Below are 57671 nucleotides of genomic sequence, written 5' to 3' on the forward strand. Positions count from 1 at the left end.
AACTGGAAAGTTCCTACATTGGCCGTATCGAAATCTACCCGGAATTCACCACGGTAGATCTGCCCGAGGGCATGCCGAAGGAAATCTTCCAGCACCTGAAAGGTGTGCGTGTTTCCGGCCGCAACCTGAATATTTCCCGCTATGAAGAAGGCAAGGACGGGCCGCCCCCGAGAGGCGGAAAGCGCAAGCCGCCCCGTTCGGGTTCCGGCAAGGGCGGACCGGGCAAGCCTGGTGCGGGTAAGCCAAGGCACCGCAAAGTGAAGCGCGGCGAGTAAACAAAAAAGCGGGTGATTTCTCACCCGCTTTTTTTATGGCCGTTTAATGGCCTCTGACAATCCTCTGCGAGACAGTCTGCTGGTTAGTCATCCTTTCGGGATGGCAGCATCCGTCGCAGGGTCGCGTCTTTATCCACAAAGTGGTGCCAGAGCGACGCTCCCACGTGCAGGCAGATCAGCACCAGAAGAATATTCCATACCAGCTCTTTGTGCAGGAATGCCAGTTGCTTGGCGGTGTCTATGTTTTTCTCCACAAAGCTCGGGATATCGAACAGCCAGAAGATCTTGGTTTCAGAGCCGGCAAATTGCTTCATGCTCAGGCCGAGAATCGGCATCGCCAGCAGTAGAAAGTAAAAAGTCGCATGGGTGATGCGGCCAAGAATACGCTCCCAGGGTCTGCCCAGCATTTCCGGTCGTGGATGGGTACTGCGCCAGTACAGTCGCAGAGCGACCAGCAGCAGGATCGAGAAACCGATGGAGAAGTGCAGCGTCTTCCACCATTCACGCATGGGGTCACCCTTCTGGTAGAACTCGTGCAGCTCCACCGAGCCCCAGACGCAGAGTACCAAGATGGCAATCAGCCAGTGCAGGCCTTTACTGACCGGGTTCCATTGCGAGCTTGTTGGCGTAATCATAAATTCTCTCGCTTGAGCAATCTGTCACCAGAGAATATCTGATATCTGTGAAGAACTGAACCCGATTGGCATAGCTCAACTACCCATCGGTGCATTTGATTTTTACTGTTTTATAGCTTTTGTCCCCTTGAAGTATGTGTGCTGAGTGGTTGCTAAAAACTTCTCTATGGTAAGTGCATATCCAGGGGAGGGATACTGCAGGCGGGTAGAGCTCGATATCATATTTGCCAGAAGATTGTCTCTTTATTGAAAAGCTTCCATAAACAGTGATGGTCCCTGGTAGTACATGGATACTTGCGAAGTTTCCGTCTGCATTTTTTGTTGGTATCCAAAGGGTTTTGCAGGATCTCCTGATCAGTGGCTTGCAGGATTTGTCTCCGAAGTCTATGTGGCTGACTGTGTAGTTTCCGGGCTTTATTTTTGTTAGAACTTGATCCGCTGGCAGGTGAATCAAGTTTCTTTGGTTATCTCTTTTTATCGCAATCCACTTCGGCTGCCCTTTGCTTGAAGGTATTGCCGAGGCGGTGATGGATAAATAAGATTCCTTTTCGGTGGCGTTGACAGGAGGTAAATAAATAAAGATGCAAAAAGCAAAAATGTAAAGGCTAAGGATTACGTTTTTTTTCTCTACACTACTATGTAATTGATCCTCCTCATTTGCATCGGTATGCCCTCTCCAGAGGGGGTTTTTCGAAGTCCTCATAGTGGCGTAGCCTTTTCCCTGGGTGGAAAAGTGGCCACTCTGTTTAGTTGGCCACTTTTAAAACATTAAATCCGCTAAAAGAATCACCCGCCTGATTTAATTTGTTGCGACATCCACCGCGCCATTCAGCCGGAAAGGCACGGATTCGATAAACGGCTTGATGCCTACAGCCTGGTAGAGCTCATCGGGGCGATACAGGTTTTGTCCCTCGATCACCAGTACCGAGCGGCGCAGGGCGCTGATGTCTTCCAGTGGGTTGCCGTCGAGTAACACCAGGTGGGCTTTCTTGCCCACGTTCACGGTGCCGCTTTCACCGAGCGCGCCTACTACTTTGGCCGGCTCGATGGTCGCGGTGCGCAGGACATCGGCATTGGGGATGCCGGCCTCGGCATAGAGCTCCAGTTCCCGCAGCAGGGTGAAGCCGGGCAGGCCGTCGGTGCCGGCGACCATGGGTACGTTGTGCTCATGAAGTTTGCGCAGCATGTTGAGCAATGCGACGGAGCTGTTGTTGTAGTGCTCGCGGTGCTCTGGCTCGATGTTCAGCCAACTGCCGACCAGATTGCGGCGGGCATCGACCGGCAGGTGGTCGGCCACGGCCTGGTATTCCTTGTCCAGCTGGCCGGCCTCGCCCTGTAGCAGAGAGCGGAATACAGTCACCGTGGCATCCACCACCGTGCCCTTTTCCGCCAGCTTATCCAGGAACGCGGCGACTTCCGCACTGTCCAGGTCTATCTCATGAGCGTGCTCTCCCACCTCGGTAAAGCGCAACTTCTTGCGGGTATCGATGGACCCCATGAAGTTGAGGAACAGCATATTGATATGCTGGATTTCGTCGAAGCCGGCATCCACCGCCTCCTCGGCAGTCATGAACGCCGGGATATGGCCGCTCAGGCGCATACTACGCTTGTGGACATGCTCGGCAAGGGGCGCGATCCACTCGGGTTCCATGGAACTGTAGGTTTTGATCTGCATATAGCCGCGCTCGGCATACCAGTCTGCAGCGGCTTTGGCTTCCTCCAGACTATTTACCGTTTTACCCAGCCGCATCGCATTTTCACTATCGCGATCGATAAACCCGGCCCGATAGATCGGGCCGCCGATCACCTTACCTGAATCGAACAGTTCTTCCGTACGCATGATTTTTTCATGCGCATTGCCAATGTCACGCACGCTGATGACGCCGGCGGCCATGTTGAGCAGACCGTGCTCAGGGCTCATATGGCCGTGCATGTCCCACAATCCCGGCATCAGGGTCATGCCGCGGGCATTGATACGGGTAACACCGGGAAAGCGAATCGGCTGCAAGCTGATGCGGGTGATCGTTCCGTCTTCGATCAACAGGTGGCGATCACGAAGCAGCTCACCTTGTTCAACGTCGACGATGTTGACGTTGTTGATCAGTATCGGGGTTTCAGACTGGTGGGTATGTTTGCCAGCCAGTGATTGCAGGTAGTCGGTGCTGGCCTGCATCTCCCGTTCTTTCAATGGTTGCAGGTGGGACTTGTCCCAGCCCTTGCGCAAAATCGCGAACCAGGCGATATGATGTGAGGCGAACAGGTCTCCCTCTTCATCGTACCAGGCGAGAAAGGGGGTGAAGTCGAGCCCGCTGACGCCATACAGGTAGATGGTTTTTTCCATGTCTCCCTGTGTAACGGTGCGCTTGTCCAGCTGCTCCAGCTGTGCCTGACCCTGGGGTAGCAGCTTGAGCGTATGCCCGGGACTCGCCAGCAGCGCCTTGGCCAGCTGGGCTTTCATTGCGATGGTGGGGTTCTTGGGGACAAAAAACTGGGATGCGGAGGACTTGGCGCTACCCCGTTCATCGCTGCCTTTCCATTCAGCCAGCCCATCGGTAAGGGTGAAGGTCTCCTCCACTGGTGCCCCGCCGGGACTTACCCCTTTTATATGGATAAATGTGGGAATACCCTTGGGGCCAAGTTCAAATTCCTCGGTCATCTTGATGCGCCGGTTGTTCCAGCCCAACTCTAATATTCCGGAAACGCGATTGTCCTCGCGAGTGATCACCTCGTGCCCGGCGACGCCTTCTGGATCGTAGAAAACGTACTCGATGGTTTCAGCAGATAGTTTGGATGCCCAAAGAAGCAGGACGGAAGTGAGTACCACAGCGAAATTCAGGAACTTCATGGTGGTTACCTTTTATGTATCGGTTTTTAGCCGAGCAATCCTGAGGACTTTTTGAGGGAGCGACAATGGCATCTGGTGACACCTGGACAGTTTGGCACCATTTGCAACGCAAACAATGGTTTGGCCGCCAGTGATTCTTGATTCGGGACCCTGAGCAGGGGTTCGGTGATTGAGGTTCGAGTTATGGAGAATGCCGGGGAGGCAAATGCGTAACCGACTTCTCGCCTGCGGGGCGAGAAGTCGGTGCAATTGTGAGGGTTACTGCGCGTAGCAGTCGCGGGTCATGTTTTCGATGCGGTCCTTGTGTACGATCACATTGTCCTCGATCCGCACACCACCGAAGGGGCGCAAGGCGTCCACCTTATCCCAGTTAACTTCGCTAGCCAGGTCGCTATTTTTCAGGTCGGCCAGCAAGCTGTCGATGAAGTACAGACCGGGTTCGATGGTGAAGACCTGATTCTCCTCGACGGTACGTGAGGTGCGCAGGAACGGGTATTGCTCTGGCGGCGGGGTGATACCACCTTCCGGTGCAGTCTGGTGACCGCCCACATCGTGGACCTGCAGGCCGAGGAAGTGACCGAGGCCGTGAGGCATGAAGGGGCGGGTCAGCCCGCTTTCCACGGCGCTCTCTGCGGACGATTTGATCACGCCGAAGCGATTCAGCAATTCGCCCACTTTGTGGTGGCACTCGAGGTGCAGGTCCGGGTAGGGAGTGCCGGGCTTGAGGCCGGCCACCAGCTCCTGCTCTTTTTCATCCATGGCCGCCACCAGTTCGGCGTACTCGCCATCCCGGTACGCATAGCTGCGGGTGATGTCCGCACAGTAACCATTGCAGTCAGCACCGGCGTCGATCAGGAAACTGCGACGCTCCGCTTCCGGCAGCCGGGCGGTATTGAGGTGGGTGTAGTGCAGGATGGCAGCATGCTCGTTCAGACCAACGATATTGCCGTAGGGCATCTGGTTTTCGCCCTGGCCGGCGGCATTCAGGTAGGCCAGGTTGATCTCGAACTCGCTGGCACCCTCGCGGAAGGCGGCTTCGGCAGCGCGGTGGGCTTTTACCGCAATGCGGTTCGCTTCACGCAGGCAGGCCATCTCATAGGGAGTCTTGTAGGCGCGTGCCCAGTGCAGCCGGGCCAGCAGTTCCTCCGGATTGGGGGTGCCTACAGACCAGTCTTCGAGGCCGTTGGTCTCGCCGAGAAAGGCGGCATTGTCAGCGCTGAGGAACTGCTTGGCATCGGCGGGCTTGCTCAGCAGTTCGATATCGTACTCGTCACTCCAGAAAGTCTGCGGGGCCGGCGGCACGTAGTGCCAGAAGTCCACCGGGCGGTAAAACAGCAGTTTGGGCTTCTGCCCGCGGCGGTAGATGACCCAGCTGTGGGGGTTGTCGGTGACCGGCACCAGCGCCTTGAACTGTGGATTGACCCGGAAAGGGTAGTAGTTGTCGTCGAGGAACTGGACACTGGGTTTGCCGCTAAACACGTTGAGCGTCTCGAAACCGCACTGCTCGAGAATATCGTCGTAGCGGCTTTTGAGTGTGGCGAGATGTTCAGAGTAGAGGTTCTTGTCCATGGATTTCCTTAATCGGTTGCCCTCACGCAGCGAGGCGGTGTGATTCAGTCAATCCGGGTAGTGTATAGTCTGGTAATCCACAACTCCCAGTCATTTGGCCTGAATTTTTGCCATGGAAAAGAAGATACTGCTAACGGACTGCCCGGATGCAAAAGGGCTGATCGCGAAGATCACCAACATCTGTTACAAGCACCAGCTGAACATCATCAAGAACGATGAATTCGTGGATCGCAGGCAGGGGCGCTTTTTCATGCGCACGGCGCTGGAAGGCAACTTCAATGACCAGACGCTGCTGGAAGACCTCGATATGGCGCTGCCCAAGGGCGCCGAGCGCCGATTGGTACCGAGCGGGAAAAAGCGTCTGGTGCTGCTGGTGACGCGTGAGCCCCACTGCCTCGGCGATATCCTGATGAAATGTTTTGCCGGGGCCCTGGATGTGGAGATTGCCGCGGTGATCGGAAATCACCCGGATCTTGGTCCGCTGGTGAAAAAGTTCGATATCCCCTTTTACCACTTGCCCGCGGAGGGGCTGGAACGCGAGCAGCATGAGGAGCAGGTGATGGCCCTCGTGGACCAGTTCGCCCCGGATTACCTGGTGCTCGCCAAGTACATGCGAGTGCTAACGCCTGCGTTTGTGGCGCACTACCGCGGACGGATCATCAATATCCACCACTCATTTTTGCCCGCGTTCATCGGTGCCCGGCCCTACCAGCAGGCCTATGAGCGCGGAGTCAAAATCATCGGTGCCACGGCACACTTCGTGACTGACGATCTGGATGAGGGGCCAATCATCGAGCAGGATGTGATTCCTGTGGATCACGCTTACTCCGCAGAAGGCATGGCCGCCGCCGGTCGGGATGTGGAAAAATCGGTGTTGAGCCGCGCCCTGCAACTGGTACTGCAGGAGCGCGTGTTTATCCACGGAAACAAGACGGTGGTCTTCAAGTAGATTGGTAGCAGTAGGAAGTGACAATGATAAAAACGAATAGCAATTCCCGGGCAATGCGAACTCTGGCTGCTCTCGTCCTTGGTGGCCTTTTACTGGCCGGGTGCGCCAGTGAGCCCGCGTTGCCAATCCCCGGCCTGAGTGAGACTTTCCATACCGAGATTGCCGCCAACGGTGCCAAGCGCTTCACCTATACCCTGGAGATGCGACGCCCGGATGTGCCGCGCCCGGTGACCCGGGAGGACGTCAACCGCAGCCGCATACAGCGGGAAACTATGCTGCGGACCGGCCAGCGTCCCCGTGGTCCTCTGGTGGACGAAATGGCCTTCAACCGATCCCTCAACCAGAAACTGACGGAGACCGGCTTCTGTCGCGACGGTTTCTTCGAGCTGGAGCGCACCCTGTTTGCCGGCGGCGGTGAGGTGCGTGGCGAATGCCGTGATGGCGCCCAGCGCTGACCGGTGGTGTGTCGGTGCGTGACTCCATGGAATACAAGGGAAACATTGCCAGCTGGGACGATGACCGTGGTTATGGCTTTATTCAGCCAGACGGCAGTGGTTCGCGCGTGTTTCTCCATGTCAGCGCTTTTGATCGCCGGTTTTGCCGCCCAGAGCAGGGAATGGCGGTCAGATTTAGTCTGGGACGGGATGATCGCGGCCGGCCGAGAGCAAAGAGTGCCCGCCCTGCGAACGGCAAGCGCAGCTTGAATCGGCCGGGGCGACAGAGACGCAGAGCACTGCTGTTGGTTGGCGTTTTCTTTGCCGGACTGATTGGACTTTCGGTTGGGGGCTGGCTGCCCTGGTCAATGACTGGTCTTTACCTCACGCTCAGTCTGTTAACCCTGCTGCTCTACATCAAGGATAAACGGGCGGCGGTGCGCGGACGTTGGCGAACGCCTGAGCAGACGCTCCACCTGCTATCGCTCCTGGGGGGATGGCCCGGGGCGGCCCTGGGCCAGAGCTACCTGCGGCACAAGTCCAGTAAGGGTTCTTTCCGCGTAGTTTACTGGCTGACGGTCTGCCTTAACCTGGTGCTGCTCGGCTATGGCCTGACCGCTGAAGGGCAGTATTGGCTCCATCAAGTGGATAGTCTCCTGATGACTATTCCCGATTCCATTGCCGGCAAGCTGTAACAAGCCGGCGCGCAGTTAACAGAATCTTCATCGCCACTGCCAGTGCGTGAGTCCATTGCCGCGCCCCCGACCCTGTCTGTTCATCTCTTCCTGCACCCTCCCCGGATACATTTGCCGAAAATCAGTGTGATCTGCATCACGCAGGCGGGCGTAGCTATCAACCACGGCATGGCATAAGGCCGCGTATATCCGTGCCGATGGCCTTGGTGAACAAATGATAAAAAGGTGGCGAGAGTGATGTTGGACCAGTACAACCCACTTCTGGTGGGACTTTCCTATGTAATTTCAGTACTTGGCTCCTATGCCTCGCTACAGTTGGTGACGGCCATTCCCGAGGCCGTTACCGGGGTAGACCGACGCCGGGCGATTCTGTTTGCCGGGCTTGTCATGGGGGGCGCGGCAATCTGGTCCATGCACTTTGTCGGAATGCTGGCGCTGGAGACCGATATGCCGATGGCCTATGACATCCTCGGCACATTGGGTTCGGTGTTGATTGCGGTGGCCGCCTGCACGCTGGGCCTGGCCATTGTGGGTACAGGGCAATTCAATTTCGATAAGCTGCTACCCGCCTCTGTATTCATGGGCATTGGTGTCGCAGGCATGCACTACGGTGGCATGGCGGCCATGTTGATGCCGGCCGAAATCAAATATGACCTGAATATCATCATCATCTCGGTGTTGATTGCGGTGGTGGCTGCTTGCGCAGCGTTGTGGATGGCATTCCAGATGCGTGGACGCTGGCAGAAGTTTGGCAGTGCGCTGATCATGGGGGTGGCGGTATGCGGGATGCATTACACCGGTATGGAAGCCGCCGGCTACAAGATGACCGGTGAAATGCCCGAGGCGGGTTTTGCCGGTGCACTGGCGGGGGAATACCTGGGCATGGCTTCGGTGGTCATTGCCGTCGGTGTCCTGATCCTGAACGTCTGGGTTGCGCGTTGGTATCAACAGAGACCGGTCGTTCCAACTTGATGTACAGCGGGGGGCTTTGCCGGGGTATAGTGCCGGCGATGTCCTCCCTTAATCCATCCGGCCAATTCCTACCTCTCTACACGCATCGGTCGTCTCGGCACGCCATAAGTATCTCTCTTGCGGCGCGAATGCCATCTTTCCATGCCGGCAACAGTCGTCTCTTCCTCCCTCAATGCGCGTCCCGCATCTAACTTGGCGTAGCGGTCTTCGTTTGCTCAAAAAACAACCGTTACACTCAAGGGAGGCTATGGAGGGTCGCGTCTTGAGAGGTTTTCTACGCGGGAGCTTGGTTGTCATTAGCCTGCTTGCGCTCATCGCGTGTGGTGGTGGAGGCGGCAGTGGCAGCACAAGGAGTGCTGCGGCAACGACCACTGCCGCTACATTGTCCACTGCGGTACCGTCGATCCAGACCGGTAGGCTGGTGGAAGTCATCGTTGCCGGCCTGTCCTATCGCACGGAAAGCCGGTCCGGTGTGACCAGTGACAATGGCGAGTTCTCTTACGTGGCGGGAGAGACGATTCAGTTTTTCCTGGGGGATACCCCGATCGGCTTTGCCGTACGCGCACAGGAAAGACTGCGAATCCTGGATCTGTTCCCCAATGTCCGTCTCTACCGCAACTTCAATCAGTTGCGGCGGCTGTTCAGTGGGGCATCCTTTGATCGCGAGCGGATCGATTTCAACCGCTTCCACAATACCCTGTTTCTGCTTGAAGCGTTTGATCGCGACTCAGATCTGGGCAATGGCGTTGTTATCGACTCGGGTGTCCGCGACCTGCTGGAGAATACTCTATTAGACCTCGAAGTCGATGCCCTCGCATTCGCCCGTCACTATGTGCCGCTGATTTACTTCCGCAACCGCGCCGACGAACTCGATCTCGTCGATTCGGGCGCTGTTGTGAATACGGGCATGGTATTGGATACCTACTATGAGGCCGTCGGGCTGGTGAGCGGTTTCTACGTGCCGGTTTTCAAGAGTCGTGACTTCTTCTTCGATGAGCTTCTCGATGAATTGGAACGTTACGACTACGACGATGATGGCAACATTACCGAACTGGTCACTGAGTCCGATCGCGAGGTTCTCAGGCAAGTTTCCCGTTTCGCCAGTTACGATGGGTTTGGCAACATTCTCACCTGGAGCTTTGAGCCCGATGCTTTTCTTGTGGATGACGAGTTTGCGGAATTCGAGTATGACGATGCCGGAAACCTGATCAGCCTGCGAGAGGACCTCGATGGTAACGGTACATTCGATCGGGTGAGGAGCTGGGTGTACGATTTCGACGACCTGTTTTTCTCCGTTACTTATTCTGAGGATGATGACGGCGATAGTGTCGTCGACGAAGAGTTCACGATTTCATACCAGCTGGATGAGCGGGGCCGGCTTCAGGAAGTGCGTCGTGATGAAGAGCTGTTGGCGGAATACACTTTTCAGGAAAACGGACGTACTGCTTCCGAAACGGTTTTCTCATTGCGCACGGGTGAACCATTCCGCGTGATCGAGTTTGATGAGCTGGGCAGGGTGTCTTCGCTGCGTCGACAGATTGGCGAAGAAGGGGAGGGACAGTGGGAATTCTTCTACGGCTCACTGGATAACCTGGTCCGTGCGCGATTTACCCGCTCCGGTGCCGCCTTTGTCGATTATCGGATTCTGGTGGAGTGGGAATACAACATAAAGGGTAATCTCACTCTCTATACGGTCGACCTGAGGGAGGACGGCGATACCGACTTCTCCCGGGAGTACGTCTATGACGATAATGATTTGCTGGTGCGCGAAGTCTGGTTCGAATTTACCGGCGACCTCCGCACCGCTGTCTTTGAAATTGCCTATACCTACGATACGGATGGCCTGCTGATACGGAAATTACAGACCACGCTGCTTGCCTCTGCACCCCTTCTCCCTAGCACCGATGTAGTAGCGTTTATCTACAGCTATGACGATCGCAATAACCTGATCTCGGTGGTGCGCGATGACGGCAACAACGGATCACTGGATTTCGAGAAGGCCTTTGAGGTGCGCAGGGAGAACTGGCGGGCGGCGCTGCTCTGGATTGAGAAGCCCTCGGTGTATTCCACCTCCCCTTATGAAGAACTTCCCAGCCGGCAGATATTGCGTCGCCGCCTGGTGGCGGAGCTCGAGACTGAAGAGGTTGTCGAGAGCAGTCTGGAGCGCGTGCGGCGGACGGACGAGGAGTTCCGCGGGCTGGTCGGCCTCGAGGTCAGGAGCTTCAACTGTGAAACGCCGTTCGCACTCGAGTTTTTTGATAACGGCGAGGTGATTCTGCGGGATCGCTCGGATATCAGTGAAGATGCCATCGTCCTCACCTGGTTCCTGCTCACCCGCGGGGTTGTGGTGATCGAGGATGGTGGGCTGGAGTTCAGTTTCCGCCTCCGGCGTTATCCGGAGATCCCCCGGGTCTTTCCACCAGCCTCGGGACCCGATCGGACGATTGTCGCGCTTGAGCCGCTGGATTTTTATCCACTGCCGTATGCGTGCAACTACCGGGCGAGATCTGAAGAGGTCAATTTTCGGCCGGTCTGGGGCGTGGAGGCTGATATCAACCGCTGGTGATCTCTCAGTGGCTCCCGGCTCCAAAGCGGAAAAATAACGCGCATTGCGCAAGTGGTGGGCTTTCCGCAAAACACCTCTCGAATGGCGCATAAGTCGACATTATTTTTAACAATGAAACGGGCTCTTCTCTTAATTTTTTGTGATCTTCATCCGCCCATTGATCCCATTTGAGGATTTCAATAGGCTGCTTATCACAACCTCAGCCAGCTTGGGGTAACGTTCCTTTCGCATTTAACCGTCACAAATAGATTGGTTGCGAGCGGGGGCAATGGCTGGAACCAGAGGGAATAACAAGATAACAACGAGGATGAGAGCCCATGAATACCTTCTCACTCAAGCCACTTTCTCTGGCTGTTGCGGCCGTATTGACGCTGCCTGTGTCGGCCCTGGCACAGGAATCCAGCACCCCGCAGGCCAGCGATGACCGCCGGATGGAAGAGGTGATTACCACCGGTACCCGCGTCGAGGGCCTGTCACCCACCGAGACGCTGTCCCCCGTCGACGTGCTGGGCGGCGAAAACCTGTCCGATCAGGCCAGTTTTGACCTGACCGAGTCCCTGGCCAAAATTGCGCCTTCTTTCAACACCCAGCGCTTCCCGATCGCCGACGGTACGGCTTTCATTCGTCCGGTGACCCTGCGCAACCTGTCTCCGGACCAGACCCTGGTGCTGGTCAATGGCACCCGCCGTCATCGCTCCGCGCTGGTAAACCTGCAGATTGCGCCGCTGGGCACCGTCAATCAGGGCGCCCAGGCGGTGGACTTTGCCGCGCTGCCCTCGGCCGCCATCGAGCGGGTTGAAGTACTGCGTGACGGCGCCTCCGCCCAGTATGGCTCTGACGCCATTGCCGGCGTGGTCAACGTGATCTTGAAAGATGACGCTGAGGGCGTGAGTGTCTCCGCCCAGACCGGTGAATACTTCGAGGGCGACGGCACCCGCACCAGCCTGGCGGCCAATGCCGGCTTTGCGCTGGGTGACCAGGGCTTCGTGAATACCACCATCGAGCACTCTACGGCCGAGAAGACCTGGCGCGGCGCCGCCCGTCCGGATGCAGAATTCGTTGGCAGCGTGGTGGGTGTGGAGAATGTGCCGCTGGACGGTCTCGGCCAGCGCTGGGGTGACCCGGACGTGGAAGCTCTGAAACTGTTCGTTAACACCGGCTATGAGCTGGACAACGGCGTCGAGCTTTACGGCAATGTCGGCTACTCAGAGAACGAGACCATTTCCGACTTTTTCTACCGCGGCCCGGTACTGGATCCGCAGTACGAGTTCGGCGCCCGCGCGACCTTGCAGGCCGATGGCGATGGCGACTTCATGCCGGATGCGGCGCCGCAGTCCCTGATCGACTCCATTACCGCCCAGGGCCTGAACCCGGCGGATTACCTGGTAGCTGATGCTACTAGTGCCAGTGGTTTCGTGCTGCGCAACCCGATCTACACCCAGTTCCCCGGCGGCTACAACCCGCAATTCGGTGCGGATATCAGTGACTTCTCCGCCGTCTTTGGCGCTCGCGGTGAACTGGCTTCCGGCATGAGCTGGGATCTTCGTGCGCGCTCTGCCGAAAACGAAGTGTCATACGTACTGAAAGACTCCATCAACCCGAGCCTGGGTGCCCTGTCCCCGACTACCTTCAACCCGGGCACCCTGACCCAGGAGGAGACCAGTGTAAATGCGGACTTCGTACAGCCGGTTGAGCTTGCAGGCCTGGCATCGCCATTGAACGTCGCCTTTGGTGCGGAATGGCGTGATGAGACCTACAAGATCGGTGCCGGTGACGAGGCTTCCATTGCTGTAGGTCCGACCGCAGCTGTGTTCGGGGTAGGTTCCGATGGCTTCCAGGGCTTCCCCACCGATGCCGCCGGCAGCTTCAGCAGTGAGAGCATGGCTGCCTATGTGGACCTGGAAACGGACGTTACAGACAAGCTGACGGTCGGTGCCGCCCTGCGCTTCGAGGACTACGATGCGTTCGGCTCCACCTCCGACTGGAAGCTCTCTGGCCGTTACGACTTCAACGAGCGCTTTGCCCTGCGTGCGACGGCCAATACCGGTTTCCGCGCCCCGACTCCGGGCCAGGTGAACACGCTGAATGTGACCACCACCGCGGATGCCAGCGGTAACCTGATCCCGAACGGTACCTACCCGGTGGACAACCCCGTTGCCCTGGCGCTGGGTGCCAAGCCGCTGACACCGGAAGAGTCGACCAGCTTCACCCTGGGTGCGGTCATTAATCCCCTGGATAACACCAGCGTGACCCTGGACTACTACAGCATCAACATCGATGATCGCCTGGCGCTGCGCAACAACACCATCGGCGCCGGTGAAGTGGCACTGCTGGAAGGCGCTGGTGTGGCGAATGCCTCCCTGCTGCAAGGCAGCAATGCGAACTTCTTCGTCAATGCTTACGATTCCGAAGTCAGCGGTATCGACATTGCTGTGACCAGCGATTTTGAATTAGCCGGCAACCTGCTGGTGGTGGACCTGCGCCACAATCACAACCAGCAGAAAGTGAGCAATGTAGCGCCGAGCACCATCAACGACTCGCGGGTGTACGATCTGGAGAACCAGGTGCCGAGCGACCGCACGACGCTGACCTTCAGCTATGACACCGGCAACCTGTTCAACAGTTACCTGCGCCTGAACCGCTACAGCGGCTGGGAGTCCACCTTCGGCCTGTTTGGCCCGGGGGATGCTTCCGATGCCACCAGCTATGGCAGTGAGATCCTCGTAGATATCGAGGCGACGTTTACCCTTGCCGAAAACTACAAAGTTTCCGTCGGTGGCGAGAACATCTTCGATACCCTGCCGGACGATGAGGCTGATCCCACCCTGCAGTTCCTGGGTGTACGCCAGTCCCTGACTTCTCCATTCGGGTTCAATGGTGGCTTCTGGTACCTGCGTGCCAGTGCCGAGTTCTGATAATAACTCCACTGTTCGCAAAAAAGCCGGCACTTGTTGCCGGCTTTTTTGTGCCGCAATGCCTTGTCATTGCCGCCGGATGGAAAATGGGCGATCCTAACTGATCACGGCAGTTCCTTCACCGGTACAAAAATCTAACAGGGGTGGTGGCAATGCAGAGTGTTACTTCGGGCGCGTATCCAGCGTCTGCTGTCGAGTCGCGGGAGGCTGGCCGGGCGCTTGCCGTAAAAGCCGGTCGCCTGGTATCGGTGGATTTTGCCCGTGGGATGGTGATGGTGCTGATGGCACTCGACCACGTGCGGGATTTTACTTCCTCGGCCCGCTTCTCTCCCGAAGATCTCAACGATACTTCCCCGGCTTATTTCTTCACCCGCTGGATTACCCACTTCTGTGCACCGTTGTTCGTATTACTCGCCGGGATGAGTGCCGGGTTCATGCGCGCGAGCCGCTCGCCTGCGGAGTTGAGCCTGTTTCTGTTCACTCGCGGTCTCTGGCTCATTTTCATAGAGCAGACGGTGATGGCCTTTGGTTGGAGCTTTATTCAACCGCAGGGATATGCGCTGGTGTTGACCACGCTGTCGATGATCGGCTTTTGCATGATCTCCATGGCCGCGTTCATTCATCTTCCCCGGTTGCCACTGTTACTGTTGGCGCTGGCCATGATCTTCGGCCACAACCTGTTGGATGGCCGGTTGCCAATGCCCACAGAAGGTTTTCCACCACTCTGGTACGCAATGCATGAGGATATTTTTACCCGCATCGCCGGAGTTCCTCTGATCGTTGTCTATCCGCTACTGCCCTGGCTCGCCGTCATGCCCCTCGGATATCTGCTGGCGGATTTATACAAAGCGCCTGGAGACAGGCGTCGCCGTATGCTTGTTGGTCTCGGTGTCGCGGCTCTCGTGTTATTTTTTGTATTGCGAGGATGGAACATCTACGGCGACCCGGTGCCTTGGGAAGCACAATCCGGTTTCGGCATGACTCTGGTTGCGTTCTTCAATGTAGAAAAGTATCCGCCTTCACTTCTTTACTTGCTGATGACGCTTGGTGCGGGATTGCTTTTGCTCGCCTGGTCGGAACGGTTACGCGGACCGCTGGTGGAAGTGGTGAACACTTTCGGCCGTGTTCCTTTCGCCTATTACATACTGCATATCTACATTGCGCATATGCTGGCTCTGCTGATTGCCCAGTGGCAGGGGTTTGGCTGGCAGGCGGCGGCTGGTGGCTGGTGGACATTGCCGGAGGGTTTCGGGTTGCCCCTGTGGACGGTTTACCTTCTCTGGCTTTCTGTTGTCGCCGTGTTGTATCCGTTCTGCCGCTGGCTGGCCGGAGTGAAGGCGCGGCGAAAAGACTGGTGGCTGAGTTATCTGTAAGAAATTTTTTCGAAAATAAAAAAATGGCGAGCTCAAGGCTCGCCATTTTTCGTTTCAGGACTGGACTCAGTCCATATAGCTCTCTACCGGCGGGCAGGAGCAGATCAGGTTGCGGTCGCCGAACACATTGTCGATGCGGTTCGAAGCAGGCCAAACTTTGTGTGCCTTCAGCCAGGCCGCCGGGCGAGCCGCCACGTCGCGAGAGTAGTTGTGCGGCCACTGGTCGGCCATCACGTCCTCGAGGGTGTGCGGGGCGTTGTGCAGCGGGTTGTCGTCTGCGCTGTAGACACCGTTGGCCACATCTTCCACTTCCTTGCGGATGATGGCCATCGCCTCGACGAAGCGATCCAGCTCTTCCTTGGATTCACTCTCGGTGGGCTCGATCATCAGGGTGCCCGCCACAGGGAAGGACATGGTGGGCGCGTGGAAGCCGAAGTCCATCAGGCGCTTGGCGATGTCTTCCTCGCTGATGCCGCTGGTCTCCTTGAGCGGACGCAGGTCTACCAGGCACTCGTGGGCGATGAAGCCGTTGGTGCCGGTGTAGAGCAGCGAGTAGTGCTCGGACAGACGCTTGGCCATGTAGTTGGCATTCAGGATCGCCATCTCGGTGGCCTGCTTCATACCGGTTTTGCCCATCATGCGGATGTACATCCAGCTGATCGGCAGAATGCTGGCAGAGCCCCAGGGCGCCGCGGAGATGGTGCCGTTGGCCGGATCGGTCTCCGGCACCTCTGTTACCGGATGGCCGGCCAGGTAGGGCTTCAGGTGCTCGCCAACGGCGATCGGGCCCATGCCCGGGCCGCCGCCACCGTGGGGGATACAGAAGGTCTTGTGCAGGTTCAGGTGGGATACGTCGCCGCCGAACTTGCCCGGCGCGGCCACGCCGATCAGGGCGTTCATGTTGGCGCCGTCGATGTACACCTGGCCACCGGCCTGGTGGATCAGGTCGCAGATATCGCGGATGCCTTCCTCGAATACCCCGTGGGTGGACGGGTAGGTAACCATCAGCGCGGCGATGCGGTCGCCGTGCTCTTCCACCTTGGCTTTCAGGTCGGCCATGTCCACGTTGCCCTTGTCGTCACAGGCAACAACGACCACCTTCATGCTCACCATCATGGCGGAAGCCGGGTTGGTACCGTGGGCGGAGGCGGGGATCAGGCAGATGTCGCGCTGGCCCTCGCCCTTGGCCTCGAGGTATTTCTTGATGGCAACCAGGCCGGCGTACTCACCCTGAGAGCCGGCATTGGGCTGCAGGCTCACGGCATCGTAACCGGTACAGGCGGCCAGCATCTGCTGCAGTTGCTTGAACATCTCCGCGTAGCCTTCGGCCTGGTTGGCGGGCGCGAAGGGGTGCAGCTTGCCGAACTCCGGCCAGGTCACCGGGATCATTTCCGCGGTGGCGTTCAGCTTCATGGTGCAGGAACCCAGCGGAATCATGGAGTGGTTCAGGGCGATGTCCTTGGACTCCAGGGTCTTCAGATAACGCAGCATCTCCGTTTCGGAGTGGTAGGTGTTGAAGACCGGATGGGTCAGGAATTCGCTGCTGCGAACCAGGGACGCCGGCACACCCTGCGGGCCCTTGGCGGCAATTTCGCTGTCCATTGCGCGCAGGTCGAGGCCGTGGTCACCGTCGGTGAAGGCCTTGAGGATGTCGGAAACGTCGTCGAGGCTCGCGGTCTCGTGCAGGCTGATGCCCAGTTTGTCCTCACCCACCTTACGCAGGTTGATTTCTGCATCCAGGGCGCGCTGGTAGATGGCGTCGCGCTGATCGCCGGCGACCACAGTGAGCGTGTCAAACCAGGTGTCGTGAGTCAGGTCGAAGCCCTGCTTCTTCAGGCCGGCTGCCAGGATATCGGCCAGGCGCTGGATACGGGCGCCGATGGTTTTGAGGCCCTGCGGACCGTGGTAAACGGCATAGAAGGCGCTCATCACTGCCAGCAAAACCTGGGAAGTGCAGATGTTGGAGTTGGCCTTCTCGCGACGGATGTGCTGCTCACGGGTCTGCATGGCCATGCGCAGGGCACGATTGCCTTTGCTGTCCACGGAGACACCGATAATGCGGCCGGGTGCGGCGCGCTTGTACGCCTCGCGGAACGCAAAGAAGCCGGCGTGCGGACCGCCGTAGCCCATGGGAATGCCAAAGCGCTGGTTGCAGCCGACAACGACATCGGCGCCCATCTCGCCCGGCGCCTTGAGGCTGACCAGGCTCATCAGATCGGCGGCGACGGTGACCAGGCCGTTGGCCTCGTGCACTTTTGCAATCAGGTCGGTGAGGTCGCGAACCACACCGGTTGAGCCCGGGTACTGGAACAGGGCGCCAAACAACTCGGCAGGAATGTCTTTTTCCACATCACCAACGACGACCTCGAAGCCGAAGTGTTCGGCGCGGGTTTTCACTACGGCAATGGTCTGAGGGTGGCAGTCTGCGTCGACGAAGAAGACGTTGGACTTGTTGCGCTTGGCCTGGCGCTTACACATGGCCATGGCTTCGGCAGCTGCGGTGCCCTCGTCCAGCATGGAGGCGTTGGCCAGCTCCATGCCGGTCAGGTCCATGATCATCTGCTGGAAGTTCAGCAGGCCTTCCAGGCGGCCCTGGGCGATCTCCGGTTGGTAAGGAGTGTAGGCGGTGTACCAGCCCGGGTTTTCCAGCACATTGCGCAGGATGACATTGGGCGTGACGGTGTCGTGGTAACCCATGCCGATAAAGGTGCGGTAGATCTTGTTGCGCTTGGCCAGGCCGCGCAGCTCTGCGAGCGCCTCTTCTTCATTGATGGCATCTTCCAGATCCAGCGCGTCGGTCTTGCGGATGGATGCGGGTACGGTCTTCTCGATCAGTTCGTCGAGACTGGCTACGCCGAGGGCCTCCAGCATCTCTTTCACCTGGGCCTCATCCGGGCCGATATGGCGGTGAATAAATGCGTCGTGTTGCTCCAACTGCTGAAGAGATGGCTGGGTCATAAACGTCGTTCCTGTATCGCAGGGAATAGTCGCTGGAATTGTGCTCGGCGCCGGCGTGTGGCACCGGGTAAAAATAGCAGAGCGCCCCGGGGATCCCGCCGTCCGACTTGCCCGAAGCGGGGGCAGTGGGCGGATTCAGGAGGGCCTTGCAGCCGGATCCGGGAGCCGGGCCCGGCGCGTCATCGCACTGAATGCCATAAGGCTGGCGACCGTGGCGCCGGGTCGAGCCGCGCGCATCTTAGCAACCGCAAGCCCGCCGGGCAATCTGGGCGTAATTGGCGGTAAAACTGCTGGGATCGGGCAACTTCTGTGATAATCATCCTCAAAATGAGGAGATATCCAGATTTTATGTCACAGGTTGGCGGCGCTAGCCACATGGCACGGCTTTTCACCCGACATGGGGTGCGAAAACTGCGCGTGGTTCCCCTGTGGACTATGGTGAAAGGTACCCGCGGCGTTTGAAGTTGGCTGTCTCCGCGGGAGGCCAGAGAAGGATAATTGGCAGTGCTGATGCGAATAGCCAGCAGGGATTGCGGGACTCTCCACCATGGCGCAAAGACTCTATATCGCCAGTGACCAGCTAATGGTCTTTCATCTCCAAAATGTTCTGGAACAGGCAGGTATTTCTGCCTTGATGCAGAAGGCGGCGGTTGATGTGCCTCAGGAAGAGGGCGCCCCTCTGGCCTGGTACTCCGAACTCTGGGTGTTGCAGGATGGGCAATTGGCTGCAGCGCACCGTTTACTGGAACAGTTTCTTGCCAGTGAAGTCCCCGACGAACCGGTGGGGCTGACATCACTGCACAAACGTCCCCCCTGTCCACCTTCGGCCTTCAGTGCCGAAATCGCCTGACGCACCTCTTCAATCTCATTGCCCGTGCTCGCAATCGCGGGTACAGGGATCGAAGAAAGAAAGCCCTGCTCCCGAAAGGCCAACTCCTGAAGGCAGGTTCTTACAGAAAAGGCGCGATGGCGCGCCCCAGTTGCTGCTCCAGCGACTCTCTCCCCTGAATACCCAAACCGGTGAGCCGTGTCTTATCCAACTGGCAGTCCCGCGGACGCGGCTGGTCGAACTTGGGGGCTGGATCCGGGCTCAGGTGATTGGCGTCGAGTCCGGCAATGGCGGCGAGCTTGAGCGCCAGCTGGTAACGGGTGCAGGCTGTGTCCCCGCTCCAGTGGTAGATCCCCGAGAAGTTCTCCCCGTCGATCGCTCTGGCCAGGCACTGTGCAATTACCTCTGCCACTTCTTCCACGCAAGTAGGAAAGCGGGTAGCCCAGTGGTCCAGGGCCTGGGGTGTCGCATCTCTGAGCGTTTCCAGCAGGGCGGTTACGCCCGATTCTCCAGGGTATTGCACCGGGCCGAAGAGTAGCGGCAGCCTCAGCACCCAGTGGTTGCCGCCATTCAAAACCACGTGCTCGCCGGCCAGTTTGCTGCGGCCATAGAAGTTCAGAGGATTGGGGGTGGCATCTGTCCGATACGGTGGGGCACTGCCATCGAAAACGTAGTCGGTAGAGATGTAGGCCAGTTGAGCGCCGGCCTCCTCGCACAGCTTTGTCAGTGACCCGGTGGCATCGACATTGAGCTGCCAACTGGTCTCGGGGGCGGCGGCGCAGCGGTCCGGCCAGCGCTCCGCGGCACAGTGAATCACTGCGGTGGGCTTTAGGGTGTGGAGGGTTTGCCGCACCGCGTTTTCGTCAGTGAGGTCCATTGGCAACAAGCCGTTGCCAGCGCGGGAGTATGCTGTGCCGGTGACGTGAAACTGTTTATCGGAGCGAAGGCGGGCAAGGACGCTGCGACCGAGGAGGCCGGAGGCGCCGGTGACGAGAACATTCATGGGCGGGACTCCGGCATCGGGACTGGTGGCCTCAGTTGGGGGCAACCGGCGCAGCCGCGGAGGCTGCGCCGGCAGTAAAGACGATATGCCCTTACATTTTCTCCATTACTTCAATGCCGAGCAGATCCAGGCCCGTGGCCAGGGTGCGGGCCACCAGGTCACACAGGCGCAGACGGCTCTGTTTGTCTTCCTCGCTCACGCCCTCCTTCAGTACCGGGCAGGCCTCGTAGAAGGCCATGTACGCACTGGCGAGGTCGTAGAGGTAGGAGCACAGGATATGCGGATAAGTATCGCGCGCCACCTGCTGCAGTACCTCGCCAAACTGGCACAGCTTGATGGCGAGGGCGCGTTCTTCCGGGGTCTTCAGCGTAATGGCACCGGTCAGCTCGGCCGGTTCCACCCCCGCACGGCGGAAGATGCTGCGCACGCGCGTGTAGGCATACTGCAGGTAGGGGGCGGTGTTGCCTTCGAAGCTGAGCATCGCGTCCCAGTTGAAGACGTAGTCGTTGGTGCGGGTTCTGCTGAGGTCGGCGTACTTCACCGCGCCGATACCCACTTTGTGGCCGATCTCGGCGCAGGCTTCTGCACCCAGCTCAGGATTCTTTTCCGCGACCAGCTTCTGGGCGCGCTCGATGGCTTCGTCCAGCAGGGCTGCCAGTTTGACGGTGCCGCCGGTGCGGGTTTTGAACGGCTTGCCGTCCTCGCCCATCATGGTGCCGAAGGCACAGTGCTCGAGGGATACGGAATCCGGCAGGAAGCCCGCCTTGCGCGCGGCAGTGAAAGCCTGCTGCAGGTGCAGGGACTGGCGTGCATCCACCACAATCAGGATGCGGTCCGCATGTAACTTGTTGGCGCGGTAGCGGATACCCGCGAGGTCGGTGGTGGAGTAGAGGTAACCACCGCCCTTTTTCTGGATGATCATCGGGCTGGGGTTGCCTTCCTTATCGGCCATTTCCTCAAGGAAAACCACCACAGCACCCTGATCGCGCACGGCGATGCCCTTGTCCAGCAGTTCTTCCACCAGCACGGGCAGGTCGTCGTTGTAGCGACTTTCGCCATAGACATCGCTGCGCTTCAGGGTGACGTTGAGCTTGTCGTAGATCTCCTCACTGTGGCTGATGGAGATGTCGATGAACTGCTGCCATAGCTTCAGGCACTCGGGATCGCCGCTTTGCAGCTTCACTACGTATTCGCGGGCGCGGTCGTCGAAGCCTTCCTCTTCATCGAAACGGATCTTGGCCTCGCGGTAGAACACTTCCAGGTCGGCCAGGGCCACCTCTGCGTCGTTGTTTTCCAGCTTGTCGGACAGGTGCGCCAGCAGCATACCGAACTGGGTGCCCCAGTCGCCCATATGGTTCTGGCGGATCACCTTGTGGCCCTGGAACTCCAACAGGCGCGCCAGGGCGTCGCCGATGATGGTGGAGCGCAGGTGGCCGACGTGCATCTCCTTGGCCAGGTTGGGGCTGGAGTAGTCGATCACCACGGTTTGCGGCTCGCCCTCAGGGGCGATATTCAGGCGGGAGTCTCGCTCGGCAGTCTCGAGCCGATCTGCCAGCCACTGCTCGCTCAGGTGCAGGTTGATGAAGCCGGGGCCGGCGATCTCTGCCTTCTCGATCATGTCGCCCTTGTCCAGCTGCTCGACAATCTTGGCCGCCAGCTCCCGCGGGTTGGTACCCATGCGCTTGGCTGCGGCCATGGCACCGTTGGCCTGATAATCGCCGAAGCCTGCTTTCTTGGATGGAGCGATTACGGGGCCGCACTGTTCGGGGATTCCGGCGGCGGTCATGGCGGCCTGGACTTTGTCAGAGAGGAGCTGGCGAATATTCATAGGGGGCTGCTGCATTAACTCGTGGAAACGCGGAATTTTAATGGGCCGCGGGGGCTTTGCAACCGGCGCAGTGCCGGCGTCATCGGGGTACAGGGGGCTCAATGGTATGATGCTGGCAAATATAAGGGGGACCTGTGAGCGCAACCACACTCTACTGGCACGATTACGAGACCTGGGGTACCGACCCAGGTGCGGACAAGCCATCCCAGTTCGCCGGCATCCGCACCGACGAGGACCTGAACGTCGTCGGTGAGCCGCTGATGCTCTACTGCAAGCCTGCGGACGACTGCCTGCCACAGCCGATGGCGAGCCTGGTAACCGGTATCAGCCCGCAGCAGGCGCTGGCCGAGGGGGTGCCTGAACTGCAGTTTATCCGCCGTATCCTCGACGAGCTGGGCGCGCCCGGTACCTGCGGTGTGGGCTACAACAGCCTGCGTTTCGATGATGAAGTCACCCGCCACACCCTCTACCGCAACCTGCTCGATCCCTATGAGCGTGAGTGGCGCTCGGGTAACAGCCGCTGGGACATTATCGACATGGTCCGCCTGACCTACGCCCTGCGCCCAGAGGGTATCCAGTGGCCAGAGCGGGAAGGGGGCGTTCCCTCTTTCCGGCTGGAAGAGCTGACCGCGGCCAACGGCATCGCCCACGAAGGGGCGCACGATGCGCTCTCTGATGTGCGTGCCACCATCGACATGGCCCGCCTGATCCGTCTGCGCCAACCACGGCTCTACGACTATGTGTTCCGCCTGCGCAGCAAGCGCGAAGCGGCGGCGATGATCGACCTGCAGGCCCGGAGGCCGCTGCTGCATGTTTCCGGTAAGGTGCCGGCCAGTCAGGGGCACCTCACTTATATACTGCCGCTGGCCGCACACCCGGTGAACCGCAATGCCATCATCGCCGCCAACCTCGCCATGGATCCGGAGCCGATCCTGAGACTCGATGCCGACGCCCTGCGTGACAGGCTGTACACCTCTCGAGACAAGCTGGGGGAGGGTGAGTTACCTGCGGGGCTCAAGCTGATTCACCTGAACCGATGCCCGGTGTTGGCGCCGCCCAATATGCTCGACGACAAACGCGCAGCCGAACTGGGTATCGACAAGGCCGCCTGCGAACAACACTGGCAGGCACTACGGGATGTGGATCTGCGTGAGAAGCTGCAGCAGGTCTTTGTGGATGGGGATTTCCCGGAGCGCGATGTGGAGGCGAGCCTCTACAGTGGTTTCCTGGCGGATCCGGACCGGGATCTCTGTCGGGACCTGCACCGGGCCCTGGAAAGCCGGGGCCCGGAAGCGCTGGCAGCGCCGGTGCCATTTACGGATAAGCGCCTGCCGGAGCTGCTGTTTCGCCTGCGGGCCCGCAATTTCCCGGGCACGCTTTCCGCCGAAGAGCAGCAGCGCTGGCAGGAGTGGCGTTATCGGCGGCTGACGGACCCGGCGGCCGGCGCCAGCATTACACTGGAGCCCTATTTCGAGCAGATCGCCGAGTTGCGGGAGCAGTATCCGGAGAAGATGCAGCTGCTGGATCAGTTGGAAGCCTGGGGAGATGGGTTGCTGGTCTGAACATCGACGGGCAGAAGGGTACGGTGGTCGGTGCCCGCCATTGCCACTTTCGCCGACTTCTTTGGCCCAAGGCATAGGTCAGGTTGCGGGGCGCCGGACACCGCGCTCTTATATTCATGGCCAGTCCTCTTTTTGCAGCACTGTAGTAGGAAATGGCCTGAATGCTAAGGGCCGGGTGCCGGGAACGGCTTTGCGAGACTGTCTGCGAGAGGGATCTCGCAGACAAGCCTACAGGGACGTATTCACGGCGTGTCTCGCACAGCGGTCCCCGGCGGCAGGCCCGCCCCGAGCTATCTTTTAACCGCCCCCACCTGTCCCGCTCGCCCGTGGTCACCTTAAACTGCAACAATATCGGGATGGGCCGGGGGCCGTTTTCCAGTAGAATGCGCCCCGGTAAAGCAAGCGCCGGATGGCGCAGTCAGTGGAGTAGCGATGGACTTTATCGGAGCCAATATCCTTTCTGTCGGCCAGTTCGAGCGGGCCGATATCGACCGCATCTTCGCGGTGGCCGACACCATGGGGCCTTACGCGCGCCGGGAGAAGGTCACCCGTGTTCTTGAGGGTGCCATTCTCGGCAACATGTTCCTGGAGCCGAGTACCCGTACGCGCCTGAGTTTCGGCGCCGCTTTCAACTTGTTGGGCGGCACTGTGCGGGAGACTGTCGGTATCACTGCCAGTGCCATGGCCAAGGGCGAGTCCCTGTACGATACCGCCCGCGTATTGTCCGGTTACAGCGACGTGATCTGCATGCGTCACCCGCAGGCCGGCTCGGTGGCCGAGTTCGCTGCGGCAAGCCGGGTGCCGGTGGTTAATGGCGGTGATGGTGCCAATGAGCACCCGACCCAGGCGCTGCTGGATCTCTACACCATCCGCAAGGAGCTGTCTGGTAACGGGCGTGCGCTCGATGACTTCCGCATCGCCATGATTGGTGACCTCAAGCACGGCCGCACCGTCCACTCCCTGTGCAAGCTCTTGTGCCTGTTCAAGAAGGTCCACCTTGTCTTCGTGTCGCCGCCTGAATTGGCCATGCCCCAGGAGCTGGTAGAGCAGCTGCGGGCAGTTGGTCACACGGTGGAGGTCACAGATCAGCTCGAAAACAGCATCTCCAAAGTGGACATCGTCTATTCCACTCGCATTCAGGAAGAGCGCTTCGCGTCCCAGGAAGAGGCCAATCTGTACCGCGGCCGCTTCCGGTTGAATCGGGAGATCTTTACCCGTTACGCGCAGCCCAACACGGTCATCATGCATCCACTGCCCCGGGACTCGCGCGCCGAGGCCAACGAGCTGGATACCGATCTCAATGAACATCCCAGCCTGGCAATTTTCCGCCAGACCGATAATGGCCTGCTGGTGCGTATGGCCCTGTTCGCCATGCTGCTGGGGGTGGAAGACCAGGTGGACGAGTACTCCTACCCGGTCCGCTGGCAGAGCCGCCGCAACCCGGCCTGATCCGACAGCCCCTGTTCCGCAATAACTGTGGGGCGGGGGCTTTGCACGGTTGATTCTCTCTTAATCACAAGCCCCCGCTTACTTTCCTCCCTCCCTTCTCAGCTTCCTATCCGGCGTAAGTTGGCAACGGTTGGCCATTGTTTCTTACTGTCTGGTGTGCGATCTGCCCACTCAAGGTTATTGCGTTTGCCCGGGTGCAGGGTTAGCGTGCTACCAACAATAAAAGGAAGGCCGATCGTGCGTATTACTGTTTTCTCTTTCCTGCTCTTTTTCGCAGTTTCCTCGGTATCTTTGGCGGCGCCTCGCCAGGCGGCTGTTGCCATGCCTGATCGCTTTAGCGCCGAAGTCGCGAGTGAGGTGCTTGCCAGTGGCGGTAATGCGGTGGATGCAGCCATCGCGGCCCAGTTTGTGCTCGCCGTTACGCTGCCGGAAGCGGGCAATATTGGCGGTGGCGGTTTCATGCTGGTGCACAAGGACGGCGAGCAGTATTTCCTCGACTATCGCGAGATGGCGCCTGCGGCGGCCAGGCGGGATATGTACCTCGATGAAGAGGGCAACGTAATCCCTGACCTCTCCCTCTACGGCGTACTGGCGTCGGGCGTGCCGGGCACGGTTGCCGGCATGTGGCAGGCGCATCAGCGTCACGGCACGAAACCCTGGGCAGAGCTGCTGGCACCTGCAGTGAAACTTGCCGCACAGGGGTTTGCGGTGTCAGCGCCACTGGCACACTATGCAGCGGACTTCGCGCAGGAGGTTGAGGGGAAGCATCCCTCAGTCAACTTTGCCCGTTATTTCGGAGCTATGCAGGCCGGGGAGATATTCCGACAGCCGGAGCTGGCGGCGACGCTGCGTCGTATTCGCGATTTAGGGCCGGATGGCTTTTATCGCGGAGAGACTGCCAAGATCATCGCCTCCTTTATGCGGGAAAACCGCGGGCTGATTACCGAGGCTGATCTCGCCGCGTACGAGGCAAAATGGCGCGATCCCATCGTTGCTGATTGGCGCGATATGCAGGTGGTGTCGGCGGCTCCCCCCAGTTCCGGCGGCATTGCCGTCGTGCAGTGGCTGAAAATGTATGACCGTGCGCTGGCCGCCAATGACCAGCCCGCCCACAACAGCGCTGACTACCTGCATTTGCTGGCGGAGGTGGGCAAGCGTGTATTTGCCGATCGGGCCGAGTACCTGGGTGATCCGGATTTTTACCCGGTGCCGATAAGTGAGCTTTTGGCGGATGAGTACATTGCCAAACGCGCTGGTGAACTGAACCTCGCGGCCATTTCACCGACACCGGCAATCCAGCCGGGTTTGCCGGAGAGTGAGGAAACCACGCATTTTTCCATCGTCGATCAATGGGGCAATGCAGTCTCCAATACCACCACCATCAATCTCGGTTTTGGCAGTGGTGTCGTGGTCGAGGGGGCAGGTTTCCTGCTCAATGACGAGATGGATGATTTCAGTGCCAAGCCGGGGGTGGCCAACGTGTTCGGTGCACTGGGTGGCGAGGCCAACGAAGTGCAGCCGTTCAAGCGTATGCTCTCTTCAATGAGCCCCACCATTGTGTTGCGTGACGGCACGGTAAAAATGGTCACCGGCTCCCCGGGCGGCACCACCATCATCAGCAGCGTGTACCAGTCCATTCTCAATGCGGTGGAATTCGGTATGGATGCGCAACAGGTCGTGGACACGCCACGCTTTCATCACCAGCTGTGGCCGCGGGATGTGATTCGCCACCACGGGGGCCTCGATGCATCGACGCGGGAGAAGCTGCAGGAGATGGGCTACAAGCTGGACCGGCGCGGCTTCGGTGATCTGCAGGTGATCGTGGAGCGGGACGGCCAGCTCGATGCGGCTTCCCAATCCAGCGGGCGCGGCACGGCACGGGTCCTCACAATGGAATGTCTCCTTGAAAGTTGCATGTGACAGCGAGCGTCGCTGAACCGTGTTGCTGAGCGGGGCAAGGTTCCGCCCCGCGGGCTTCGCTGTCGCCAGAGGCTATTTCTGATAACCTGCAACGACCGACATTCTCGCAGCCAGGATTGGTGCCATGCTGAAGTGGATTTCAGAAAGAATGTACCTGCCCAGACGTGGCGTGTTTGCGTTGCTTTTGCTGGGCATTCTCGCTTCGCTGGCGATTGCCCAGCAGGAGCGCACTCCCCACGTCGCAAAGTTTTCCATTGATGGCGCCATTGGTCCTGCCACCACGGACTACCTGGAACGGGCGATGGAAGAGGCCCAGGAGCAGGGCGCTCGTCTGTTCGTGATCCAGATGGACACCCCGGGGGGATTGGACGCCGCCACCCGCGACATCATCCAGAATATTCTCGCCTCAGACATCCCCGTCGCCACCCTGGTCTACCCGGCTGGCAGCCGAGCGGCCAGTGCGGGCACCTATATCCTCTATGCCAGCCACGTGGCGGCGATGGCCCCCTCGACCACCCTCGGTGCTGCCACTCCGGTGCAGATGGGCGGTGCTCCCGGACAGCCGCAACCAGGCCAGCAGCCCGGGCAGGAACCAGGTGCGGGCAGTGGCGCTGCAGAGCGTTCGAATCAGGAAGGCGACGGAGACAAGTCCGAAGGTGACACGAAAACAGACAACGCCGGGAAATCGGAAGAAAGCCCAGCGCCCAAACCCGGTAGTGCGATGGAGCGCAAGGTCATCAATGACTCGGTTGCCTATATCCGTGGTCTCGCCAACCGCTATGGTCGCAATGCCGACTGGGCGGAGAAAGCGGTGCGGGAAGCCGCCACGCTGACAGCGCGGGAGGCCCTCGAAGAAAACGTGATCGATATCGTTGCCAAGAACCCCGAGGATCTCATCGCGCAACTGGCCGGGCGCAAAGTCCAGCTGGAATCCGGTGAGGTCACTGTACAGGAGGATATTGCCGAGCTGCCGCTGCGCGAGTACGAGCCGGACTGGCGCAATGAGCTGCTGGCGCTGATCACCAATCCCCAGGTGGCCTATATTCTCTTGCTGGTCGGTATCTATGGACTCATCTTCGAAGGCTATAACCCGGGTGCCCTAGTGCCGGGTATCGTCGGCGTCATCTGCCTGTTGCTGGCTTTCTACGCTTTGCAGGTACTACCGATCAACTATGCCGGTCTGGCGCTGATTATCGTGGGAGCATTGCTGATCGTTGCCGAGGTCTTTATGCCCAGCTTCGGTGCCCTGGGCATCGGCGGGGTGATCGCGCTGGTGATCGGTTCGGTAATGCTGATCGACAGCGATGTACCCGGTATGCAGGTCTCCCGCAAACTGATCGGTGCCGTGGCCGGTGTCAGCGGTCTCGCCATGCTGGGGCTACTGATGGCGGTGGGGCGCAGCCTGCGCCAGCCCAGGGTGGCCAGTGACCTGGCAATGGTTGGACGCACTGCCACGGTGAAGTCGGTGGAGAAAGACGAGGTCCTGGTGATGATCGGTGGGGAGATCTGGAGCGCCCACTGTGACGTGGATCTGGTGCCTGGGCAGCACGTGAAGGTCGTAGCAGAGCAGGGTCTTTGGCTGCAGGTAGAGCCCGAGTAATCGCCCTGGTAAGGCGATATGGAATAACAGCAACAAGGGAGTGAAGTCATGGTGAGTTATTTTCTGGGGTTGTTGATCGCAGCCATCGCGCTGCTGCTGATGTATGCGATCCGCATCCTGCGTGAATACGAGCGCGCGGTGGTGTTTTTTCTCGGCCGCTTTCAGGCGGTGAAGGGACCGGGCCTGATCATCATCATCCCGATTATCCAGACCATGGAACGGGTGGACCTGCGTACCGTGGTGATGGATGTGCCGACCCAGGATGTCATCAGCCGGGACAACGTGTCGGTGAAGGTGAATGCGGTAGTCTACTACCGGGTGATTGATCCCCAATCAGCCATCATCAACGTGGAGAATTACCACGAGGCAGTGAGCCAGCTGTCCCAGACCACCCTGCGCTCGGTACTCGGTAAACATGAGCTGGACGAAATGCTGTCGGAGCGCGATAAGCTCAATGTGGATATTCAGAAAATCCTCGATGAGCAGACTGACGCCTGGGGTGTGAAAGTGACCAACGTCGAGATCAAGCACATCGACCTGGACGAGAGTATGATCCGCGCCATCGCCCGACAGGCAGAAGCCGAGCGCTCCCGTCGCGCCAAGGTGATTCACGCGGAAGGTGAGGCTCAGGCGGCAATGAAGCTGACTGAGGCTGCGGACGAGCTGTCGAAGAACTCCAATGCGATCACCCTGCGCTATATGCAGACGCTGATCGATATCGCCGGTGAGCAGAATTCCACAATTGTCTTCCCGCTACCTCTAGACTTGATCGAGCCGATGATCAAAAAAGTGGCCGGGGAGAAATCCTGAGCCGAGCTCGAGGAGGTAACCGATGGAGCTGGACCTGGCGCAGTTCAACCGCGCATTTTTACTGTTACTGGTCCTGCTCAACCCGTTTATCCTCAGTGTCTACCTGCTCGACCTGATTCGCGGCCTGGAACTGAAGGTCTTTTCGGGCTTGTTGCTCCGAGCCTTCCTGATCAGTCTCTCTGTATTTCTCCTGTTTGCCTGGTTCGGCGAGAAGATCTTCGATGACGTGCTGCAGGTGCGTTTTCTCGCTTTCCTGATTTTCGGTGGTATCACCTTCCTGATCATTGGTATTCGCCTGACGCTGGGGGTGGGGGCACCCATACAGTCCATCAACCTGCATTCCCAGGAGGTGGCTGGGGCGATCGCCATGCCGTTTATTGTCGGGCCGGGCACCATCAGTGCCAGTGTTCTCGCGGGCAGTAGGCTTGGCGCTGCCGGAGGCTCCCTGGCGATTACCATGGCGATGGCGATTGCGCTGATCTCTCTGATTCTGCTGAAAGTGCTCTACGACTGGGTGCAGACCCGGCATGAGCGCTATGTGCGTAAATATGTGGAGGTGGCGGGCAGGATTACTGCGCTGTTCACCGGCTCCTTTGCCATCGATATGATTCTGAAGGGGATCGAGCGCTGGCTGGCGCTCATTAAGGAGACTGGGCTGCCCATGACGTGAGCAGCCCACAGGTATTGCTGGAGAACGATGGCCCCATCGTCCGAGGGATGATTGCTAGAACAGGCGGGCCAGCAGCTCGCGGCTTGATCCGTCCCATTCTGCGGGTGCCTCTTTGCCAATGGCATCATGCACCGCATTGCCCAGCAACTTGCCAAGCTCCACGCCCCATTGGTCGAAGGGGTTGATGCCCAGCAGGCAGCCCATGGTGAACACCTTGTGCTCGTAGAGTGCCAGTAGCGCACCCAGGTGATACGGATCCAGCTTTTCCACGATCAGGGTGTTGCTCGGGCGGTTGCCGGGGATGGCCTTGTGGGGCGCCAGAGCATGGGCCTCGCGGTGGGTATAGCCCTGCTGTTCCAGTTCCTCCCGTGCTTCCTGTTGGCTCTTGCCCTGCAACAGTGCCTGACTCTGGCTGATACAGCAGGCCAGCAGCCAGCGGTGCTGCTCCACCAGCTCCGAGGTGGGCTGCTTGATGGCAATGAAGTCGGCCGGGATCATGTCCGTCCCCTGGTGCAGCAGCTGGTGGAAAGAGTGCTGGCCGTTGCTGCCTTCGGTACCCCAGATCACGCTGCCAGTCGGATAGGGTAATTGGTGCCCATCGCGGTCGACGCCCTTGCCGAGGCTCTCCATATCCAGCTGCTGCAACCATGCCGGGAATTTTGCCAGCCTCTGTGCATAGGGCAGGACAACCTGGCTGCCGGTCTGCCAGCACTGGCGATACCAGAAGTGGATCAGAGCCATCAGTACCGGCAGGCTTTCAGAGAAGGGCGCCTCTGCGAAGTGGCTGTCCATGGCGTTGGCACCGGCCAGCAGCTGCTCGTAAGCATCGAAGCCACAGCCCAGGGCGATGGGCAGGCCGATTGCAGACCACAGGGAGTAGCGACCGCCAACCCAGCTCCACATGGGAAAAATATTTTCTGCCGCGATACCAAAATCCTGCGCCGCAACAATGTTGCTGCTGACGGCAACGAAGTGCTGGGCGAGCTGATCCTCACGACAGCCGGCATCCAGCATCCACTGGCGTGCTGACAGCGCATTCTGGCGCGTCTCCAGGGTGGAGAAAGACTTGGAAGCAACAATAAACAGTGTGTTTTCCGGCGGCAGTGTGGCGAGGGTATCACTCAGGTCGGCGCCATCGATATTGGCGACAAAGTGCACGGAAAGATCCGGGCGGTCCCAGGGGCGCAGGGCCTCCATCACCATTCGCGGGCCCAGGTCCGACCCGCCGATACCGATGTTCACCACATGCCGAATGGGCTCGCCGGTGTAGCCGGTCCACTGCTTGCTGTGCACCTGTTCGACAAAACGGCGCATCTGAGCGCGGCAGTCGGCCACCGCCTGCTCGTGTTCAGTGGCGGGTTTGCCCTGAAAACGCAGGGCCGTGTGGAGCGCGGGGCGGTGTTCGGTATTGTTGACGGTTGCGCCGGATAACAGGTCTTCAATCTGCTTTCGGAGATCGACTTCCTCGGTCAGGCCCAGCAGCAACTCCAGGGTTTCCTCCCGCAAGTGATTCTTGCTGAAGTCCAGATAGATCCCGGCTGCATCAGCGCTGAAACGCGTTGCCCTGTCAGGGGAGGTGGAGAACAGGTCGCGAAGGGACCACTTGTGCTTTTCCTGATGGGATTGCAACCGGGCGATGGCTGCGGTGCGGTCAACCGTCGGAGTTTCGGAGGTCATGATAATTCTTGATTATTGCTGCTTGAATGATGGTCGCGGCTTTTAGCCGCCACTAGGGTGCTCAATGCTAGCGGGATTTTGGGGGGGGAGCCAGCGGGCGAGAGTTTCTGGTAGGGTAAAATAGCAAATGCCGCTTTGGAAAGCGGCATTGCTAGTTTGAACAGGTCTCGTAAAGACCTTTCAGGAAAACTGCGAGAGTAACCTGAAAAGTTTCCTTACTTGACCACTTTCATGCAGCGAACGTCGTCGGATGCCATCCAGCAATCCGCGTCAGCCGGGCACGCCATTGAAAGCGGAATCTGCTCAGAGCCCGGAGGACAGGATGCCGGCGGTGTTGGCGCTGCACAGCATCCTGCCAGAACCAGTGCACTGATAATTCCGAGTAAGTACTTGGCTGGAGTGAAATTCATCCCCTAACTCCTTTCCGTTGATGTTAGCTATCAGCATAGCCAATAAAACGTCACCTGTTTGGTCAGCTTTGTAAAAATATTTTCTACAAAGATACCGCCCTTTGGAGTGTAATAGGCACGCGGTTTAAATAGCCGCCAAGGGGTAACTCTGGGTTATTCCAGCGCCAGTTTGTCGCTTAAAAACACCTAAATTTAAGGGGTTTCCTGCCAGAACTGACCGGGCTCCATTGCGGGGCGCTGAAAATTTAATTTTTTGGCTTCGCGCAAAAAATGCGCAGAAAAAAATCAGAGAGTTTTTGCGTCAGGCAGGTGCGGCACCAAACTTTTTAGTTTCGATTGCACCGCTGCAAAGATAGTTGCTTGGCGGGTTTGTGGCAGCCTGAAAATCAGGGTGAAAGGCACGAGGACCGGAGAATTCAGTGCCGCGGTTCAGTGAACCGGGCCGCTGCCATGCAGAAACTTGCCAAATGCGGTGGCAACACTTTCCGGGCGCTCGGGGTCCCGCACTGCATCGAGGATCGCGCTGCGCACCGCCGGCAGGTACATCAGGTCACTGAGCAGCAGGTTGAAGGTGTTCTGGCTCTGGGTGCAGGAAAGGGCCTTGAGCCAGAGGGCGGTAAGTTCGCTACTTTCGAGATCATCGGCACACCGGCTGCCGATGGCCGCCAGGGTTTCACCGTCGCTCGCCGCCTTGGAGGTGAGCAGGTCTTGCAGGAAGTCCTGTCGCAATCCCCTGGCGACCGAATGGGACAGACCTCGCACTGCAGCAGCAATCTCCGCCCGGTTGCCATCCTCATTCGCCATGACCTGACGCCCGCGATCGGCGATGACGCCGGCAATACGGTGATCGATGACCTCGCTCTCCAGGCACTGGCACAGGGTAATAAATACCGGTCCGGCGAGCTCCGGGATGCGGCGCTCGAGCAGATCCCGGTGCTCCTCCCAGCGGGCCGCGAGATCAGCAATTCCCTGAAGCGCTAGCTGGTCCCAGGCGACTCGCTCCGGGGCCTCGAAATACGCGAGTGTTTTTGCAAAGTGCTCACTGGTCGGACGCTTGAGCAGGAGGGATGAGCGGGCATGAAACGAGGCCTGCCGCTCGGGCGCCGGCTCAAATAGCAGGCCGCTGGCCTGCAGTGCCGCATCGAGAGCTTCGGCCGGAGCCTGTTTCTCCTGTGCTTCACCACTGGTCTTCAGGGCCAGGTTCAGGCGACGCAGGAAGCCGTCGCGCACTGGCAGCTGAAGTTTGCCCTGCTCGTCCAGCGGCAGGCGTAAAAACCACACCACTGGCTCGCCACCTTCGCGGGGCCAGAGCAGGAGCCCGGTCCAGGCGTGGCGAAGGTAGGGAAAAGGCCAGGGTGCCACGCCGGCCTCGAATGCTTCGGCGTCGGCTCGCGAGACGAGTCGTACCCGCCGGCCAAGGTCGAACCAGCGCAGCCTGAAGTCCGCTTCTTCTATCAGTGCACTCAGGGTTCCCGCGTTGCTCATGCGCGTTTGAGCTCTCCTTCGGCGTCAGTGATGTCTTCCTTTGCCAGTGGCATCTGCTTGAAGTGGAACCAGCCATAGGCGATCGCCAGCAGCGGGCACAACAGGTTGAAGATGGCAAAGGGAGCGTAGGTGAAAGTGGCGATACCCAGTGTGGCGCTCATATAGGCACCACAGGTGTTCCAGGGGATCAGCACCGAGGTGATGGTGCCCGAGTCCTCCAGGGTTCGGGACAGGTTGAGTCCGTGCAAGCCCTTCTCGGTATAGGCCTCGCGGAACATGCGGCCGGGGATGATGATCGCCATGTACTGGTCGCCCGCTGCCGCGTTCATACCGAAGCATGTGAGTACAGTGGAGCTGATCAGGCCGCCGACGGTCTTCACTCTCGACAGGGCCCAGTCGACGATGCGCTCCAGGAATCCGGCGCGCTCCATAGCGCCGCCAAACGCCATGGCGGAGACGATCAACCAGACGGTATTGAGCATGCTGCTCATACCGCCCTTGGAAAGCAGTGCCGCCACATTCTCATTGGTGGAGGTGGATTTATAGCCGTCGAAGAGGCTGTACCAGGCGCCCTTGAGGCCCGCCAGCGCGCCTTCACCGCCGCCGAGGCGTCGGGCGGTTTCCGATTCGAACACCAGGGCAATGGCGCAGCCCACCAGGGCGCCGATGATCAGGGTCGGATAGGCCGGTATCTTGCGCCAGGCCATGAACAGTAGCAGCGCCAGGGGTAGCAGGCTGACCAGTGAAATATTGAACTCCGCTGTCAGGGCATCCAGCAGCGCCTGGATATCCGAGGCGGATGCATTGCCGGTGTCCGAAGCCAGACCGATCACGGCGAATACCACCAGGGCGATGACAAAGGCCGGCATGGTGGTCCACAGCATATGGCGGATATGCAGGAACAGATCGTTGGAGGTCACGGCCGCGGCCACATTGGTGGTGTCTGACAGCGGCGACATCTTGTCACCAAAATAGGCGCCAGAGATGACCGCACCGGCAGTGACTGCCGGAGACAGGCCCAGGGCGGCGGCGATACCCATCAGGGCAACACCCAGTGTGCCGGCTGTGGTCCAGCTGGAACCGATACTGAGACCGACGATGGCGCAGATGATGCAGCTGGCTGCATAGAACCACTGCGGCGACAGAATCTGTACCCCGTAATAGATCATCGACGGTACCGTACCGGCCAGGATCCAGCTGCCGATCAGTGCCCCGACTGCCAGCAGGATCAGGATGGCGCCGAAGACCAGGCCGATGCCGTGCAGCATGCCGCCTTCCATGTCCTCCCAGGTGCGGCCGTTTTTCATGCCCATCAGCGCGGCGACGCCGGCACAGAGCAGCAGGGCGATCTGGTTGGGGCCGTAGGAGGAGTCGGCTCCAAAGAAGTAGACCGACAGGGACAAAAGGGCGATCAGTATGCCCAGTGGAATCAGGGAGTCACGCAGGCTGGGCTTGCGGGGCTCGTAGGGGGTGTCTGGCTGGCTCAAGCTTTACTCCTGCTCTGTTGCGGTGCCCGGCGTGGCGGGCTCGTTATCGTTGTTCTCGGCGTCTGAGCGCAAACAAGCGGGTTATTCTCCCGGCTGCGCCGCCGCCTGTCCACACCGGGCGGTCGAGTCGGGCACTGGCAGTTCCCTTGCGGTTCCGGTATGTTCTGCGCCGGCGCGGCCCTGGCCGCCGATCGCGTGCCGTCCGGATGCCGGGCGGCTAGGATCAGGTAAGAAGAAGCCCAGAGTGCTGATTCACGGCACCGCAGTAGGCAGGTAAGTGATTCCATGAGAGCAAGTGAGTTGGATCCCGCCCAGTTCGAGGATATGCGCCCGTACCGTGACGACGAGGTACGCGAGGCCCTCGACCGTATGATCGCGGACCCCGAGATGTCCCACGCGGCCGCCCATTTCCTGGTGCCGAAGCTGGCCAAGTTGGAGGGGCCGATCGCCTGGCTGGTAAGGCAGTTCCTGCGCTTTGAGTTCCGCAAGGCCCACGACGTGCGCGGCGTGCAGGAGGTGGTGGCCAAGTATATGGACATGGTGGTCAACCGCACCAGCGATGGGCTGACCATCTCCGGCCTGGACACCCTGCCCAAGGATCGCGCCTGCCTGTTCGTCAGTAATCACCGCGATATCGCCATGGATCCGGCGCTCTCCATTCTGTCCATGTATAAGGAAGGGCACGAGACATCCCGAATTGCCATCGGCGACAACCTGCTCAGCAAGCAGTTTGCCACTGATATCATGAAGCTGAACAAGTGCTTCACCGTCAAGCGCAAGTCCAGTAACCGGCGCGAGAAGCTGGCGGCAGCTACCCAGCTGTCTAACTACATCTACCACTCGGTAGTGAACGACAACGAGCATGTGTGGATTGCCCAGCGCTCCGGACGTGCCAAGGACGGGCTGGACCGGACCAACCCGGCCCTGTGTGCCATGTTCGCCATGACCAAGGACAAGGAAACCTCGTTTGCTGAGTTCTGGCGCAAGCTGCACATCGTGCCACTGTCGATTTCCTATGAGTGGGACCCCTGCGACATGCAGAAAGCGCGGCAGATCTACTTCGAGGCAAACCCCGAGGGCTACAACAAGAGCAAGCATGAGGACCTGAAGTCCATTGCCAAGGGCGTGGTGGGTCAGAAAGGCCATGTACACGCTGCCTTCGGTACGCCCATCGAGGGCGATTACCATGATGTGTCCACTCTTGCAGAAGAGATTGATCGCCAGATTATCGGCAACTACGTCCTGCATCCCACCAACCTGATCGCCTACGAAATGCTCTACGGTGAGGCGCCAGACCTGCCGGTCTCATGGCCACCGCGGGAGTGGCGGCCGGACGAGCACCGGGAGATCCGGCAGAAGTTCGAGGAGCGCATGGATCGTATGGATGAGCGCTGGCGCAGGCAGGCCATTCAGTCCTACGCCAACCCGGTGGTTTCCAAGCTCGCCTACGAATAATCCCCACCGCGTGCCGTTCGAGCGCGCGGTGGGACCGTTGAATCGGTTACCATTGCGCGTCTTCCGTCTCAACCAGCGTGCCGGCGTTCCCAGTGCTAACCGATCAACAAAAGAAATCCATTCAAACTGCCTACAGTCAGTTCCTGGCCGGCCGTTCTCTCAAGGCGCGCTACGGCCAAAAGCTGATGGTGGCCGCGATCGCGCGCACGATCGGCAGCATTGCCCAGGATGGTGCCGGTGAGCGGGATCACGGCAAAACTGACGGCGAGCATATCTGTGTGGTGGAGGCCGGAACCGGTACGGGCAAGACCGTTGCCTACCTGCTCGCTGCCATCCCCCTGGCCCAGGCCCACGACAAGACGCTGGTGGTGTCCACCGCCACCGTGGCCCTGCAAGAACAGATCATCCACAAGGACCTTCCCGAGGTGGCTCGCCACAGTGGCCTGAAGTTCGATTTCAGCCTGGCCAAGGGGCGCGGTCGCTACCTCTGCCTGAGCAAGCTGGACCAGCTGTTGACCGAGTTCAGCGGTAACGGCATCGGCACCAGCATGGGGCTGTACGAGGATGAGCTGCCGCAGATCGGCGAGGACAGCGCGAATCTCTACCGCGATATGGCCGACAAGCTGGCCACCGGTAAGTGGGACGGCGACCGCGATAACTGGTCCGATACCATCGAGGTCGAAGACTGGGGCCGGGTTACCACCGACCACCGCCAGTGCAGCGGCCGCCGCTGTCCCCATGTGACCAATTGCAGTTTCTTCCGCGCCAGGGAGAGCCTTGGCAAAACCCGGGTGATCGTCGCCAACCACGACCTGCTGCTGGCAGATCTGGCGCTCGGCGGCGGCGCCATTCTGCCGCCACCGGAAGAGTGCATTTACGTGCTCGACGAGGCCCATCACCTGCCGGATAAGGCCCTCAACCACTTTTCCCATCACAGCCGGGTGGGCGCCTCCACTGGCTGGCTCGATCAGGCCAACAAGAACCTGGGCCAGATGCTGGGCGAAATCGGCGATGGCGCCGAGATCGATCGCTGCGGCGAGCAGCTGCCGGCGCTGCTCACTTCCGCCAAGCAGGGGCTGGAGCAGATGTGGCCGCTGATTGAGGAGCTGTGTGAATTCGAGGATGAGCGCGGCAATACGGTTCGCCACCGCTTCGAGGGCGGTGTGGTGCCCGAGTCCCTGATGCAGCTGGCCGAGAAGCTGCGGGAAGATTTCGACGAGCTGGAAGCGCTACTGGGCAAGATGCTGCAGGCCGCCCAGCGGCTGCTGGACGACCCGCATTCGCCCGTACCGGCGGTGGATCTTGAGCGCTGGTATCCGCAGTTGGGTAGCTGGTATGGCCGCGCTGAGGCAAACCTGCAGCTCTGGGCCAACTATGCCCGCCCTGACGCCGAGGGCGCCCTGCCACAGGCCCGCTGGGTGACACTGGTGGACTGGGGTGGCTCCATGGACTTCGAGGTGTGCAGTTCCCCGATCCTCGCCGGCAAGACCCTCGAGTACAGCCTGTGGCGGCGTTGCTTTGGCGCTGTGCTGACCTCGGCCACACTGACCGCGCTGGGCCGCTTCGATCGCCTCAAGATGCGGGCCGGTACACCGGACAACGCTTGCTATGAAGTGGTGCCGAGTCCGTTTGATTTTTCCCGGGCCAAGTTGCAGGTGCCCGCCAGTGCGGTGGACGCGGGCGACGCGGATGCTCATACCAATGCGCTGGTCGACTCCCTGCCGGGGCTGTTGGAGGGGGAGGGCGGCGCTCTGGTGCTCTTCTCTTCGCGCCGGCAGATGGAAACTGTCTACGAATCCCTGCCCGGTACCTGGCACAATCGCATCCTGATGCAGGGGCAGCAGTCGCGCCAGCGGCTGCTGGAGTTGCACCGTGAGGCGGTCGACGGTGGCACCGGCAGCGTGCTGTTCGGCCTTGCCAGCTTTGCAGAGGGCGTGGACCTGCCGGGCAATTACTGTCGTCATGTGGTGATTGCCAAGCTGCCCTTCGCGGTGCCTGACGACCCGATTGAAGCGGCACTGGCGGAGTGGATTGAGGCGCGTGGCGGCAATCCGTTTATGCAGATCACCGTGCCGGATGCCGCGCTCAAGCTGGTGCAGGCCTGCGGACGCCTACTGCGGGCGGAGGGAGACGAGGGCATGATTACCCTGCTGGACCGTCGGATTGTGACCCGTCGCTACGGTCGCGCCATCCTGGATTCGCTGCCGCCGTTCACGCGCCATATCGTATAAGTGTTAAGAAGGCCTGCAATCTGGCGGGCGCCCCGACACGGAGTAGCTGATGCAATCGATTTACCTGGAAGTCGCTGACCAACTGTTGCAGCTTGAAATGGAGCTGCGCCGACAGAACCTCTGGCAGGCTGAGCCGCCGGCGCCGGAAGCCCTGGCCAGTACCGAACCTTTCTGTGTCGACACCCTTTCCCTGCCGCAGTGGTTGCAGTTTGTCTTCCTGCCGCGGATGAGCCAGCTGATTGAACTGGAGCAGCCTCTGCCGCGGCAATGTGGGATTGCGCCCATCGCCGAGGAATTCTTCCGCAATACTGGGGGCGGCGAGCCCCTGATCACCCTGCTGGCAGACATCGATACCCTTCTGCAGCAGGGCTGAAGCGGCCCGGAGGCCATGGCCTCCGGTCTATACTCCCCTCTCGATTTCCCGTTCTGGAACATGTCAGTCCTGACATGTGACGATGCCCGGACAGTCGGTCGCTGTTCAGGTACAGTATGGATGCGGTAATATCCGCCCTTTGCGCGAGACGGAGGCGGGAACTCTCCGGCGTCAGAGAAGCACGGATAGCCAGATTGCGATGATCGCAAATGGACGGCCGTCAGGCCCAAGGTAGTTAATAAGAATGCGGACTTCTCCCTTAATTTTGCTGCTGCTCGCCCCGCTCATGGCCGGTTGCGAGTCGCTGCACTTCCCCTGGCAGAAATCGACTCCGGCAGTTATCGAGTCGGGGCCCCCTGCCGAAGCTGCCGCTGCCCGGGAGGCGGCCCAGCAGTGTCCACCGGTGCAAGAGGTGGTCTGTGCCGAGCCCGAGGTCAAAGTCGTCGAGCGCGTGATTGAACGAACTTATGAAAAAGTCGTCGAAGTGCCCGTCGCCAAGGACAAGCTGGTACTGGGCAGCGTGGAAACTGTGGCCATCGAGCCGGGCGGGTTGCTGCTCGAATCCCTAATCGACACCGGTGCCCCCACCTCATCCCTGAGTGTGACCGAGCTGAAACCGTTTGAGCGGGACGGCAAGGAATGGGTGCGCTTCAAAGTCGGTGCTGGTGACGAGGATGACGGCGTGTCCGTCGAGCTGCCGGTCAAGCGCTATGTGCGTGTGGCCCGGCCCGGCTTTGAGACCCAGCGGCGCCCAGTGGTGAACATGAGCCTGACTGTGGGTGACGTCACTCACATGGTGGAGGTGAACCTGACTGATCGCACCAGCCTCGACTACCGTCTGCTGGTGGGACGGAATTTCCTCAAGGATGCCGCCGTGGTCGACGTGAGCCGGCGCAAGGTACAGGGACAGCCACGGCCACCGCAGCCAAAATAACTACAGAAATTGATAACCGCGGGTGACGAGTGCAATCGTCCCCGCTTGCATATGGGGACTGGCGAATGTCGCCACGCGCTCAGGTATATATCCTTGCCGTGATACTCACCCTGATGGGTGCCGGCCTGACCATCTATAAAAACCGCGAACTGGGTTTCCCCCTGTTGCCGGGTGAATACCGCACCGTCTGGACCATTGAGGCCAAGGTGCGCTTCACGGCAGACGGCGGACCAGTCAAGGCGTCCCTCACGCTTCCCCGCGCACAGCGCAATATGGAAGTCCTCGGCGAGACCTTCAGCTCCTCGGGCTTTGGGTTCAATATTGTCAGCGACGATGATGAGTACCGCGCGGTATGGTCGCGCCGGTCGGCCTCTGGTAATCAGTCCCTGTTCTACCAGCTGGATGTTCACCAGACCCCGGGCGCACCACTGGAGCAGCCCCTCGACCTGAGCACCGAGGTGGAACAGCCTTTCCTGGGTGCCCGTGAGCAGGAGGCGGTGCGCCAGGCGATATACAGCCTGGTGGAAGGTGCGCGCGATCGCTCGGCAGACACCAGGACCTTTACCACGCAGCTTCTTACCGCGCTGAATGATCCCCGCAACCAGGACCGCAACCTGATCTTCGGTTACTTCAAGGACCGCACCCTGGTCGACGTGGCGCTGACAGTGCTGGCCGCAGCCGAGATCCCGGCCCACCGTATTCGCGGCCTCTACCTTGAGGACGACCGCCGGCGACTCGATCCGGAGGATCTGCTGGAGGTTTACGACGGGCGCCGCTGGGTGGTGTTTGAGCCCAATACCGGCAACCCCGGTGTACCCAGGAATTTCTTTATCTGGCAGCGGGGCGGCAAGAGCCTGCTGGACGTTGAGGGCGGGCGTAATTCCCGCGTGACCTTCTCTGTCATCTCCAATGATGTCCCGGCGCGGGACGTAGCCATGCTCAGCACCAGCAACGAGAAAGAGGCGCTGGTGGATTTCTCCATTTACAGCCTGCCCATTGAGCAGCAGAGCATTTTCAAGCTGATCCTGCTGGTGCCGGTGGGGGCACTGGTGGTGGTCTTGCTACGGGTTTTCGTGGGGCTGCGCACCTCGGGCACCTTTATGCCGGTGCTGCTGGCCATCGCCTTTATCGAGACGCGACTGTTTACCGGCCTGTCCATCTTTGTCCTGATTCTGGTGCTGGGCCTGTGGGTGCGTTTTTACCTCAGCAGGCTCAACCTGTTACTTGTGGCGAGGATCGCCGCTGTGGTGGTCACGGTGGTGATATTGATGGGGGCGATCAGTGTTGTCAGCTACAAGCTCGGTATCGAGCAGGCGCTGACGGTAACCTTCTTCCCGATGATTATTCTCGCCTGGACCATCGAGCGCATGTCGATTGTCTGGGAGGAGGACGGGCCCTATGAGGTCGTGGTCCAGGCCGGCGGCAGCCTGCTGGTGGCCGTGCTGGCCTGGTGGGTGATGACAAACCGTTTCGTTGAGCACTGGACGTTCAACTTCCCAGAGCTGCTGCTGGTGCTATTGGGCATTATCCTGATTGTGGGTAACTACACAGGCTATCGCCTCGGTGAGCTGATGCGGTTCCGCCAGCTGGTGCGCTAGATCCATGGGCAGGTTCAACTTCAACCAGTTCCTGGCCAAGTTACGGGGTGGCTTTGTTTCCCCGTTTGCCCTGCGCCGCCTCGGCGTGCTCGGGATGAACGCACGGAACGTGCACTACATTGCCCGTTACAACGACCGGGACCTGTATCCCATTGTCGATGACAAGCTCAATACCAAGAGGGCCGCAAGGCGCCACGGTATCCGCGTGCCAGAGTTGATTGCTGCGTTCGATAGCCAGCCGAGCCGGCGACGGGTGCTCGAGGTGATCGAGCCACTGTGGCAGTTCGTGATCAAGCCGGCTCGGGGTTCCGGGGGCAAGGGCATCCTGGTGGTGGTCGGTCGCGAGGGAGAGAATTACCTCAAGCCCTCTGGCGCGATGGTGACGAAAGAAGATGTCCTGCGCCATGTGAGCAACATCCACAGTGGCCTTTACAGTCTCGGCGGCAAGCCGGACCGGGTAATGGTCGAGGCGCTGGTGGATTTCGATCCGGTGTTCGACAAGTACTCTTTCGAGGGCGTGCCGGATATCCGTGTGATCGTGTTCCGCGGCTTCCCGGTGATGGCCATGTTGCGCTGTTCCACTCATTCGTCAGACGGTAAGGCCAACCTGCACCAAGGTGCGGTGGGCGTGGGCATCGACCTGGCGACAGGCAAGAGCTGCCATGCAGTACAGCGTGGATTGCGGATTAGCCGCCACCCGGACACGGAGATGCCCTTCGGTGAGCTTGTCGTGCCCGGCTGGCGTGATCTCCTGCGCCTCGCCTCCAGCTGTTACGAAATGACCGGCCTCGGCTACCTGGGTTGCGATATCGTGCTGGACCGCAAGCGTGGTCCGCTGCTGCTGGAGGCCAATGCGCGTCCGGGGCTGGCAATTCAGGTAGCGAATGGTGTGGGCCTGCGCACCCGTCTCAAGCATATTGAAGCCATGGATCTCGAGCAGTTGGAGAAGTCGGTGGAGGAGCGAGTGAACTACTCCATGCAGGAGTTTGCTGCGGTCCGCACTCTGGAGCAGAAGAGCGCCTGACAACGTCCCGTCGGCCGTTTCTTGAGGCACAAAAAAGGCGAGCCATTGGCTCGCCTTTTTCGTTTTACCCGGATCTGCCCGATCAGGCAGCAGTAGCCGGGGAAAGATGGAACTGCTCCATCATGATGGACAGGCGCTTGCGCTGCATCTTGAGGCTGTACTCCAGCTCCTTCACCCGCGTACGGATGGCGGCGCTTTCCCACTTGGCCAGCAGGCGCTCGCGGGCATTTTCATAGCGGCGGGATTGAAGCTCTTTCCACTCGCCGAGGGCGGCAGAAAATTCCTGCGCTTCTTTTTCCAGCAGTTCGCGCCAGCTGTCCTTGTGGCTGGACTGCTGAAGCTTCTGCTCCGCCCGCTTGAACTGCATGTCCAGCATGGCACGTTGAATGCGCATGGCGGGGACGGTCTTCAGGTTGCGGGCCAGGCCCACCCAGCTGGCAGTTTTGATCAGCCATTTGGTCGGATCCCACTGGTACCAGCGGATACCGTTGCGGTAATCGGTCTGAAAAATGTGATGGTAGTTGTGGTAACCCTCGCCGAAGGTGAAGAACGCCAGCAGGTCATTGTCACGGGCTGTGTTCTCATCGGTGTAGGGGCGGCGGCCCCAGATGTGGGCGAGAGAGTTGATAAAGAAGGTGGTGTGGTGGTTGACCACAATCCGCAGGACGCCCGCCAGCAGCAGCATACCGATGATGTCCCCGGCCCAGATGCCGAGCAGCAGCGGCAGGCCAAGATTCATCGCCAGGGTGACCGGGATGTAGTGGTTGTGCTGGAACATCACGATCTTATCCCGCTGCAGGTCCTTGGCATTGTCAAAGTCTACTTTGCCACTGGGGTAATCGCGCAGCATCCAACCGATATGTGAGAACCAGAAACCGCGATTGGCGGAATAGGGGTCGTGATCGTTGTCGTCCACGTGGCGGTGGTGGCGGCGGTGTCCGGAGGACCAGATCAGGATGGAGTTCTGCAGCGCTGCGGCACCGAAAAGGGCAAACAGCCAGCGCAGGGACCAGTGTGCTTCATACGTCCGGTGGGACCAGAGTCGATGGTAGCCGGCGGTGATGGAAAGGCCACACAGCGCGCCGTAAACGGCAAAAGCTGCCCAGGCCTGCCACTGGTATCCGTGCATGATTCCATAGAGGGGAACCAGGATCAGTGCTGCCAGGGCGGTGGCGGAGAACAGAATGGTAGTGACCCAGATTCTCGGGGCCTCGGAAACTGTATTCATCTTACAACCTTGTTTGTGCGCAACAGCGGTCAGGCGGCTCCCTCGTGAGCCCGGCCGGAACTCTCTCCGGCAACCCAGCGCGTAACTTCCACTGCTGGCCTGATCCTAACCGATCGGCACCAGTATGGCACCCCGTTCCGGCGCCAACAGTACTGATGTTGGGTTACTGGTCACAAGTGCGAGCTTTTGGTGCGCAGGGGAGGAGTTTTGTGCCGACATGGTTCACGAAGCTCCCCTGAGTGCCGCCGGAAATGATCGAGCGATGAGCTTGTCATCGCCTCCTGAGAGCTAAGCCGTGCTCGCAGGCCCCGTCAGACGGGCGTTTGCGGTTGTTTTGCAAACTTGGCATGAGCGTTGCAATTACTCTGACGTGGGTCGAAAGACCCGCGCTCCGGGAAACCCTCACGGGGTTATGGCGAACCGCCGGCGCAAGCTGGCAACAAGTTTATAACGCTGCGTGACTTCCCGTTTTCTCTCATCATCGCTGATTCAGGCCCCGCATTGCGGGGCCTTTTTTTTACTGCGTCCGCGACGGCGTGCACTGCCTGTGGTGACTGTGGAATCTCCGCTGGGTGTCGCAGGACTCTTTCCCCGGCGCCGCTTTAGTGCTTCACTTAAGGTGACAGCCAATTGCCGGCTCAACAATGACTATAAGTGGCACTCGTGTCTGAGCTCACTCCCGATCAAGTTACCGACGCCCCCTTGCAGCTGGCCACTCCGGACGAGTTGGACCAGCTGGACGCTGAGCAGTTACGCAGCCAGGTCCAGTACCTGCAGCGGCTGTTGCTGGACGTGGATTCCGGTTACTTCGAATGGCACCCTCAGTCTGGGCATTGCCGTGCGGAAGGGGCTGTCTGGTCTCCCTTTGATGCCGATGCGGTTCGTGCGCTGGCTGGCCTTTTCACCGGAGACGCACTGGCGCTGGTGCATTCCGATGACCGGGATCGCCTGCGGGTTCTGCGGCAGAGGCTGGATGGGCCCGGTGGGTTGGCGGATGCCACATTCCGCGCATATGACAGCAGTGGCCGCATGCGTTGGCTGCGAATCTGGGCCCGCTCTTTCGAGACGCAGGGGCGCGACGGAGAACAGCTGCATTTTGTCCTCGGCGGTTGTGCCGACTATACAGAATCCCTTGCCGGCCGAGATGCCTCGAGTCTGCCTGCTGAACGTGCCTTGCAGGCACTGGCCGGCGTCGGCGACGGCCTGTGGGAGTGGGATCTGCGGGCGGACGAGGTGCTGTTCGACGACGCCTGCTGGGCGCTGATCGGTTTCGAGACCAGCCCCCTGGATGGCGACAGTCGTAGCTCCCTGGCGCAATGGAAGCGGCGCATGCTGCCGGAGGATTACGACCGGGTCTCCCAGGCCATGCAGGACGCCGTGCGCGAACGAATCCCCCTCGATGTCGAGTACCGTCTCTGGCATCGCGATGGCGGTATTGTCTGGCTTCGCTGTCGCGGTCGGCTCCAGTGCAATCGCAAGGATGAACCGCTGCGGTTATTGGGAACCCTGCAGGACGTGACCGGCAGTCGCGAGACCTTTTCCCGGGTGGAGAGGGAGCTGGAGAGCTTGCGCGGTGAAAATGAGCACCGAGCCGGCCTGTTGTTCAGCCTTAGTCACGAACTCCGCACGCCGCTCAACGCCATTCTCGGCTACAGCCAGATGGTTGAGCTGGATCACACCCTCAATACCGATCAACGGCAGCGGCTGGGGGAGATCCGTCGCGCGGGCCAGCATTTGCTTCACCTCGTCGGGGATGTTCAGGAGTTGGCCAGAATCGATACCAATCGGGTGGCGCCGGCAATGGAAGCGGTGCAGCCGGCCAGCCTGGTCAGCGACTGCAAGCGGCTGCTTGAGCCGTTGGCCGAGACGCGCAAGGTCTCGCTCATATTCGAGCCGTTGGGCTGGGAATCCGCCTATATCCGCGTTGATCCGGTCCGTTTCAAGCAGGTCGTGCTCAACCTGGCCGGTAACGCCGTGAAGTACAACCAGGAGGGCGGCCGGGTTGTGATCAACTTCGCCCCCCAGTCCGAGGGCTGGCTGCGTCTTTCTATTCTCGATACCGGCAAGGGTATACCCGAGGAGCGGCGAGCAGAGGTATTTGAGCCGTTCAACCGTCTCGGGGCCGAGAAGAGCCAGATCGAGGGCACAGGAGTGGGTTTGGCAATTGCCAAGCGCCTGACGGAGGCCATGGGTGGGCGTATTGACTTCGACAGCCACGAGGACCAGGGGTCGGTATTCTGGATCGAGTTCCCCATGATCGATGCGCCCGGTGATGTGCTGAGGCTGCGCCCGGAGCCGGGCAGCGAAACGGTGTTCCCGGAATGTAATTTGCTGGTGGTGGAAAACAGGCCCGCCCTGCTGGCGCGGTTACGGGGGATGTTGGCGGGTGCGCCGCAGGTGAAGCTGCTGGTCGCTGCAGATGCCGTCGAGGCAATTTTCATTGCCCGCAGTCAGGCGGTCGATGCCGTACTTTTTGATAACTCTTTACCGGGAATGTCGGCGGCTGACCTGTCTGGAATTTTCTCCCGGGATCCGCGTACTGAGGGTGTGCGGCTTATCGAGATTGGTGGTGGGGGCAGCGATCCGGTGGACGCGGCATTGCCAGCGGAATACGGCCCGGGCGAGCTGGCCCGGGCCATGGAGGTGGCCGGCGCGGCCACCTAGAGCGGGCTGCGCCGATTTGGAGCAGCAAAAAACTGGTGTCAGCGAATGTTGCCGAGGTTCTTGCCCACGATCTGCAGCAGCGGCTTGAACACCTTGGGAGTGCCGCAGACCAGGTTGCCGGAATCCAGGTATCCCTCGCCGCCGCGGAAGTCACTGATCAGTCCGCCTGCCTCCCGCACCAGCAAGGTGCCGGCGGCGATATCCCACTCGTTCAGGTACATTTCCCAGAAACCGTCAAAGCGGCCGGCAGCCACGTAGGCCAAGTCCAGAGCCGCGGCGCCCGGACGGCGAATACCGGCGGTCTGGCCAGCAATTTCCTTCAGGGCGGCCAGGTAGGGGTCGATGTTTTCCAGTGCCGGGCCGTTGAAAGGAATTCCGGTACCGATCAGGGCGCCGCGCATGCCCTGGCGTGGGGACACACGAATGCGACGGCCGTTCAGGGCTGCGCCACGTCCGCGGCTGGCGGTAAATTCTTCGCGCTTGATCGGGTCCAGCACCACGGCGTGCTCGATGCGGCCGCGGTAGCGACAGGCGATGGAAATACAGAACTGCGGCACGCCATGGATAAAGTTGGTAGTCCCGTCGAGAGGGTCGATGATCCACTCGTAATCGGGTTCGGCGCCCTCGAGAATGCCGCTCTCTTCAGCGCGAATGCTGTGCTTGGGGTAGGCTTTGCGCAGGTGGTAGATGATTTCCTGCTCGCTGGCGCGATCCACCTCAGTGACGAAATCGTTACGACCCTTTTCCTCGAGCTTGGCGAGGTCGCTGCGCTCCCAGGCTCGCTCGATCAGTTCTCCGGCCTTGCGCGCCGCGCGCAGGGCAATATTCAGCATGGGTTCCATAGCTAAGTCCGCACTGTGTGGTGTCAAAGGTTAAAAAGCGGGAGGCGCATCGACCTCCGGGCACCGGGCTCGCCGGGCGACGCGGATTGTAGGGATTCCTGTGCAATTTTGCTACACTCGCGCGCCGTTTCAGAAGTGTAGGGTGTTTGTGCGGCGCACATCCACCGGACAACCCGGAATTCACCAGATGGCCCAGTCCCCAATGTCCGCTCTCGACAATATTCGCATCGTGCTGGTCAACAGCGCTCACCCCGGCAATATCGGTGGCGCCGCTCGCGCCCTGAAGAATATGGGTCTGAGTCAGTTATACCTGGTCGCACCGCGGGAATTCCCCGCCGCCAATGCCATCTGGCGTGCGGCTGGTGCTGCCGACCTGCTGGAGACTGCCGTTGTGGTGGACACTCTGGAGGAGGCCGTCGCGGACTGTGCACTGGTGGTGGCCACCAGTGCCCGTGAACGCCGGATTCCCTGGCCGCTGCTGACACCGCGGGAATGCGGGCAGCGAGCCGTGGCCGAGGCGCCTTCCCACCCGGTGGCCCTGGTGTTCGGGCGTGAGGATCGCGGTCTCACCAATGAAGAGCTGCAGGCGTGCAACTTCCACGTCCATATTCCCGCGAACCCGGAATACAGTTCCCTGAATCTGGCCACTGCCGTGCAGGTGCTGGCTTACGAGGTGCGCATGGCCGCCCTGGAGGCGGAGCAGGGGGCGCCGGTCAGTTATGCCGACTGGGACCGTCCGCCGGCCAAGGCCAGCGATATGGAGCTTTACTTCGAGCACCTGCAGCAGGCGCTGGGCGAGCTCGGCTTCATCGATCCGGACAATCCCCGTCAGACCATGACCCGACTGCGTCGACTGTTCAGTCGCGTGCGCCCCGACGATATGGAGCTGGGTATTCTGCGGGGCATGCTGACCGCGATTCAGAACTACATTCACCGGACTGGTGGAAAAGGTCGCCCGGATTCCTGATGCTGCGCCCAATACCCGAGCGCAGCGCCCGGTTATATACTTGACTGTGTTGGTGGGTTATTCCATACTCGCGCCCGTTCTTAGGGGCTGTCCATCAGTCGGGAGCTGAAATGCGTTTAACAACCAAGGGCCGCTACGCGGTCACAGCAATGCTGGATCTAGCACTGCATGCCGGGCAGGGCCCGATCAGTCTGGCGGATATTTCCAAGCGCCAGGGCATTTCCCTTTCCTATCTGGAGCAGCTCTTTTCCCGGCTGCGGCAGTCCGGCCTGGTCTCCAGTGTGCGTGGACCGGGCGGTGGATACCGACTGGCGCGGGACGGTGCAGAGATTTTTGTGGCCCAGATCGTCGATGCGGTCAATGAATCCGTTGATGCCACCAGTTGTGGCGGTAACAGCGATTGCGCCGGTGGTGAGCAGTGCCTCACCCATTACCTGTGGTGCGATTTGAGTGCCCAGATTCACAGCTTCCTCAGTGGTATCAGCCTGGCGGACCTAGTGGCTCGAGCCGAAGTGCAGGAAGTGGCCCGCCGCCAGGATATGCGCGAGGCGGTGAAAGAAGAGACAGTGGCGGTGCTGGGCGGTCTGTAAACCGGCATCGACAGAAACAGAGCACGAATGAGCAACAGTTTAGTGCGCGGAGAGATTTGAATATGAAGCTTCCCATTTACCTGGACTATTCTGCTACCTGCCCGGTCGACCCGCGCGTGGCCAAGAAAATGGCGGAGCAGCTGACGATGGAGGGTAACTTCGGTAACCCCGCCTCCCGCTCTCATTTGTTCGGCTGGAAAGCTGAAGAAGCGGTGGAAGATGCACGTCGTCATGTGGCTGAGCTGGTAAATGCCGACCCGCGTGAGATTGTCTGGACCAGCGGTGCCACCGAGTCCGACAACCTGGCCATTAAGGGTGCAGCCCACTTCTATCAGGGTAAGGGCAAGCACATCATCACCTCCAAGATCGAACACAAGGCGGTGCTGGATACCTGCCGTCAGCTGGAGCGTGAAGGCTTCGAAGTGACCTACCTGAATCCGCGCCAGGACGGCATCGTCTACCCGGAACAGGTGGAAGAAGCGATGCGCGATGACACCATCGTCGTCAGCCTGATGCATGTAAACAACGAGATCGGCGTAATTAACGATATCGCCGCGATCGGGGAACTCTGTCGCGCACGCAAAGTAATTTTCCATGTGGATGCCGCCCAGAGCGCTGGCCGGTTGCCGATCGACCTGGCGGAGATGAAGGTGGACCTCATGTCCTTCTCCGCCCACAAGATGTATGGCCCCAAGGGCATTGGTGCGCTGTATGTACGCCGCAAGCCGCGGGTGCGTCTGGAAGCACAGATGCACGGCGGTGGTCACGAGCGTGGTATGCGCTCTGGTACCCTGGCGACGCATCAGATCGTCGGCATGGGTGAGGCCGCCCGTCTCGTGAAGGAAGAGATGGCGGCGGAAAGCAAGCGTATCCTCGCCCTGCGCGATCGCTTCTGGGACAAGATCAAGGATATGGAAGAGGTGCACGTGAACGGCTCTTGGGAGCAACGCGTGGCTGGCATCCTCAACGTGAGCTTTGCTTTCGTGGAGGGCGAGAGCCTGATCATGTCGCTGAAGAACCTGGCGATCTCTTCCGGTTCTGCCTGTACCTCCGCGAGCCTTGAGCCGAGCTATGTATTGCGCGCCCTGGGCGTAAATGACGAGCTGGCGCACAGCTCACTGCGCTTCAGCTTCGGTCGCTTTACTACCGAGCAGGACGTAGATACCGCCGCTGCGGAAGTCCGCAGTGCTGTAGAAAAACTGCGCGAGCTGTCTCCGCTTTGGGATATGTACAAAGACGGTATTGACCTGAACAGCATCGAGTGGGCCGCCCACTAAGCGCACCAGCAAGAGTTAGGAGAAAAGTCATGGCCTATAGCGACAAAGTTATCGATCACTACGAACACCCCCGTAACGTCGGCCGTATGGACGACGAGGCGGACAATGTGGGTACCGGTATGGTCGGTGCTCCCGCCTGTGGTGACGTGATGCGCCTGCAGATCCAGGTCAACGAAGACGGCGTGATCGAGGATGCGAAATTCAAAACCTACGGTTGTGGTTCCGCAATCGCTTCCAGCTCACTGCTGACCGAGTGGGTGAAGGGCAAGACCATCGACGAGGCGGAACAGATCAAGAACACCGCAATCGCCGAGGAACTGGCCCTGCCGCCGGTGAAAATCCACTGTTCAGTGCTGGCCGAGGACGCCATCAAGGCAGCGGTGCGCAATATCCGCGAAAAGCGCGGGCAGGCGGTGAAGGAAGAAGCAGCCGAGTAAGCAGTAAGGCAGAACGATGGCAATTACCATGACGGCCGCGGCACAGGAACATGTGGCGCGCCAGCTGACCAAGCGCGGAAAAGGTATCGGTATCCGGGTGGGTGTGCGCACCGCCGGATGCTCCGGCATGGCCTATGTGCTTGAATTCGTCGACGAAGCGAACGCTGAAGACGAAGTGTTTGAGCAGGGGGGCGTCAAGCTGGTGGTGGACCCGAAAAGCCTTGTGTACCTCGACGGAACAGAACTGGATTTCGTCAAAGAGGGCCTTAACGAGGGTTTCGCGTTCAACAACCCCAATGTAAAAAACGAGTGCGGTTGCGGCGAAAGCTTCCACGTTTGAGGCAGCCGCTGTGCGAACGGGGCCGGCTGCTTCCCTGCAGGCCGGCCTTTTTCTTTGGGTGAAACAAAGGCGCTCCGTGAAATGAATCTCATGGGTGCGAGGCAGATTGATCCAGGGTTGGTCGAGAGGGCAGGTATGTCAGAACAGCAGACCTATTTCGATATTTTCGGTCTCAAGCCCGCATTCGAGGTGGATCGCGCGGCCCTGGCCCAGCGTTATCGCGAGTTGCAGCAAGAGTTTCACCCGGACAAGTACGCCTCCAAGTCCTCCCGCGAGCAGATGCTGGCGATGCAGTATGCAACGCGAATCAATGAGGCCCACACGACCCTGAAGGATCCGGTGCAGCGTGCCGGCTATCTGCTGAAACTGGCCGGCGTCGAAGTGAGTCCTGAGCAGACTACTGCCGATGCCGAGTTTCTGATGCAGCAGATGATGTTGCGCGAACAGCTCGAGGAAGTGCGCGAAGCGGCAGAGCCCGCCGCGGCGCTGGACGATCTCGCCGATGAGGTGAGCGGCCTGTACCGGAGTGAACAACAGACGTTTGCCGGTGCCTTCACGGATGGTCGGCTCGAAGAGGCAAAAAACTCCCTGCTCAAGCTGCAGTTCCTGGCGAAGTTGCAGCGGCAGGTGGAAGAACTGGAAGAAGATCTACTGGACTGACGATGGCATTACTGCAGATTTCCGAACCTGGCCAGACCCCTGAGCCCCACCAGCGCAAGCGTGCGGTGGGTATCGACCTGGGCACCACCAATTCACTGGTGGCGACAGTGCGCAGTGGTTCCGCAGAGGCAATCGCTGCGACCGAGGGCGGTGTGATCCTGCCGTCTGCAGTCCACTACAGCTCAGAGGGCGTGACCGTCGGTGCCGAGGCCCGCGTCCGGGCCGGCAGCGACCCCTACAACACCATGCTCTCGATCAAGCGGTTGATGGGCCGCGGGATTGCCGATGTAAAAAGCTTCGGCGACCAGCTCCCTTACCGCTTTGCGGAAACTGATGGCGGTATGCCGCACATCGAAACTGCTGCCGGCAACGTGAACCCGGTGCAGGTTTCTGCCGAGATCCTCAGGGTGCTGGCGCAGCGTGGCAGTGAGGCACTGGGCGGAGACCTGGATGGCGCCGTGATTACTGTGCCGGCCTATTTCGACGATGCGCAGCGCCAGGCGACCAAGGACGCCGCGCGTCTCGCCGGTCTGCATGTGCTGCGCCTGTTGAACGAGCCCACTGCAGCCGCCGTAGCCTATGGTCTGGATCGTGGCGAAGAGGGCCTCATCGCCGTGTACGATCTGGGCGGCGGTACCTTCGATATTTCCATCCTGCGGCTGTCCAGAGGGGTGTTCGAGGTGTTGTCCACCGGTGGCGATACTGCCCTCGGCGGCGATGACTTTGATCGCGCCATCGCCAGCTGGATCGCCGAGCAGGCCGGACTGGGCACTGACCTCGATGTCACCACCCAGCGAGCGCTGCTCGACGCGGCCTGTAGCGCCAAGGAGCAGCTGGCCCACGAGGAGTCCGTAAGCGTGAGCCACGGTGACTGGCGTGGCACGCTTGATCGCGCGACGATGGCCGCGATCCTCGACCCGCTGATCGACAAGACCCTGCGCGCCTGCAAGCGGGCGTTGCGAGACGCCGACCTGGGTGTCGATGAGGTCGGTGAGGTGGTGCTGGTGGGCGGATCCACCCGCACCCTGCGCGTGCGCGAACGCGTGGAAGAATTCTTTGGCCGCAAGCCCCACGCAGAAATCGACCCGGACCAGGTGGTTGCCATCGGTGCCGCCCTGCAGGCGGACGTGCTGGTGGGCAACAAGTCCGGTGATGACCTGTTGCTGTTGGATGTGATTCCGCTGTCACTGGGTATCGAAACGATGGGTGGCCTCACCGAAAAGCTGATTCCGCGCAATACCACCATTCCCGTGGCCAAGGCGCAGGAGTTCACCACATTCAAAGACGGCCAGACCGCAATGGCCATTCACGTGGTACAGGGTGAGCGGGAGCTGGTGCAGGACTGCCGATCCCTGGCGCGCTTCGAGTTGCGTGGCATTCCGCCGATGGTGGCCGGTGCCGCCCATATCCGGGTGACGTTCCAGGTGGATGCGGACGGCCTGCTGTCGGTGACTGCGATGGAGAAGAGCAGTGGCGTCAGCGCTGATATCACCGTCAAGCCCTCCTATGGCCTGGAGGACGAGGATATTACCCGGATGCTGCGGGACTCCTATAGCCATGCCGAGGAGGACGTGGCCGCTCGGGCCCTGCGCGAGGCGCAGGTGGAGGCGGAGCGCGCACTGGAATCCCTGCTGGCGGCGCTGCAGGAAAACGGCGCCGAGCTGTTGAGCGAGAAAGAGCTGGATGCCATAGAGCGGGCGATGGAGGCCCTGCGTCTCGCCCACAATGGCGGCGATGCGGAGGAGATCCACCAGCGCATCGAGGCGCTCAATGAGATCTCGGAGCCCTTCGCTGCTCGCCGGATGGATGCTTCCATCCGCAGAGCCATGCAGGGGCATACCCTGGACGAATTTGATCAATAACGGGTGGTTCCGCGCCCAACTGGGCAACAGGAATCGCCGCTGGCGCCGCGATGAGCGCCAGCAACTTTGAGACCATAGCGAGTTGGAAGCCCATGCCTAAAATCGTATTTCTACCCCACGCCGAAATCTGCCCCGAGGGCAAGGTGATCGAAGTGGAAAGTGGCGTGAGTGTCTGTGATGCGGCACTGGAACACGGCATCGAGATCGAGCACGCCTGTGAAAAATCCTGTGCCTGTACCACCTGTCACGTGATCGTACGCGAGGGCTTCGATTCACTGGGTGAACCGGACGAGCTGGAAGAGGACCTGCTGGACAAGGCCTGGGGCCTGGAGCCCGAATCGCGCCTGTCCTGTCAGGCCATCGTGGATGATGAGGACCTGGTGGTCGAAATCCCCAAATACACCATCAATCAGGTTTCGGAAAAACACTGACGGAGCAGTCAGCGTCGTCGCCAAGCGGAGAGCAACGGATGAAGTGGACCGACATCAACGACATTGCCATTGAGCTGGTAGATGCCCACCCGGACGTGGATCCCCTGCAGGTCAACTTTGTCGACCTGCGCAACTGGGTGATCGAGTTGCCCGGCTTCGATGACGAGCCGGATCGCTGTGGCGAGAAGATCCTCGAGGCGATTCAGGCCGCCTGGATCGAAGAAGCGGACTGACCGGTAAGTTCTGGCAGTGAAATTCTGCCAAGCGGGGCGCTAGTTGGAGTACAAAACTCGAACAATTCCCCGTATAATCCGCCCGCCGCAGCTGGCGGTGATCGCTTTTCGCACAGTTGCGCCAAGCGAAAGAAACAGGAATTCAGGGAAGAGCAACTGCGGTTGCTCTTTCTGTATGTAAATTGCTAACACTGAAATTGGAGAAAATCATGGCCCTGGAGCGCACTCTTTCCATCATCAAGCCGGACGCGGTAGCCAAGAACGTTATTGGCGAAATCGAAAGCCGTTTCGAAAAAGCCGGCCTGCGTATTGTTGCCATGAAAATGCTGCACCTGTCCCGCGAGAAGGCCGAAGGCTTTTACGCCGAGCACAAAGAGCGTCCGTTCTTTAAGGATCTGGTCGACTTCATGACTTCCGGTCCGGTTGTGGTTCAGGTTCTGGAAGGCGAAGATGCCATCAAGGCCAACCGTGACCTGATGGGTGCCACCAACCCGCAGGAAGCTGAAGCTGGCACCATCCGCGCTGACTTTGCCCAGAGCATCGACGCCAATGCCGTACACGGCTCTGACTCCGCGGCTTCCGCTGAGCGCGAAGTGAGCTACTTCTTTGCAGACGACGAGATCTGCCCGCGCGCCTGATTCGCGCCTCCTCGCGCCGGCCGCCCGGTCGGCGCAGACTCTCCCCGAGGTGATTCCATGACTGCGAGCCAAACCGAAAAAGTGAACCTGCTGGGCCTGTCGTTGGACAAGCTGGCGGCTTTCTTTGACTCACTGGGCGAAAAGCGTTTTCGCGCAGTGCAGGTACTCAAGTGGATTCACCAGAGCGGGGTTGATGACTTCGAGCAGATGACCAATGTCAGCAAGGCATTGCGTCAGAAGCTGGCGGACTTGGCCGAGATCCGTGCGCCCAAAGTGCTGGAGCAGTGGGACTCCGCCGATGGCACCCGCAAGTGGTTGATCGAAGTCGCAGGTGGCAATGCCATCGAGACTGTCTACATCCCCGACGGCGACCGCGGCACGCTTTGTGTCTCCTCCCAGGTGGGCTGCTCCCTCGACTGCAGCTTCTGTGCAACCGGCAAGCAGGGTTTCAACCGTGATCTGACCGCGGCCGAGATCATCGGCCAGGTCTGGATTGCCTGTAAATCCTTTGGCCAGCTGGAGCCCAAGGGGCCGCGCAAAGTCACCAACGTGGTGATGATGGGTATGGGCGAGCCGCTGCTCAACTTCGATAACGTAGTCGACGCGATGAACCTGATGATGGAGGACAATGCCTACGGCATTTCCAAGCGTCGCGTGACCCTGAGCACCTCCGGGGTGGTTCCGGCCCTGGATCGCCTGGCCGATGTGACTGACGTGAGCCTGGCGATCTCTCTGCACGCGCCCAACGATGAACTGCGTAACGAGCTGGTGCCGATCAACAAGAAATACCCGATCGCCATGCTGCTGGACAGCGCCAAGCGCTACATCGAGCGCATGCCCGACACCCACCGCAAGATGACCATTGAGTACACCTTGATGCGGGAGGTCAACGATCGGCCGGAGCACGCCGAGCAGCTGGCTGAACTGTTACGCGATGTGCCAGTCAAGATAAATCTGATACCCTTCAATCCGTTTGAACTGTCCGACTATCAGCGTGTGAGCAACAACGCTTTGCGACGCTTTCAGCAGATTTTGTTGGACAAAGGGTTTACGGTAACCGTGCGCACCACCCGCGGCGACGATATCGCGGCGGCCTGCGGCCAGTTGGCTGGCAGTGTCAACGACCGCACACGCCGTTCCGAGCGTTACCGCAATGCCGAGCGTCCGGTCCGGATAGTCGGCTAGCGTGTTCCCGGCCGGCATGTGATTGCCGGCCGGCCAACGGCGCATCGCCGGGGTGTGCTCCCAGAAAAATAAAAGGTGATGTAGTGTTGGCGAAATCCCTCTCCCTGCCACTGGCAGGCTTACTTCTCAGCGTGCTGCTGACTGGCTGCGTGACCACGGGTTTACCGGAGCGTCAGGAAGTCAATCTGGACCAGGCGGTAAAGACCCACGTGCAGTTGGGTTTGCGCTACCTGCAGACCGGTGAAAACCGGGATCTCGCCCGCTACCACTTCAACAAGGCGCTGGAGCTCGGCAAGCGCAATCCCGATGCCCATCACGGTCTGGCCATGCTGTACCAGGTGGATGGGGAACTGGACGTTGCTGAGGAACATTTCCGCAAGGCGCTGCGTTACGGCGATGACTTTTCCATGGCCCAGACCAATTACGGTGTCTTCCTCTATCGTCAGGGACGGTATGAGGACGCGCTGGAGCAGTTCGAGAAGGCCTCCAGCGACCTCACTTACAATCGCCGCTCCTACGCGCTGACCAATTACGGCCGCGCGGCCGTTCAGCTCGGTAAAACCGAGGAGGCGGAGCGCGCTTTCACCCGTGCCCTGGCACTCAATGAAAACCTGCCGCAGCCGTTGCTGGAGCTGGCAGAGATGAAATACGAAGCCGGTGCCTACGCTCAGGCCAAGCAGTATCTGGACCGTTACAGCGAAAAGCACCGGCAGGTGCCTCAGTCACTCTGGCTGGGTATCCGTATCGAGAAAATCTTTGGTAACCGGGACAAGGAGCGGAGCTACGCCCTGGCCCTGCGAAACCTGTATCCCTATTCAGCGGAAGCGCTGGAATATAAGAAGATGATGGCCAATGACGGATAACGTAGTCGAAAACGCGCAAGCGTCCGCGCAAAGTGCCGCGGTCCGTGACGAACACCTTTCGCCGGGGGCCCAGCTCCGAGAAGCCCGTGAAGCCGCCGGGCTGACGCTCGATGAGCTCTCGGCCCGCCTGCGGATGACCGGCAATAAACTGGAGTTGCTGGAGCGGGATGAATACGACCGCCTTCCCAGTGCCCTCTACGTTCGCGGTTATATCCGCAATGCCTGCAAGGAGCTGGCTGTCGATCCCGAGCCGGTGCTGAAAGCCTTTTCTGGCTACAGCGCTGCCGAAGAGGAGAGTCGGGCGATCATCGAGCATGTGAGCAAGGGGCCCGTCATCGACGAGGGTGGCAAGGGCGGCCACGGTGTTCTGGCGCTGGTGGCCCTGGTGGTTGTTGCCGGGGCTTTCTGGTGGTTCCAGGGGCGCGATTTGGGTGTATCGTCGATTGATGTCGATTCTCTTACTGCAGAGCGCCCGGTCGAGGAGACCGTTGCAGACAGCACTGTGGATGACTCCTTTGCTGGTGAGTTTTCTGAGCCTGCGGCGACAGCAGCCGCGGTGCCTGCGGAGCCCGTTACCGCGGCTGCTCCGGAGACTTTTGAATCTGTCTCTACAGATGAGGAGGGCGGCTCCCTGGAGTCTGTGCCGCAATCTTTTGCTGCCCAGAGTGAGGAGATTGGTCTCGCTTCGGTAGAGCCCAGTGGCGAAACCGCGATCGAGGAGACCGCTGCCGAGACCGCTGTTGCCGAGAAGCCCGAGCCCGTTACTGCGACAGCCGCAAGCGGGGCAGCGCTGGAGACCGCAGTTGAGCCGGTTGCAGCAGTAGAGCCCGCGGCGGCGCCGGTGACCACCGGCTCCGTCGAGACACTGGAGCTCAGCTTCGCCCAGGAGGCCTGGGTAGAGGCCAAGGATGCGTCTGGCAGTG

The 57671-nt window shown here is 59.9% G+C and carries 47 protein-coding genes (2 of these 47 cut by a window edge); 35 read left to right on the plus strand and 12 right to left on the minus strand.

Annotated elements, in window-relative coordinates; all coding sequences use genetic code 11:
* On the plus strand, positions 1-275 hold the end of the coding sequence (locus AUP74_RS08930) for a DEAD/DEAH box helicase (RefSeq protein ID WP_069948790.1). Its footprint begins 1513 nt before the window's first position; 275 of the gene's 1788 nt are visible here — the last part of the coding sequence; its start codon lies beyond the left edge, outside the window; its stop codon occupies positions 273-275.
* A gap of 83 nt (positions 276-358) precedes the next feature.
* On the opposite strand, the gene AUP74_RS08935 is transcribed toward AUP74_RS08930, so the two are convergent.
* The 4 genes from AUP74_RS08935 to pepQ all read right to left on the minus strand — a co-directional run bounded on the left by AUP74_RS08935 (position 359) and on the right by pepQ (position 5324).
* The gene (locus AUP74_RS08935) at positions 359-910 is read right to left on the minus strand and encodes a cytochrome b (protein WP_069947273.1); all 552 of its coding nucleotides are present in this window, start codon (positions 908-910) and stop codon (positions 359-361) included.
* Between the two features lie 79 nt (positions 911-989).
* The gene (locus AUP74_RS17200; RefSeq protein ID WP_145924355.1) at positions 990-1613 is read right to left on the minus strand and encodes a hypothetical protein; all 624 of its coding nucleotides are present in this window, start codon (positions 1611-1613) and stop codon (positions 990-992) included.
* A 96-nt stretch (positions 1614-1709) separates the two neighbouring features.
* Positions 1710-3755, minus strand: a complete 2046-nt coding sequence (locus AUP74_RS08940; protein WP_069947274.1) for an amidohydrolase family protein — start codon at positions 3753-3755, stop codon at positions 1710-1712.
* 258 nt (positions 3756-4013) lie between these two features.
* Positions 4014-5324 (minus strand): Xaa-Pro dipeptidase, encoded by a 1311-nt coding sequence (gene pepQ, locus AUP74_RS08945; RefSeq protein WP_069947275.1) that lies wholly within the window; start codon positions 5322-5324, stop codon positions 4014-4016.
* Positions 5325-5436: 112 nt separating this feature from the next.
* Here pepQ and purU point away from each other — a divergent pair, with 112 nt between their 5' ends.
* The 7 genes from purU to AUP74_RS08980 all read left to right on the plus strand — a co-directional run bounded on the left by purU (position 5437) and on the right by AUP74_RS08980 (position 15228).
* Positions 5437-6273, plus strand: coding sequence for a formyltetrahydrofolate deformylase (gene purU, locus AUP74_RS08950; RefSeq protein WP_069947276.1), 837 nt, complete (start codon positions 5437-5439; stop codon positions 6271-6273).
* Between the two features lie 23 nt (positions 6274-6296).
* On the plus strand, positions 6297-6728 hold the full coding sequence (locus AUP74_RS08955; RefSeq protein ID WP_145924356.1) for a hypothetical protein: 432 nt from the start codon (positions 6297-6299) through the stop codon (positions 6726-6728).
* Positions 6729-6754: 26 nt separating this feature from the next.
* Complete coding sequence (locus tag AUP74_RS08960) at positions 6755-7402, plus strand: DUF1294 domain-containing protein (protein WP_069948791.1); 648 nt, start codon at positions 6755-6757, stop codon at positions 7400-7402.
* A 237-nt stretch (positions 7403-7639) separates the two neighbouring features.
* Positions 7640-8374, plus strand: coding sequence for an MHYT domain-containing protein (locus AUP74_RS08965; RefSeq protein WP_069947278.1), 735 nt, complete (start codon positions 7640-7642; stop codon positions 8372-8374).
* A 421-nt stretch (positions 8375-8795) separates the two neighbouring features.
* Positions 8796-10940, plus strand: coding sequence for an RHS repeat domain-containing protein (locus AUP74_RS08970; RefSeq protein ID WP_145924357.1), 2145 nt, complete (start codon positions 8796-8798; stop codon positions 10938-10940).
* Between the two features lie 317 nt (positions 10941-11257).
* Positions 11258-13855, plus strand: a complete 2598-nt coding sequence (locus AUP74_RS08975; RefSeq protein WP_069947280.1) for a TonB-dependent receptor plug domain-containing protein — start codon at positions 11258-11260, stop codon at positions 13853-13855.
* Between the two features lie 152 nt (positions 13856-14007).
* Entirely contained in the window at positions 14008-15228 is a 1221-nt protein-coding gene (locus AUP74_RS08980) for an acetyltransferase domain-containing protein (protein WP_083260895.1), read from the plus strand.
* A 66-nt stretch (positions 15229-15294) separates the two neighbouring features.
* On the opposite strand, the gene gcvP is transcribed toward AUP74_RS08980, so the two are convergent.
* Complete coding sequence (gene gcvP, locus AUP74_RS08985; protein ID WP_069947281.1) at positions 15295-18186, minus strand: aminomethyl-transferring glycine dehydrogenase; 2892 nt, start codon at positions 18184-18186, stop codon at positions 15295-15297.
* A gap of 547 nt (positions 18187-18733) precedes the next feature.
* Here gcvP and AUP74_RS08990 point away from each other — a divergent pair.
* Positions 18734-19036 (plus strand): hypothetical protein, encoded by a 303-nt coding sequence (locus AUP74_RS08990; RefSeq protein WP_069947282.1) that lies wholly within the window; start codon positions 18734-18736, stop codon positions 19034-19036.
* Between the two features lie 100 nt (positions 19037-19136).
* Here the strand turns inward: AUP74_RS08990 and AUP74_RS08995 are convergent, their stop codons facing one another.
* Both AUP74_RS08995 and argS read right to left on the minus strand, forming a co-directional pair.
* Positions 19137-20018: a dTDP-4-dehydrorhamnose reductase family protein gene (locus AUP74_RS08995; protein ID WP_069947283.1), complete on the minus strand. Its 882-nt coding sequence runs from the start codon at positions 20016-20018 to the stop codon at positions 19137-19139.
* 91 nt (positions 20019-20109) lie between these two features.
* Entirely contained in the window at positions 20110-21846 is a 1737-nt protein-coding gene (argS, locus tag AUP74_RS09000; RefSeq protein ID WP_069947284.1) for an arginine--tRNA ligase, read from the minus strand.
* A 134-nt stretch (positions 21847-21980) separates the two neighbouring features.
* On the opposite strand from argS, the gene sbcB reads away from it, so the two are divergent.
* From sbcB to AUP74_RS09030, 6 genes are all read left to right on the plus strand, one after another.
* On the plus strand, positions 21981-23408 hold the full coding sequence (gene sbcB, locus AUP74_RS09005; protein WP_069947285.1) for an exodeoxyribonuclease I: 1428 nt from the start codon (positions 21981-21983) through the stop codon (positions 23406-23408).
* Between the two features lie 432 nt (positions 23409-23840).
* Positions 23841-24857, plus strand: coding sequence for an aspartate carbamoyltransferase (locus tag AUP74_RS09010; RefSeq protein ID WP_069947286.1), 1017 nt, complete (start codon positions 23841-23843; stop codon positions 24855-24857).
* Between the two features lie 321 nt (positions 24858-25178).
* Positions 25179-26777: a gamma-glutamyltransferase gene (ggt, locus tag AUP74_RS09015; RefSeq protein ID WP_083261107.1), complete on the plus strand. Its 1599-nt coding sequence runs from the start codon at positions 25179-25181 to the stop codon at positions 26775-26777.
* Between the two features lie 124 nt (positions 26778-26901).
* On the plus strand, positions 26902-28377 hold the full coding sequence (locus AUP74_RS09020) for an NfeD family protein (RefSeq protein ID WP_069947287.1): 1476 nt from the start codon (positions 26902-26904) through the stop codon (positions 28375-28377).
* A 48-nt stretch (positions 28378-28425) separates the two neighbouring features.
* Positions 28426-29187, plus strand: a complete 762-nt coding sequence (locus AUP74_RS09025) for a slipin family protein (protein ID WP_069947288.1) — start codon at positions 28426-28428, stop codon at positions 29185-29187.
* Positions 29188-29209: 22 nt separating this feature from the next.
* Positions 29210-29857 carry a MarC family protein gene (locus AUP74_RS09030; protein WP_069947289.1) on the plus strand — a complete coding sequence of 216 codons (648 nt, stop codon included), beginning with the start codon at positions 29210-29212 and terminating at the stop codon, positions 29855-29857.
* A gap of 54 nt (positions 29858-29911) precedes the next feature.
* Here the strand turns inward: AUP74_RS09030 and pgi are convergent, their stop codons facing one another.
* From pgi to nhaC, 3 genes are all read right to left on the minus strand, one after another.
* Entirely contained in the window at positions 29912-31534 is a 1623-nt protein-coding gene (gene pgi, locus AUP74_RS09035) for a glucose-6-phosphate isomerase (protein ID WP_069947290.1), read from the minus strand.
* An 839-nt stretch (positions 31535-32373) separates the two neighbouring features.
* Positions 32374-33429 carry a DUF3549 family protein gene (locus AUP74_RS09040; protein WP_069947291.1) on the minus strand — a complete coding sequence of 352 codons (1056 nt, stop codon included), beginning with the start codon at positions 33427-33429 and terminating at the stop codon, positions 32374-32376.
* A complete protein-coding gene (gene nhaC / locus AUP74_RS09045) occupies positions 33426-34916 on the minus strand; it encodes a Na+/H+ antiporter NhaC (RefSeq protein ID WP_069947292.1) in 1491 nt (496 codons plus the stop codon). The genes AUP74_RS09040 and nhaC overlap by 4 nt, the downstream gene beginning before the upstream one ends.
* Before the next feature lie 285 nt (positions 34917-35201).
* Between nhaC and AUP74_RS09050 the strand changes: the two genes are divergently transcribed.
* The 6 genes from AUP74_RS09050 (at position 35202) to AUP74_RS09075 (ending at position 42531) form a co-directional block, all read left to right on the plus strand.
* Positions 35202-36371, plus strand: a complete 1170-nt coding sequence (locus tag AUP74_RS09050) for a 1-acyl-sn-glycerol-3-phosphate acyltransferase (RefSeq protein ID WP_069947293.1) — start codon at positions 35202-35204, stop codon at positions 36369-36371.
* Between the two features lie 92 nt (positions 36372-36463).
* The gene (gene dinG / locus AUP74_RS09055) at positions 36464-38602 is read left to right on the plus strand and encodes an ATP-dependent DNA helicase DinG (RefSeq protein WP_069947294.1); all 2139 of its coding nucleotides are present in this window, start codon (positions 36464-36466) and stop codon (positions 38600-38602) included.
* A gap of 49 nt (positions 38603-38651) precedes the next feature.
* Positions 38652-38975: a YqcC family protein gene (locus tag AUP74_RS09060; protein ID WP_069947295.1), complete on the plus strand. Its 324-nt coding sequence runs from the start codon at positions 38652-38654 to the stop codon at positions 38973-38975.
* A 244-nt stretch (positions 38976-39219) separates the two neighbouring features.
* Entirely contained in the window at positions 39220-39909 is a 690-nt protein-coding gene (locus AUP74_RS09065) for an ATP-dependent zinc protease family protein (RefSeq protein ID WP_083260896.1), read from the plus strand.
* 65 nt (positions 39910-39974) lie between these two features.
* Positions 39975-41507 (plus strand): UUP1 family membrane protein, encoded by a 1533-nt coding sequence (locus AUP74_RS09070; RefSeq protein WP_069947297.1) that lies wholly within the window; start codon positions 39975-39977, stop codon positions 41505-41507.
* A 4-nt stretch (positions 41508-41511) separates the two neighbouring features.
* Entirely contained in the window at positions 41512-42531 is a 1020-nt protein-coding gene (locus AUP74_RS09075; RefSeq protein ID WP_069947298.1) for an alpha-L-glutamate ligase-like protein, read from the plus strand.
* 82 nt (positions 42532-42613) lie between these two features.
* Here the strand turns inward: AUP74_RS09075 and AUP74_RS09080 are convergent, their stop codons facing one another.
* Positions 42614-43759: an acyl-CoA desaturase gene (locus tag AUP74_RS09080; protein WP_069947299.1), complete on the minus strand. Its 1146-nt coding sequence runs from the start codon at positions 43757-43759 to the stop codon at positions 42614-42616.
* A gap of 663 nt (positions 43760-44422) precedes the next feature.
* Between AUP74_RS09080 and AUP74_RS09085 the strand changes: the two genes are divergently transcribed.
* Entirely contained in the window at positions 44423-46423 is a 2001-nt protein-coding gene (locus tag AUP74_RS09085) for an ATP-binding response regulator (RefSeq protein WP_083261108.1), read from the plus strand.
* Between the two features lie 38 nt (positions 46424-46461).
* Here the strand turns inward: AUP74_RS09085 and AUP74_RS09090 are convergent, their stop codons facing one another.
* The gene (locus AUP74_RS09090; protein WP_069947300.1) at positions 46462-47265 is read right to left on the minus strand and encodes an inositol monophosphatase family protein; all 804 of its coding nucleotides are present in this window, start codon (positions 47263-47265) and stop codon (positions 46462-46464) included.
* Between the two features lie 187 nt (positions 47266-47452).
* On the opposite strand from AUP74_RS09090, the gene trmJ reads away from it, so the two are divergent.
* From trmJ to AUP74_RS09155, 13 genes are all read left to right on the plus strand, one after another.
* Complete coding sequence (gene trmJ / locus AUP74_RS09095) at positions 47453-48232, plus strand: tRNA (cytosine(32)/uridine(32)-2'-O)-methyltransferase TrmJ (RefSeq protein ID WP_069947301.1); 780 nt, start codon at positions 47453-47455, stop codon at positions 48230-48232.
* 110 nt (positions 48233-48342) lie between these two features.
* Positions 48343-48822, plus strand: coding sequence for a Fe-S cluster assembly transcriptional regulator IscR (gene iscR / locus AUP74_RS09100; RefSeq protein WP_069947302.1), 480 nt, complete (start codon positions 48343-48345; stop codon positions 48820-48822).
* A 62-nt stretch (positions 48823-48884) separates the two neighbouring features.
* The gene (locus AUP74_RS09105) at positions 48885-50099 is read left to right on the plus strand and encodes an IscS subfamily cysteine desulfurase (protein WP_069947303.1); all 1215 of its coding nucleotides are present in this window, start codon (positions 48885-48887) and stop codon (positions 50097-50099) included.
* A 29-nt stretch (positions 50100-50128) separates the two neighbouring features.
* Complete coding sequence (gene iscU, locus AUP74_RS09110) at positions 50129-50536, plus strand: Fe-S cluster assembly scaffold IscU (RefSeq protein WP_069947304.1); 408 nt, start codon at positions 50129-50131, stop codon at positions 50534-50536.
* Between the two features lie 16 nt (positions 50537-50552).
* Positions 50553-50876, plus strand: coding sequence for an iron-sulfur cluster assembly protein IscA (gene iscA, locus AUP74_RS09115; protein WP_069947305.1), 324 nt, complete (start codon positions 50553-50555; stop codon positions 50874-50876).
* 135 nt (positions 50877-51011) lie between these two features.
* Entirely contained in the window at positions 51012-51536 is a 525-nt protein-coding gene (gene hscB, locus AUP74_RS09120; RefSeq protein ID WP_069947306.1) for a Fe-S protein assembly co-chaperone HscB, read from the plus strand.
* A gap of 2 nt (positions 51537-51538) precedes the next feature.
* Positions 51539-53398 carry a Fe-S protein assembly chaperone HscA gene (hscA, locus tag AUP74_RS09125; protein ID WP_069947307.1) on the plus strand — a complete coding sequence of 620 codons (1860 nt, stop codon included), beginning with the start codon at positions 51539-51541 and terminating at the stop codon, positions 53396-53398.
* A gap of 92 nt (positions 53399-53490) precedes the next feature.
* The gene (gene fdx, locus AUP74_RS09130) at positions 53491-53829 is read left to right on the plus strand and encodes an ISC system 2Fe-2S type ferredoxin (RefSeq protein ID WP_069948795.1); all 339 of its coding nucleotides are present in this window, start codon (positions 53491-53493) and stop codon (positions 53827-53829) included.
* Positions 53830-53867: 38 nt separating this feature from the next.
* Complete coding sequence (gene iscX / locus AUP74_RS09135) at positions 53868-54062, plus strand: Fe-S cluster assembly protein IscX (RefSeq protein ID WP_069947308.1); 195 nt, start codon at positions 53868-53870, stop codon at positions 54060-54062.
* A gap of 209 nt (positions 54063-54271) precedes the next feature.
* Complete coding sequence (gene ndk, locus AUP74_RS09140; protein WP_069947309.1) at positions 54272-54700, plus strand: nucleoside-diphosphate kinase; 429 nt, start codon at positions 54272-54274, stop codon at positions 54698-54700.
* Positions 54701-54757: 57 nt separating this feature from the next.
* The gene (gene rlmN / locus AUP74_RS09145) at positions 54758-55885 is read left to right on the plus strand and encodes a dual-specificity RNA methyltransferase RlmN (protein ID WP_069947310.1); all 1128 of its coding nucleotides are present in this window, start codon (positions 54758-54760) and stop codon (positions 55883-55885) included.
* An 83-nt stretch (positions 55886-55968) separates the two neighbouring features.
* Entirely contained in the window at positions 55969-56748 is a 780-nt protein-coding gene (pilW, locus tag AUP74_RS09150) for a type IV pilus biogenesis/stability protein PilW (RefSeq protein ID WP_226999746.1), read from the plus strand.
* A protein-coding gene (locus AUP74_RS09155) for a helix-turn-helix domain-containing protein (RefSeq protein ID WP_069947311.1) crosses the window boundary here: on the plus strand, positions 56738-57671 show its 5' portion. The gene runs 173 nt beyond the window's last position; the window shows 934 of its 1107 coding nt (coding positions 1-934); the start codon lies at positions 56738-56740; the stop codon falls past the right edge of the window. The genes pilW and AUP74_RS09155 overlap by 11 nt, the downstream gene beginning before the upstream one ends.

The organism is Microbulbifer aggregans (genome assembly GCF_001750105.1).
Lineage (GTDB): Bacteria > Pseudomonadota > Gammaproteobacteria > Pseudomonadales > Cellvibrionaceae > Microbulbifer > Microbulbifer aggregans.

Coding starts and splice junctions, on each gene's coding strand:
- pgi (WP_069947290.1), bottom strand. CDS start 31,534: ATGACCTCCGAAACTCCGACGGTTGACCGCACCGCAGCCATCGCCCGG.
- hscB (WP_069947306.1), top strand. CDS start 51,012: ATGTCAGAACAGCAGACCTATTTCGATATTTTCGGTCTCAAGCCCGCA.
- AUP74_RS09040 (WP_069947291.1), bottom strand. CDS start 33,429: ATGAGCAACGCGGGAACCCTGAGTGCACTGATAGAAGAAGCGGACTTC.
- AUP74_RS09010 (WP_069947286.1), top strand. CDS start 23,841: ATGGACTTTATCGGAGCCAATATCCTTTCTGTCGGCCAGTTCGAGCGG.
- AUP74_RS08955 (WP_145924356.1), top strand. CDS start 6,297: ATGATAAAAACGAATAGCAATTCCCGGGCAATGCGAACTCTGGCTGCT.
- iscR (WP_069947302.1), top strand. CDS start 48,343: ATGCGTTTAACAACCAAGGGCCGCTACGCGGTCACAGCAATGCTGGAT.
- AUP74_RS08990 (WP_069947282.1), top strand. CDS start 18,734: ATGGCGCAAAGACTCTATATCGCCAGTGACCAGCTAATGGTCTTTCAT.
- AUP74_RS09025 (WP_069947288.1), top strand. CDS start 28,426: ATGGTGAGTTATTTTCTGGGGTTGTTGATCGCAGCCATCGCGCTGCTG.
- AUP74_RS08940 (WP_069947274.1), bottom strand. CDS start 3,755: ATGAAGTTCCTGAATTTCGCTGTGGTACTCACTTCCGTCCTGCTTCTT.
- AUP74_RS08965 (WP_069947278.1), top strand. CDS start 7,640: ATGTTGGACCAGTACAACCCACTTCTGGTGGGACTTTCCTATGTAATT.
- AUP74_RS09020 (WP_069947287.1), top strand. CDS start 26,902: ATGCTGAAGTGGATTTCAGAAAGAATGTACCTGCCCAGACGTGGCGTG.
- AUP74_RS08935 (WP_069947273.1), bottom strand. CDS start 910: ATGATTACGCCAACAAGCTCGCAATGGAACCCGGTCAGTAAAGGCCTG.
- AUP74_RS09030 (WP_069947289.1), top strand. CDS start 29,210: ATGGAGCTGGACCTGGCGCAGTTCAACCGCGCATTTTTACTGTTACTG.
- AUP74_RS09090 (WP_069947300.1), bottom strand. CDS start 47,265: ATGGAACCCATGCTGAATATTGCCCTGCGCGCGGCGCGCAAGGCCGGA.
- AUP74_RS08975 (WP_069947280.1), top strand. CDS start 11,258: ATGAATACCTTCTCACTCAAGCCACTTTCTCTGGCTGTTGCGGCCGTA.
- AUP74_RS17200 (WP_145924355.1), bottom strand. CDS start 1,613: ATGAGGACTTCGAAAAACCCCCTCTGGAGAGGGCATACCGATGCAAAT.
- AUP74_RS08960 (WP_069948791.1), top strand. CDS start 6,755: ATGGAATACAAGGGAAACATTGCCAGCTGGGACGATGACCGTGGTTAT.
- trmJ (WP_069947301.1), top strand. CDS start 47,453: ATGGCCCAGTCCCCAATGTCCGCTCTCGACAATATTCGCATCGTGCTG.
- iscA (WP_069947305.1), top strand. CDS start 50,553: ATGGCAATTACCATGACGGCCGCGGCACAGGAACATGTGGCGCGCCAG.
- purU (WP_069947276.1), top strand. CDS start 5,437: ATGGAAAAGAAGATACTGCTAACGGACTGCCCGGATGCAAAAGGGCTG.
- fdx (WP_069948795.1), top strand. CDS start 53,491: ATGCCTAAAATCGTATTTCTACCCCACGCCGAAATCTGCCCCGAGGGC.
- ndk (WP_069947309.1), top strand. CDS start 54,272: ATGGCCCTGGAGCGCACTCTTTCCATCATCAAGCCGGACGCGGTAGCC.
- AUP74_RS09080 (WP_069947299.1), bottom strand. CDS start 43,759: ATGAATACAGTTTCCGAGGCCCCGAGAATCTGGGTCACTACCATTCTG.
- AUP74_RS08995 (WP_069947283.1), bottom strand. CDS start 20,018: ATGAATGTTCTCGTCACCGGCGCCTCCGGCCTCCTCGGTCGCAGCGTC.
- gcvP (WP_069947281.1), bottom strand. CDS start 18,186: ATGACCCAGCCATCTCTTCAGCAGTTGGAGCAACACGACGCATTTATT.
- hscA (WP_069947307.1), top strand. CDS start 51,539: ATGGCATTACTGCAGATTTCCGAACCTGGCCAGACCCCTGAGCCCCAC.
- AUP74_RS09105 (WP_069947303.1), top strand. CDS start 48,885: ATGAAGCTTCCCATTTACCTGGACTATTCTGCTACCTGCCCGGTCGAC.
- ggt (WP_083261107.1), top strand. CDS start 25,179: ATGCCTGATCGCTTTAGCGCCGAAGTCGCGAGTGAGGTGCTTGCCAGT.
- iscX (WP_069947308.1), top strand. CDS start 53,868: ATGAAGTGGACCGACATCAACGACATTGCCATTGAGCTGGTAGATGCC.
- AUP74_RS09075 (WP_069947298.1), top strand. CDS start 41,512: ATGGGCAGGTTCAACTTCAACCAGTTCCTGGCCAAGTTACGGGGTGGC.
- iscU (WP_069947304.1), top strand. CDS start 50,129: ATGGCCTATAGCGACAAAGTTATCGATCACTACGAACACCCCCGTAAC.
- AUP74_RS09060 (WP_069947295.1), top strand. CDS start 38,652: ATGCAATCGATTTACCTGGAAGTCGCTGACCAACTGTTGCAGCTTGAA.
- AUP74_RS08980 (WP_083260895.1), top strand. CDS start 14,008: ATGCAGAGTGTTACTTCGGGCGCGTATCCAGCGTCTGCTGTCGAGTCG.
- rlmN (WP_069947310.1), top strand. CDS start 54,758: ATGACTGCGAGCCAAACCGAAAAAGTGAACCTGCTGGGCCTGTCGTTG.
- argS (WP_069947284.1), bottom strand. CDS start 21,846: ATGAATATTCGCCAGCTCCTCTCTGACAAAGTCCAGGCCGCCATGACC.
- AUP74_RS09070 (WP_069947297.1), top strand. CDS start 39,975: ATGTCGCCACGCGCTCAGGTATATATCCTTGCCGTGATACTCACCCTG.
- pepQ (WP_069947275.1), bottom strand. CDS start 5,324: ATGGACAAGAACCTCTACTCTGAACATCTCGCCACACTCAAAAGCCGC.
- AUP74_RS09065 (WP_083260896.1), top strand. CDS start 39,220: ATGCGGACTTCTCCCTTAATTTTGCTGCTGCTCGCCCCGCTCATGGCC.
- AUP74_RS09050 (WP_069947293.1), top strand. CDS start 35,202: ATGAGAGCAAGTGAGTTGGATCCCGCCCAGTTCGAGGATATGCGCCCG.